The organism is Actinomadura fibrosa (assembly GCF_900659615.1).
In the GTDB taxonomy this organism is placed as follows: Bacteria; Actinomycetota; Actinomycetes; order Streptosporangiales; family Streptosporangiaceae; genus Spirillospora; species Spirillospora fibrosa.
The window spans coordinates 1-57,671 of sequence record NZ_CAACUY010000013.1 but is presented as its reverse complement, the minus strand read 5'-3'; the positions used below and the strand labels follow the sequence as shown (position 1 = coordinate 57,671).

45 protein-coding genes and 3 pseudogenes (1 of these 48 running past the window's edge) are annotated in these 57,671 nt (G+C 69.3%); 17 read left to right on the top strand and 31 right to left on the bottom strand.

Annotation, left to right across the window (positions count from 1 at the left end; genetic code table 11):
* The 3 genes in view from E1300_RS07820 to E1300_RS07810 are tightly spaced (each overlapping or abutting the next) and all read left to right on the top strand, a layout consistent with a single transcriptional unit that may run on beyond the window.
* On the top strand, positions 1-699 hold the 3' portion of the coding sequence (locus E1300_RS07820) for a restriction endonuclease-related protein (protein WP_207399548.1). The gene continues 501 nt to the left of window position 1, outside the view; the window shows 699 of its 1,200 coding nt (coding positions 502-1,200); its start codon lies beyond the left edge, outside the window; its stop codon occupies positions 697-699.
* A complete protein-coding gene (locus E1300_RS07815; protein ID WP_207399547.1) occupies positions 696-3,941 on the top strand; it encodes a hypothetical protein in 3,246 nt (1,081 codons plus the stop codon). The genes E1300_RS07820 and E1300_RS07815 overlap by 4 nt, the downstream gene beginning before the upstream one ends.
* Positions 3,935-6,457, top strand: coding sequence for an RNaseH domain-containing protein (locus tag E1300_RS07810; RefSeq protein WP_131756194.1), 2,523 nt, complete (start codon positions 3,935-3,937; stop codon positions 6,455-6,457). The genes E1300_RS07815 and E1300_RS07810 overlap by 7 nt, the downstream gene beginning before the upstream one ends.
* Here the strand turns inward: E1300_RS07810 and E1300_RS07805 are convergent.
* Positions 6,454-7,635, bottom strand: coding sequence for an SEFIR domain-containing protein (locus tag E1300_RS07805; protein ID WP_165502722.1), 1,182 nt, complete (start codon positions 7,633-7,635; stop codon positions 6,454-6,456). The genes E1300_RS07810 and E1300_RS07805 overlap by 4 nt on opposite strands.
* Before the next feature lie 1,867 nt (positions 7,636-9,502).
* Here E1300_RS07805 and E1300_RS07800 point away from each other — a divergent pair.
* A pseudogene (locus E1300_RS07800) lies at positions 9,503-9,759 on the top strand (transposase); the annotation flags it as partial.
* Between the two features lie 2,398 nt (positions 9,760-12,157).
* Here E1300_RS07800 and E1300_RS07795 read toward each other — a convergent pair.
* The 5 genes from E1300_RS07795 to E1300_RS07775 are packed head-to-tail and all read right to left on the bottom strand — an operon-like array spanning position 12,158 to position 18,495.
* Positions 12,158-13,657: a class I adenylate-forming enzyme family protein gene (locus tag E1300_RS07795; protein ID WP_131756192.1), complete on the bottom strand. Its 1,500-nt coding sequence runs from the start codon at positions 13,655-13,657 to the stop codon at positions 12,158-12,160.
* Positions 13,658-13,673: 16 nt separating this feature from the next.
* Positions 13,674-15,137, bottom strand: coding sequence for an aldehyde dehydrogenase (locus E1300_RS07790; protein ID WP_131756191.1), 1,464 nt, complete (start codon positions 15,135-15,137; stop codon positions 13,674-13,676).
* A 26-nt stretch (positions 15,138-15,163) separates the two neighbouring features.
* Positions 15,164-16,015 (bottom strand): p-hydroxycinnamoyl CoA hydratase/lyase, encoded by an 852-nt coding sequence (locus tag E1300_RS07785; RefSeq protein ID WP_131756190.1) that lies wholly within the window; start codon positions 16,013-16,015, stop codon positions 15,164-15,166.
* An 18-nt stretch (positions 16,016-16,033) separates the two neighbouring features.
* Complete coding sequence (locus E1300_RS07780) at positions 16,034-16,660, bottom strand: cysteine hydrolase family protein (protein WP_165502721.1); 627 nt, start codon at positions 16,658-16,660, stop codon at positions 16,034-16,036.
* Positions 16,661-16,698: 38 nt separating this feature from the next.
* On the bottom strand, positions 16,699-18,495 hold the full coding sequence (locus E1300_RS07775; RefSeq protein ID WP_131756188.1) for an acyl-CoA dehydrogenase family protein: 1,797 nt from the start codon (positions 18,493-18,495) through the stop codon (positions 16,699-16,701).
* A 107-nt stretch (positions 18,496-18,602) separates the two neighbouring features.
* Between E1300_RS07775 and E1300_RS07770 the strand changes: the two genes are divergently transcribed.
* The gene (locus tag E1300_RS07770; RefSeq protein WP_131756187.1) at positions 18,603-19,070 is read left to right on the top strand and encodes a MarR family winged helix-turn-helix transcriptional regulator; all 468 of its coding nucleotides are present in this window, start codon (positions 18,603-18,605) and stop codon (positions 19,068-19,070) included.
* A gap of 52 nt (positions 19,071-19,122) precedes the next feature.
* Here E1300_RS07770 and E1300_RS07765 read toward each other — a convergent pair whose 3' ends face one another.
* Complete coding sequence (locus E1300_RS07765; RefSeq protein WP_207399546.1) at positions 19,123-20,202, bottom strand: alcohol dehydrogenase catalytic domain-containing protein; 1,080 nt, start codon at positions 20,200-20,202, stop codon at positions 19,123-19,125.
* A gap of 224 nt (positions 20,203-20,426) precedes the next feature.
* Between E1300_RS07765 and E1300_RS07760 the strand changes: the two genes are divergently transcribed.
* From E1300_RS07760 to E1300_RS53335, 5 genes are all read left to right on the top strand, one after another.
* The gene (locus E1300_RS07760; protein WP_131756185.1) at positions 20,427-21,272 is read left to right on the top strand and encodes an IclR family transcriptional regulator; all 846 of its coding nucleotides are present in this window, start codon (positions 20,427-20,429) and stop codon (positions 21,270-21,272) included.
* Between the two features lie 48 nt (positions 21,273-21,320).
* A complete protein-coding gene (locus E1300_RS07755; RefSeq protein WP_131756184.1) occupies positions 21,321-22,286 on the top strand; it encodes an intradiol ring-cleavage dioxygenase in 966 nt (321 codons plus the stop codon).
* On the top strand, positions 22,283-23,350 hold the full coding sequence (locus tag E1300_RS07750; RefSeq protein ID WP_242619004.1) for a maleylacetate reductase: 1,068 nt from the start codon (positions 22,283-22,285) through the stop codon (positions 23,348-23,350). Before E1300_RS07755 ends, E1300_RS07750 begins: the two co-directional genes overlap by 4 nt.
* 28 nt (positions 23,351-23,378) lie before the next feature.
* Positions 23,379-24,560: an FAD-dependent monooxygenase gene (locus tag E1300_RS07745; protein ID WP_131756183.1), complete on the top strand. Its 1,182-nt coding sequence runs from the start codon at positions 23,379-23,381 to the stop codon at positions 24,558-24,560.
* Between the two features lie 124 nt (positions 24,561-24,684).
* A complete protein-coding gene (locus E1300_RS53335) occupies positions 24,685-25,077 on the top strand; it encodes an ATP-binding protein (RefSeq protein WP_131756182.1) in 393 nt (130 codons plus the stop codon).
* A gap of 49 nt (positions 25,078-25,126) precedes the next feature.
* On the opposite strand, the gene E1300_RS07735 is transcribed toward E1300_RS53335, so the two are convergent.
* From E1300_RS07735 to E1300_RS07685, 11 genes are read right to left on the bottom strand one after another with little or no spacing between them, the layout of a single operon-like run.
* Positions 25,127-25,906 carry an SDR family NAD(P)-dependent oxidoreductase gene (locus E1300_RS07735; protein WP_131756181.1) on the bottom strand — a complete coding sequence of 260 codons (780 nt, stop codon included), beginning with the start codon at positions 25,904-25,906 and terminating at the stop codon, positions 25,127-25,129.
* Entirely contained in the window at positions 25,903-26,634 is a 732-nt protein-coding gene (locus tag E1300_RS07730) for an SDR family NAD(P)-dependent oxidoreductase (protein ID WP_207399545.1), read from the bottom strand. The genes E1300_RS07735 and E1300_RS07730 overlap by 4 nt, the downstream gene beginning before the upstream one ends.
* 26 nt (positions 26,635-26,660) lie before the next feature.
* Positions 26,661-27,605: a fumarylacetoacetate hydrolase family protein gene (locus E1300_RS07725; protein ID WP_131756179.1), complete on the bottom strand. Its 945-nt coding sequence runs from the start codon at positions 27,603-27,605 to the stop codon at positions 26,661-26,663.
* A gap of 13 nt (positions 27,606-27,618) precedes the next feature.
* Positions 27,619-28,581 carry a cyclase family protein gene (locus E1300_RS07720; protein WP_131756178.1) on the bottom strand — a complete coding sequence of 321 codons (963 nt, stop codon included), beginning with the start codon at positions 28,579-28,581 and terminating at the stop codon, positions 27,619-27,621.
* A complete protein-coding gene (locus E1300_RS52260; RefSeq protein ID WP_131756177.1) occupies positions 28,578-29,621 on the bottom strand; it encodes a dihydrodipicolinate synthase family protein in 1,044 nt (347 codons plus the stop codon). The genes E1300_RS07720 and E1300_RS52260 overlap by 4 nt, the downstream gene beginning before the upstream one ends.
* Positions 29,622-29,666: 45 nt before the next feature.
* A complete protein-coding gene (locus E1300_RS07710) occupies positions 29,667-31,133 on the bottom strand; it encodes an NAD-dependent succinate-semialdehyde dehydrogenase (protein ID WP_131756176.1) in 1,467 nt (488 codons plus the stop codon).
* 19 nt (positions 31,134-31,152) lie between these two features.
* Positions 31,153-32,133: an ornithine cyclodeaminase family protein gene (locus E1300_RS07705; RefSeq protein WP_131756175.1), complete on the bottom strand. Its 981-nt coding sequence runs from the start codon at positions 32,131-32,133 to the stop codon at positions 31,153-31,155.
* The gene (locus tag E1300_RS07700; RefSeq protein WP_242619003.1) at positions 32,130-32,945 is read right to left on the bottom strand and encodes an ABC transporter ATP-binding protein; all 816 of its coding nucleotides are present in this window, start codon (positions 32,943-32,945) and stop codon (positions 32,130-32,132) included. The genes E1300_RS07705 and E1300_RS07700 overlap by 4 nt, the downstream gene beginning before the upstream one ends.
* A gap of 59 nt (positions 32,946-33,004) precedes the next feature.
* Entirely contained in the window at positions 33,005-33,772 is a 768-nt protein-coding gene (locus tag E1300_RS07695) for an ABC transporter permease (protein ID WP_207399543.1), read from the bottom strand.
* Positions 33,769-34,599 carry an ABC transporter permease gene (locus tag E1300_RS07690; protein ID WP_131756174.1) on the bottom strand — a complete coding sequence of 277 codons (831 nt, stop codon included), beginning with the start codon at positions 34,597-34,599 and terminating at the stop codon, positions 33,769-33,771. The genes E1300_RS07695 and E1300_RS07690 overlap by 4 nt, the downstream gene beginning before the upstream one ends.
* Positions 34,596-35,567, bottom strand: a complete 972-nt coding sequence (locus E1300_RS07685) for an ABC transporter substrate-binding protein (RefSeq protein WP_165502720.1) — start codon at positions 35,565-35,567, stop codon at positions 34,596-34,598. Before E1300_RS07685 ends, E1300_RS07690 begins: the two co-directional genes overlap by 4 nt.
* Before the next feature lie 171 nt (positions 35,568-35,738).
* Here E1300_RS07685 and E1300_RS07680 point away from each other — a divergent pair, with 171 nt between their 5' ends.
* The gene (locus E1300_RS07680) at positions 35,739-36,452 is read left to right on the top strand and encodes a GntR family transcriptional regulator (protein ID WP_131756172.1); all 714 of its coding nucleotides are present in this window, start codon (positions 35,739-35,741) and stop codon (positions 36,450-36,452) included.
* A gap of 623 nt (positions 36,453-37,075) precedes the next feature.
* On the opposite strand, the gene E1300_RS07670 is transcribed toward E1300_RS07680, so the two are convergent.
* Positions 37,076-38,218, bottom strand: coding sequence for a serine hydrolase domain-containing protein (locus tag E1300_RS07670; RefSeq protein WP_165502719.1), 1,143 nt, complete (start codon positions 38,216-38,218; stop codon positions 37,076-37,078).
* A gap of 108 nt (positions 38,219-38,326) precedes the next feature.
* Between E1300_RS07670 and E1300_RS07665 the strand changes: the two genes are divergently transcribed.
* Positions 38,327-39,469, top strand: coding sequence for an ArsR/SmtB family transcription factor (locus E1300_RS07665; RefSeq protein WP_131756170.1), 1,143 nt, complete (start codon positions 38,327-38,329; stop codon positions 39,467-39,469).
* Between the two features lie 284 nt (positions 39,470-39,753).
* Positions 39,754-41,181: a S41 family peptidase gene (locus tag E1300_RS07660; protein WP_131756169.1), complete on the top strand. Its 1,428-nt coding sequence runs from the start codon at positions 39,754-39,756 to the stop codon at positions 41,179-41,181.
* 416 nt (positions 41,182-41,597) lie between these two features.
* Here E1300_RS07660 and E1300_RS07655 read toward each other — a convergent pair whose 3' ends face one another.
* The 9 genes from E1300_RS07655 to E1300_RS07610 all read right to left on the bottom strand — a co-directional run bounded on the left by E1300_RS07655 (position 41,598) and on the right by E1300_RS07610 (position 51,912).
* Positions 41,598-42,605 (bottom strand): ABC transporter permease, encoded by a 1,008-nt coding sequence (locus tag E1300_RS07655; RefSeq protein ID WP_131756168.1) that lies wholly within the window; start codon positions 42,603-42,605, stop codon positions 41,598-41,600.
* Between the two features lie 4 nt (positions 42,606-42,609).
* A complete protein-coding gene (locus E1300_RS07650; protein ID WP_165502718.1) occupies positions 42,610-44,145 on the bottom strand; it encodes a sugar ABC transporter ATP-binding protein in 1,536 nt (511 codons plus the stop codon).
* Entirely contained in the window at positions 44,142-45,311 is a 1,170-nt protein-coding gene (locus tag E1300_RS07645) for a sugar ABC transporter substrate-binding protein (RefSeq protein WP_207399542.1), read from the bottom strand. Before E1300_RS07645 ends, E1300_RS07650 begins: the two co-directional genes overlap by 4 nt.
* A gap of 68 nt (positions 45,312-45,379) precedes the next feature.
* The gene (locus tag E1300_RS07640; protein ID WP_207399541.1) at positions 45,380-46,408 is read right to left on the bottom strand and encodes an alpha/beta fold hydrolase; all 1,029 of its coding nucleotides are present in this window, start codon (positions 46,406-46,408) and stop codon (positions 45,380-45,382) included.
* Positions 46,405-47,607, bottom strand: coding sequence for an FAD-dependent oxidoreductase (locus E1300_RS07635; RefSeq protein ID WP_165502717.1), 1,203 nt, complete (start codon positions 47,605-47,607; stop codon positions 46,405-46,407). Before E1300_RS07635 ends, E1300_RS07640 begins: the two co-directional genes overlap by 4 nt.
* 166 nt (positions 47,608-47,773) lie before the next feature.
* Complete coding sequence (locus tag E1300_RS07630; RefSeq protein WP_131756165.1) at positions 47,774-48,703, bottom strand: LysR family transcriptional regulator; 930 nt, start codon at positions 48,701-48,703, stop codon at positions 47,774-47,776.
* Complete coding sequence (locus E1300_RS53870; protein WP_370784518.1) at positions 48,694-49,176, bottom strand: FAD-dependent monooxygenase; 483 nt, start codon at positions 49,174-49,176, stop codon at positions 48,694-48,696. Before E1300_RS53870 ends, E1300_RS07630 begins: the two co-directional genes overlap by 10 nt.
* 645 nt (positions 49,177-49,821) lie before the next feature.
* Complete coding sequence (locus E1300_RS54190; RefSeq protein ID WP_207399540.1) at positions 49,822-50,445, bottom strand: dioxygenase; 624 nt, start codon at positions 50,443-50,445, stop codon at positions 49,822-49,824.
* A gap of 747 nt (positions 50,446-51,192) precedes the next feature.
* Positions 51,193-51,912: a C40 family peptidase gene (locus E1300_RS07610; RefSeq protein ID WP_131756164.1), complete on the bottom strand. Its 720-nt coding sequence runs from the start codon at positions 51,910-51,912 to the stop codon at positions 51,193-51,195.
* A 35-nt stretch (positions 51,913-51,947) separates the two neighbouring features.
* Here E1300_RS07610 and E1300_RS07605 point away from each other — a divergent pair, with 35 nt between their 5' ends.
* From E1300_RS07605 to E1300_RS07595, 3 genes are all read left to right on the top strand, one after another.
* The gene (locus E1300_RS07605) at positions 51,948-52,232 is read left to right on the top strand and encodes a hypothetical protein (RefSeq protein WP_131756163.1); all 285 of its coding nucleotides are present in this window, start codon (positions 51,948-51,950) and stop codon (positions 52,230-52,232) included.
* Positions 52,233-52,297: 65 nt separating this feature from the next.
* Positions 52,298-53,098 (top strand): alpha/beta fold hydrolase, encoded by an 801-nt coding sequence (locus E1300_RS07600; protein ID WP_131756162.1) that lies wholly within the window; start codon positions 52,298-52,300, stop codon positions 53,096-53,098.
* Positions 53,099-53,567: 469 nt separating this feature from the next.
* Complete coding sequence (locus E1300_RS07595) at positions 53,568-53,864, top strand: hypothetical protein (protein WP_131756161.1); 297 nt, start codon at positions 53,568-53,570, stop codon at positions 53,862-53,864.
* A gap of 50 nt (positions 53,865-53,914) precedes the next feature.
* Here E1300_RS07595 and E1300_RS49860 read toward each other — a convergent pair whose 3' ends face one another.
* Positions 53,915-54,304, bottom strand: a complete 390-nt coding sequence (locus E1300_RS49860) for a hypothetical protein (RefSeq protein WP_165502715.1) — start codon at positions 54,302-54,304, stop codon at positions 53,915-53,917.
* Between E1300_RS49860 and E1300_RS07585 the strand changes: the two are divergent.
* Positions 54,279-54,725 (top strand): annotated as a pseudogene (locus tag E1300_RS07585) (integrase core domain-containing protein); the annotation flags it as partial. The gene E1300_RS49860 and the pseudogene E1300_RS07585 overlap by 26 nt on opposite strands.
* Before the next feature lie 2,131 nt (positions 54,726-56,856).
* Here the strand turns inward: E1300_RS07585 and E1300_RS07575 are convergent.
* The gene (locus E1300_RS07575; protein WP_207399539.1) at positions 56,857-57,072 is read right to left on the bottom strand and encodes a sigma-70 family RNA polymerase sigma factor family protein; all 216 of its coding nucleotides are present in this window, start codon (positions 57,070-57,072) and stop codon (positions 56,857-56,859) included.
* An 81-nt stretch (positions 57,073-57,153) separates the two neighbouring features.
* Positions 57,154-57,671: pseudogene (locus tag E1300_RS07570) on the bottom strand (IS5 family transposase); the annotation flags it as partial.

Below are 57,671 nucleotides of genomic sequence, written 5' to 3'. Positions count from 1 at the left end.
GAGCACCCGGCCGGCCGACTGCAGGAGCTGCAGATCGGAGTCAGCGAGACCGGGGCCCGCATGATGCCGGGCGGATATCGGCCGATTCCGGAGAGCTCCTTGTACAGGACGCGGGACGATGGCGCCTGGTGGTGGCCGTGCCCCGACTGCCGCTGGCCGATGGCGGTGACCCGGGACCAGGTGCAGTGCCGCTACCGGCCGCATTCCACCGTGTTCCGCGCGGCCGAACGGCGCGGCGCGAAGAGCCCGGAGTTGACCCGGGTCGACGAAGGGCCAGCAGTGAAGACACCGGTGGCCCTCTCCGCCGTGGGGTCTGGGTGCGTCGGCCAGGGCGTCTGGCGGTTCATCGTCGTCCCCGGGGCGAGCGAGCTGCGAATCGCCGCGCAGTTGGAGAGGCTCGGCGCCGACGTCGAAATGTGGCCAGAGTTGGACGCCTACGACCTGCACGTGACCATCGGCGGCACCGAGTTTCGGCTGGACGTCAAGGAGTACCGGTCACCGCACCGGCTGATCACCGACCTGCGGGCTCGCCCGCCGAGGGCACAGGTGGCAGTGCTGCTGCCCCGGACTCACGGGCACCAGGCCGAGGCGGTGGCGACGGCGCTGCCCAGAATCGAGGTCCTTACCGAGCAGCGGCTCCTCCGCAAGGTGCGGCGAATCAAGAAGACAATCGAGGAACGGAAGGACGGGGACCGATGATGAACGTCGCGCCCCGGCTGCTCGGTGGGGCGATCGGGCTCGCTGCACTGCATTTCGCCCTCGACAAGGACGACGACGGCGCCGCCATCACGACACGGGAAGACGTGTTGTTCGTCCTCGACGGTCACATTGCCGACTGGTCCGGTTGGAGGACCCTGGACGAGGAAGACGCGAGCCGGTTCATGCGTCTCCTGCGCCGCCGTCCGAACTCGATGGCGAACGGGCGGGCAGCGGGCTCGCATCTGGACCGGTGCCTCGTCCAGGGCGAGATCGCAGGCTGCATCGCGGACGAGTTCTACAAGGAGAACGGCCGGATCATCGTCGCCCCCGGCATGGCACTCCGCATCTTCGTCGACGGGCTGCTGAAGGAGTTGGACGGCCTGCACGTCGGGCGAAGGCGGGAGCTCCCGGTGGCGGAGCCCGGCCCGCACACGGCCGTGGCCCGGTCCCGCGCATCCGGCGGAACGGAGCCCGGGTTCACCGAGTCGCGCTTCGAGATCCGCGGGCATCACGCCGAACCAGCCCGTTCGCTGCCGCGCATCGAGGACGCACCCCCCGAGGGCGACCTGTGGGTGCCCTTCGCGGAACTGGAGGAGATCGCGCAACGCTTGGACGAGGATCTCGGCGGGGGCTACCGGTTGGGGTGCGTGCAACGATTCACCCGAGAGATCCGTGCCGCGAACGGTGAACGGGTCGGCGGGCTCCTGCTCACCGCCGGCTCTCTGCGCGAACTGCTGGCCTACACGGGATTCGGGAAGTCCGTAGTACTCGTGGAAAGCTTCGCCTGCTGGGCGGCCCGGCGCGGGGTGAGTGTGGCGTTCGTCCTGCCGACCAACGCCAATGTGGTACAGGCTGCCCACCAGATCGAGCGCGCATTGGACGTCGTCCTGCCGGACGGCGGGCCTGGGGTCGTGCCTCTGGTGTCACCGCGCGCGAGCTTCGAGGTCGCCGAATCCGCGACCGCGCACGCCGCGCCGTTTGCGGAGCAAGGGGCGGGCCCGGACGCGGAGTGGATCTGGCAGCGGTTCGGGTACGGCTGCGCGCTCGCCGCGGCGGCCACGCCGGAAGACGGTGCCGAGACCTGGATTCCGGGACGGGAACCGTGCGCGGGGCTTCGGCGGCCGCACCGGCGCAGACGGCGGGACGAGCGAGTCGCCTGCCCGTGGCGGACGACATGCGGCAGATTCCGTGCCGTCCGCGACGCCTGTTCCGCGGGCATCATCGTGACCTCTCACAAGAACCTGATGGCGGGCGTGCTACAGGCACCGGTGGACGACGGCTCGGGCGCCGACGACCGGATCGCTGTCGAGGAACTGATCCTGCGGCGCTGCCAGGTCGTCGTCATCGACGAGGTCGATGTGTTCCAGCGGTCCGCGATCGAAGAGGCGGGGCGCGGCCTGGTGCTCGACCATGCTGGGCGGACGAACACGCTGCTGCGCCGGTTCGACTCCGACTTCGGCGAGGTGTCAGGGCAGCTCCACGGCGACATCGACGCGAACGTGCGCGACGCCTATTTCGGGCTGCGCTACTTATCCGAGACGTACGTCAGCCACCTCACCTACCAGCGAATCAGCGCCGCACCGCCGACGAAGGGCAGGCGTGAACCCGGACCTGGCCGACAGTGGATCATCCCGCGGCGCTGGGACCACTGGCTGACGGTCCGCCTGTTCGACCTCGCCCCAGAGGAACGAGCCACCAGGTCGCAGCTGAGAATGTTCCGGACGCTGTTCCAAGACGGCGGCTCCCCGCTGCCCGGCGAACCGCCCGGCTTCGCGGAGGCACGCCGCCACCTGGCGGACGTCGTCACGAACGGGACCGGAGGCGCGGCAGTCGTAGCGGCGCGGCCTGCCATCGAGGCGCTGTTCGCCCAACTCCCGGCAGGCGAGCGAACGAAGGCCGCCAACCGGATGTTGCGCCGCGCCATCCTGGTGCCCATCGCCAGAAACCTGCATCGCCTGATGGCGAACAACGCTCAGCTCGTGGAGATGGGCGTCGAGTCGGCGCAGGAGATCGCGGACGCACTCGGCGTCTACACCCACTGGCGGGTCGCACCGACCGGTCCGCTCGGTGCACTGTCGTTCGCGTTCACCGAGTACTACGACGACAAGGGTGACGAGCCGGCTCGGCTGAGCACCGCCGCGTTCGGCGGCGACCCGCACACCTACGTCCTCGGGCTGGCAGACACGACCGCGCTCGCGCACGCCGGCACCCGGAGGATCGTGCTCGGCCTGTCCGCCACCGCCTACTTCCCCGGCGCGCCGCACCACCATGTCCGCGCCGACCCCGCGTGGTACGTACGCGACGACAATCCAGAGACGGTCAAGGTCGCCGCCGTTCCGATACGGGACGATCTGAACAACCTGGTGCACGTCTCCGGCCTGGACGGAGCCGCACGTGCCGAGGCGACACGGCGCATCGCGGAACGGCTGTGGAGCACCGCCCTGAACGGCGAACTGGAACGGCTGCGGGAAACGGACAAGCACCGGGCACGAGTACTGCTCGCCACCACGTCCTACGCCGGTGCCCGGCATGTGGCGGAAGGACTGGCCCGCGCCGGCGTCGACGCCGCGCGCATCTGCTTGGCCGTCCCCCCACAGGAGGCCGAGGACCCCACCATGGGAGTCCAGGACCGCTGGCAGCCCATCCGAGCCGACCGTCTGGAGGACTTCCCCCGGCGGGAAAAGGCCGACATCCTCATCGCGCCGCTCGCCAGGGTCCAGCGGGGCGTCAATATCATCGGGGAGGAGAACCGGTCTGCGCTCGGCTCCGTGTGGCTGATCGTCCGGCCCATCCCGCTGCTGGACGAGCCCGCGGAACTGCTCGCGCACGTACAGGCGGCGGCGCACGACGCGCATCCCGGCCCGTCCACCGACCCCGCGGCGCTCCTCGACGACCGGCACCGGACCGCCGAGGCGCGGCTGGACGACATGGTCCGCCGTCCTCCGTACTTCCGCGCCCAGCACAAGGCGGTCAAGCTCGGCGTGGTCGCCGAGACGCTGAACGGCGCGTTCCAACTCATCGGGCGCGCCCGCCGCGGCGGCACCGACGCCGTCCTGCATCTCGTGGACGGCGCAATGCTCGACGAAGACTCGGGGACGAGCATGGCCGCGCTGATCCGCCTCCTGCGCGAGAAGTGGCAGGCGGACGGAACGCTCGCCCGCATGAAGACCTACTACGGCACCACGCTCCAGGCGTTCTTCGACTATGCCGGGGCCGACGAGGACGGAGAGTCAGGATGCTGATCACCCTCGCCTATCGCATCCCCCGAAACCTCCTCGACGAGGTCCTCGGGACCGTGACCGCCTATCCGCTAACCGAGGATTTCGAAGCCGCCTGGAGCACGCTGTCGAGCGAAGAGGGACAAAGGGTTCCCCCTTACAGTTCCCTCACGCGAGGGATCGTCGCGGCCACCGGCGAGCCGGTTCGCATGTTCGGGGAGAGCCACCTGGCCGCCCGCGAGGTCGAGGCCGGAAGCCGGCGGCTCCTGCTGACCGGCCGGGAACTCGACCACCGGCTGCGGATCGCGGTGCAAGCATGGGAACGGCATATTAGGGGCGAGCAGGGACCGCCCCGGCTACCCGGCGTGCTGCCGGAACCAGAGGCGGCCCGCTCCTACTCCGATTTCATCGAGCCCCGCCCGGGACGGGTCCCGCTGGCCCCTCACTGGGTCTACGAGACCGCCGAATGGCAGATCATGCGCCGCCTGGCGGGAGAGCCGCTCCGCATCGACGGGGACAGGTGCCTGCCACTGCGGCTCGACACGGACGGCGCCTTGCTCGCCTGGGACCAGGGCGACCTGATCGCGCGGACCCACCGGGGGCTCATCTCCTACGGGATGGCCAAGGTGACCGCCCGAGTGGTCACCCGCGCGGGAGTCGAGGACCTCGTGCTGTGCTTCGACGCGCATCTGTCGCGGATATCCCAGCGCTGGTATGGGCGGCGGACCAAGCACGCCTGGATCGACCGCGGCGAGGCGGATGATCCGGTCCTGCGCCTGCCGGTGTTCCGCGCTCCGGACGGGAACGCCGGTGACTACGAGAACCGCCTCCACCCCGCCATCGCGACGATCCTTGAAGCGTGCAAGCTCAAGCCGATGACCCTGCCGCCGATCCTGCCCGCGAAGCCCGGCGACATACGGCCGCAGTTCTCTAACGCGCAGTTCCACACGCTCGGCAACGGACTGGGGCCAAGGTTCATGCTCTTCCTTCACCACCACGTCATGCGGCTGATGCCCATGCTCGTCCCGCTCACCTACGACGTGGACAAGAGCATCAAGCTGCCGGCGCGGGTCGAGAAGTATCAGGAAGGCGGTTTTCCGTCGGCTGGAGTCGGCCCCAGTGGCTACCGGCGCGTAACGCTCGTCTGCGTCTACGCCACGGCTGATGCCAGGGCACGCATGCTGGAGCAGTTGGCGGCACTCGCCGGGCACCGGGTCGAGCCGCGTCCGGACGGGCCGCCCGTACCCGTCAACGACGCGCTGGACGTCATCGCCCGGCACTGTCCCGAACTGCTCTCCCACGACACCCCGAACAGGGCGGCATACCTCGGCGACCTCGGCGCGGCACCGTCCGCAGGAGATCGGCTGACCGCAGTGTGGGCGGAGACCGAGTTTCACCCCGCAGCCGAGCCTCCCGTCCTCGACGCGAAGCCGCACCTGCGCCGTCTCTTCGGGCATCTGGGCATCCCCGTACAGTTCCTCGCGACCGAGCCGGCGATGCTTCCCGAGGGCGCACGGCCACGCTCCGCGAGCGAGAAGGAGCACGCGGCCCGTGCCGCGCTCCGGGATCTGCTGCGCGGCGCCGGGATCCTCGATGACCGGATGCCCGCCGCGCTCACCGCAAAGCACCTACCGAATCCGCTGACCCGCCGGACACTGCTCGCGGGCGTCCATGTCCGCCGACAGCAGAACGGGCACGGCGAACCCGTCCTGGTGCTCGTCATGACAGCGGTCGACCTGGTGCCGGGAAGACTGGAGGAGTGCAGGATGCTCGCCTATAGCGAACGGCGGAAAGCATGGGTACGCGCGGCCGAGGGGATCGCGGACTTCAATGCCGGGGCGATCGGCTCCGCCCACCTCGGCCGCACCCGGGAGAAGGCCGCCCGCACCCGGGCGGAGATCGAGTCGCGGCTGTGCGCTCTCGCGGACGGCGACCGGTCGGGAGTTCCGATAGTGATCTTCGTGGCCGCCTCCTCGATGCGGGGCATCTGGCCTGGCCTCGCGGATGCTTCCCTCGGAGACGGCCCGATGCCGGGTGATGTCCTGCGCGCCGGGAGCGACGACATCGCCGTTGTCCGGCTGCACAGCACAGTGGAGGAGGTCGGGCGCCCGGTCAACCGCACTGAGGGGCGCCAGGTGGAGGATCCAAACCAGCCGAATGCTCCTGGCCAGGCGGTCTACCGGCTCACAGAGTCCGGCGTGCCATCCTGGCTGTTTCCCGGTACCTCGGTCCTATTCAGAGCGAATGGCGGCAGGCGGGGCGCGACGACCACCCGCTTTGAACTGGACGACGGCGGGTATGATCGCCGCGAACTGGGAAAGCCATGGCACTCCTTCACGGCCAAGGAGATCGTCGTCGTGGAGCCGGGATCCTGGAAAGCGGAGAAGCTGGTCACGCTCACCGCACGGCTGTGTGAACAGAACATCTCATGGGACGACCGCACCGCGCTCCCCGTCCCCCTCCACCTGGCCGTGACGGCCGACAAGGACCACCCCGATCATCGGGCGTCCGGCCAGGCAGAGGACGACGACTGGGCTTAGCGTGGCGGGGAGGACCATTCCCCGGCGCCGGTCCTCCCCATCGCCCGCAGCAGGTCCGCCATATCTTCCTCGGTGAACTCATCGATCGGGTAGCGATCACAGTTGTGCGGTTGAAGAAAGTCCGGCAAATGCTCGACCGTCTCACCCGGGAGGACAACGGGAAGTACCTTCGGAAGCCAATGACTCTCGTCCTGTGCGAGCTTCTCTCGGATGAAGTTCAGCTCAGCGCGCATACCGCGGTTCTCGTCACTGGACGCATTGCCCTCACCCACAACCTTGCACCTGGGTGAGGCGACGACAGCAACGAAATCCGCCTTCTTCATTTCACCTTCCGCCCATATCCCCCAATGCCGGCGCACGGCACCGGCCCACTTGTCGATATGGACGTCAACACCGGTGTGGCGAAGCAGTTCCGCAAACTTGAGGGCGTTCGTCTCATGCCACACCGTGTCGTGCGCGTAGCAGATGAACAGCCGCGGCCCCTCCTGCCTCCGCGCGGGATCGGTATCGTCGATGGGTACGGGCTCCACGACCCGTCGTACACCCTCTTTCAGCACCAAGGGGAACGTCAGCGCGTTCTGCCCCGGCAGCGACCCGATGATCTCTTCGGGCGGTAGCGAGTAGCGGACCGAGAAGCTGACCGCCACTTCCGTGCAGCCCCGTGGCACGAACAGCGATAGCCACGCCACCTGTGAACCGGAGCGGACGCTCCCCTCATGCGCGGCCGCGTTCTGCCAGCGCACCAAGTTCGCGCCGACGCCGAACACGTCGATCCGGTGTGTCGTAGCGGGAATGACGGCGTCCGCATCCATTCCGGCAGTGCGGGGCACGAACTGCAACCGCCGGTTCAGAGAGTAAACGCGTTCCTTCTCCGGTCCGATGGTTCGCGGCAGTGCGTCAGCGATCGCAACGGGACCGAGGCCATCGCCAGCGGTGAACTCGAGTCCGACCTCGAACCATCTCACCGGAGCGGGATCGGGACCGAGGTCCAGATCGTAATTGACCTTGATGAGATAGGCGTCCTTCTCTCCGAGGACCTCAGGATTCGCATCAACGGGATGAATCTCCCAACTATGTAGCGTCACCGCGCCGATGCTGGTACCGTCCGGCTCCGCATTGACCCATCTCGCACCCTCGTCGATCAGGACCAACTGAACTGCGCGCTTCTCCAGTGACATCCTTCCCCCTGTGCTCTCTGGACTCGACGGCAACATTAGCGTTCAAACTAGCACTACCACACGAGAACTTGCTCATTGTCCTGTTCTTGTCAGATTTCTCAGGATCAGTGCACCGGCTCGGCCGGTCCCCTACTACACCTCTTCGCGTTGCGGCATCAAGCCACCGCCGACGCAATCGGCTCACTGCCGAGTGAGGTGTGGGGACGGGACTCTGCATTGGCGCCCGTACCTGGCTGTTCTCGGCCATCCTGCTTCGCTGCCAGTTGGGAAACTTGCATCAGGGCTTGAGCAGCTTTCGCTCGCTCTGACCCGACCTGATTGACACCGGTGTCCTCGGCACCACGACGAACCGTAGAAGTGCAGGAAGGAGCCCTGGAAGTGAGCTGTCTGCGAGCTCGCGCGGTTCCCGAGTCGGTCACGGACGAAGAGGCTGTCCAGCTTCGATGGGCGGAGGCCGTTCCCGGCATACCTATCTGACAGGAGCAGACGAGAGGCGGTGCTGGCGAACTCCACCGCGCAGATCGCACCCAACTCTTCGACCTGCGCGCGCCCTTCCGCCCCGGCAGCGCGCGCTTCTCCGGCAATCCTCGAGAGGCCCAGGTCGGCCGCTGGCCTGACACCGTCACCGTCGACCACGATGACCTGCGCGCGGCCGCCGCGAAACAGGCCGACACCATCGTCGTGCAGGCCAATACCGCCTGCGCTGCTCGACGCCCGAGCAACTCCGACGGCGGGTAGCGGCCCAACCCGTCGGAGCCGCCACCGCGGCCCAAGCGGCCACGTCCGCAGGTGCCGCCTCCGCGAACAGGTGAGTTACTGCAGGTCCTCCCAGCACAAGCGCGCGACGGCGCACCCATCGCGGTCGCGCCCGAACCGGAAGCGCTCCCCTCGCACGCCGACCCCAACGAACTGAGCGACCATACCTGCAGCGGGCAGCCGTTCGCCTAGCGTCGTGGCCTGCTCGCCCGCCCCCACCTCCCGCGCTCCGTTCAGCAACTGCGCCACGGCAAACAGGTCGTCGAGGGTCGACGTGCGCGGCGGCGCGCGCGGCCAGCGCGGTGGGTCTGCTCGTCCGCCCCACCTCCCGCAACCCCTCAGCAACTCGACCACGGCATCCGGGTCGGCGAAGCCGACGGAGCGGGGGTCGGTCGGGTGCAGTGGGTACAGGTGGGACACCAGCTTGGTGGGGCGGCACGGTGTCCGTGTGCGGTGGCGTTTCGCCACAGTTGGGCGGCGTGCCGGTACAGGCCGCGGTTCCGAGCGGCCTCGCCGAAAGTGTTGAGGTCGGTGGAGTGGGCGTGTGTGGCGGCAGCGGTCCAGAAGCTGTCCGGAGGAAAATGGTCGGTGCGGTGGGGTTGGCGTGTTGCAGGAGGCAGTCGGCGAGGCGGTAGCCGGTGACGGTGCCCATGCTCTGCCGTCGTTGGCCGGGCTGAGCGCGGCGACCGCACCGCGCAGCCGCTGGGTGCTGTAGGCCAGAGCCATCTCGAACCAGTTGATCGGCGCCTGGGCCCGCTTGGCCGGGCTGCAGCAGCCGGGTGCCGCGCCCTGCAGCAGCGCCGCCGCAAGCAGCTCACGAGCGCCCAGGCGGTCGGCATCAATCGCGGCGGTCAGTACTGCACAGAGGTAGGGGCCGGCGTCATCCCACCGGTCGATCAACTGCGGCGCCGCGGCGATGGTCTGAGGAAAGCCGTGTCTTGCTGCCCCAACGCCGCGCGCAGCCGGGCGTCGCCGTCCTCAGCCAGGGTGTAGGCGCGCGGTCTCGGTGGCGGTGGGCCGGTCGGGCGGCCGCAGGACCTGCGCCGCCATCAACGCCTCGCGGTGCCGGAAGTAGGGATCCCGCCAGCGCTGCCGGAGGTGAAGACGTCGGGTGGAAGGAGCCGGTAGCGGTCGTGGTAGGCGGGCCACAGCGTGGGACCAGCACGCAGTGCTGGCCGCGATCACCTTTGTGGCCACCACCGGCGGCACCTGGCAGCAACTGCCGCCGGCGTTCGGCCCGTCCGGCCCTACCGCTTCACCGAGTGGAGTGTGGCGCGGGTCTGGGCCAAGCTGCACCGCCTGGTGGTGGACGAGTTGGGTGCGCGCGGGGAGCTGGACTGGTCGCGGTGCGCGATCGACTCGGTCAGCAAGGATGGCTTGGACGATGGCGGTGAGGCGGCTGGATGAGTGGCGAGCCTTCCGCAACATGTGCGAGCTCTTGAGGATGGCGGCGCCGCGCTTGCCGAGCGCGCGGGCCCTGGCGTGGCGGTGGTCAACAGCTTCTTGTGCTTGCCGAGCTTGCGACCTCTCTTGCGTTCACAGGAGGTGCTGATCGCGCCTCCGGCACCGACGTAGCCTATGCCTGCGTAGCAGGCGGCCATCCGGGGCAAAAGTTGGGGCGTTCACCGGACTGGGAAGTTGCGGTCCGTGTGCCGATGACCTTGCGAAGACTTCAGTACCTAGTCACTCAGGGTGATGCCGCGAGAAGGCTTCGCGTGACCTCATTCGGAGCGGGAGAAGATGGATCTCCCAGATTCCTCCCACCAGGAGCCATGCACCCTCGCTACAGTGGCGAGGCAGCCGAGATCGCGACACCCACACGCTTGTCGGCCAGCCCGCTACCAGGTCAAAAGTGGGCAACGAGGGGCCGCCGCCGGGCTGCCGCGACAGGAGAGTGTATGCGTGACCTCTTAGGTAGGTCAGTGCAACTTCAAGAGGCCACTATCCGATGGATAGTGGCCTCTTCGGTGTGAACACGATCTTGCACCCCGTCCACACCGACGAAGCTCGCGTCTGCCCAGCTCAGAGGCGTAGGTTGTCCTCCACTGAGGGAACTTCGACGAAAATCGAGTCCTTTCCGATCTCCCAGTATTCACGCTTTCACCTCGCCCACCGGTCGTCACTAAGTGTAGTCATCGCCTTCTTGAGCGTGGCGCTCGGGTCCGTGCGGTCGGTGACCTCGTCGACAAGCCAGCTCCAACCTGCGCGCCCGGATGCGGGTGTTCTCTCCGCAGGATCAGCCACATACCGGCCGGGACCCGCCGACCGCCTCGGCGCCCCTGGCGCCATCGCGGACGTCACCGTCGGGTTCGATCGCCGGCGTCCGAACTGAGGCAGGGTTCTGCAGCCCAGCGGCGTGGACGGCGTCGCTGGTGGCCATCCCGATCGAGCACGACAGCCGCCAGCCCTACGCGGCGACACAGCCGACGAACTCGTGCGTGCCGCCGGCGGTGTCGGTGCAGATCACGGTCTGGCGGCCGCATCGGTAGCGGCGCGGCAACTGGGCCGCCTGTGAGGTTGCAGCCCAGTTTCTTGACGTCCATGTGATCCAGATTGCCGGGGAGGTCGTGTTCGCAGCAGATAACCCGGCCCTCCGCTGGGTGAGTCAAGACCTCCCCGGAACCGGTGACGCGGAGTGGCGTTGACAAGGGCGTAGCCATTTGTGGACAAACAATATATTCACACTCTCAAGCAGTAGCGGCGCCACCAAGAACATGATAAACAATCGAAAGTCGTCCATAAGGTCTCTTGTGACACAACTAGGGGGTGACGGTTTGTCACATTGGGTTCGAGGGCATTTTCGAGGTGGACATTGGGTGAAAGGACACTGGAGGAATGATCGAGGTTCTCGCTCCAGCGGGAACTCTGGCCTGAATGGTGACGACGGAATAGGGGCAGGTGGAGTCGTTGCCATCTGCGGCCTCATCGTAACGCTGGGCGCAGCTGGCGTGCTGGGTGTCAACATTTTTGACACAGGAACACCTGAACCGGCTCGACCGAAAGCACCTGTAGATGCTCTCTCGAAAGAGGCTCAGGGCGGGTTCAGGCGAGCCGATGCCGCCCTCAAGAATAATCACTTCGAGACAGATCTATCAACAAGATTCGATACTGACTGCGTCCGGTATTCCGAGGGGCAATTGCGCACCTATCTGCAAGCGAATCCATGCAGACACATGGCGCGAGCCTTTATGAGAGTCGGCAAGATGAATAAAGACCTCGCGCGCTTGTCGCCCTCTCGTGGCTCGAGATGCCCAACGCTGAGACGGCCTCGGAATGCAAGCACATAATCGACGCAGATCTTGGTAAGCTGGTCGAACTTTCACGCGAGACGAGACTGTATCGGAACATAAGCTACGAAAATCGCTCCTTTGCGACCGGAAGCAAGGGCGCCTACATCTGGAATGTCGAGGTCACGGCGCAATCGGCAGCCGTATCAGATTCCACAATGAACGAGATACTCGCTATCTCGCGGCAGTGACGGAATGACCGAAGGCAGATTGAGACGACATCGAGGATGGTCAGCGACCGGTCATCTCTGGGGCCGGACCACACCATCGCCAGCATCACACACGCACGCCGAATCCAGCGCCAATGCCGCATCGACCATTCGCGGATGACGCCGCCACACCCATGTTCCTCACCGCAAGCTCCGTCAAACACACCACGGTAAGGCTCCGACCTGTGTGTTCCGTCAGCCACCCGCGTCATCTCCGGCTACGGCGAGCGCGGTACGAAGGCGGATCGCCCGTGCGTGGCACGCCACCGCCTACGCTCGGCGCAGGCGCGCTCGGATGTCGTCCCGGCGGATCTTGCCCACCGGCGTCTTCGGGATGGCGTCCCACACCTCGACGCGTCGAGGGATCTTGTGTTTGGCCAGCCGATCGGCCAGGAAGGAGCGCAGTTCCTCAGTAGTTACCGACCCTCCTGGTCTCGGGACGACGATCGCGGTCACGAGTTCGCCCCAGAGCGAGTCGGGGAAGCCCACCACGGTGGCTTCCGAGACCGAGGGGTGCCGCAGCACCGCCTGCTCGACCTCGACCGGGTCGACGTTCTCCCCTCCCGTGATGATGACGTCCTTGCTGCGTCCCGCGATCACCAGGTCGCCGTCGGCGTCGAAGTAGCCACGGTCACCGGTCCACAGGCCGTCGGGCCGGAAGGTGTCTCGTGTCGCCTCGGGTCTGTTCCAGTAGCCCGCCGCGACGTGCGGTCCGGTGACGACGATCTCTCCGATCGTGCCCGGCGGTGCCGTCGCACCGGTGTCGTCGACGACGCGCACGTCGGTCAGGGGCGCCGGCGCTCCGGACGAGGACGCCTTGCGAGCCACATCGTCCGGGCGCCGGAAGGTGACGGAGGGGCCGGCCTCGCTGAGGCCGAAGCTGGCGATGACCGGTACCCCCATGGCGGACCAGCGGGACGCGAGCTCGGGAGGCAGTGGCGCGCCGCCGCTCAGCACCCAGCGCAACGTGCGCAATCTGGTCTCGTCGAAGCCGGGAGAGTTCTCCATCAGCGCCAGCATGGTCGGTACGGCGAAAGCCGCCGTCACCTGGAAGGTCTCGATCGCGTCGAGGCATGCCGAGGCGTCGAACTTCTCTTGCAGGACCAGTGTGCCGCCCTTGTAGAGGGTGTTGGTGGCGATCGTGTTCAGCGCCGCGGTATGGGACAGCGGTGTGTTGACCAAGGCGACGTCGTCGGAGGTGATGTCCAGGCCGAGGAGGGTGTTGTAGCTGTTCCAGTGCAGGGCCCGGTGGCTGAGCGCCACGCCCTTCGGCCTGCCGGACGTGCCCGAGGTGTAACAGATGACCGCTATGTCGTCGGGCTCCACCTCGACGGGACCGTCCTCGGCGGGCGCCGTGCAGGCGCCGGCCGTCCAGGCGCCGAGCTCGATCACCGGGGGCAGGCCCGCGTACTCCCCCGAGCGGACGGCCTTGGCCTGCGATCCGGCACAGATCAGCACGGGTTCCACATCGGCCAGGACGAATTCCAGCTCGTCGTTCGTCGATGCGGGACTGATCGGTACGAACGCGGCACCGATGCGCGAGCAGGCGTAGGCCGCGACGAGCACCTCGGCGCGGTTCTCGCTCACGCACAGCACCCGGTCGCCCCGGCGGGCACCCGTGGCGCGCAGGGTGCCCGACATCCGCCGGATCCGCTCCCCGAGCTCCGCGTAGGTGATCGACGCGCCGTTCCCGATGATCGCGATCCGGTCCGGTTGCCGGCGGGCCCGGCGCTCGACCAGCTCGCCATACCTCAGACCCCACATGTCCATGACCTTGAGGTTCCCATCAGATCGGGTAGTGCCGGCCGCCGGACTGGATGGTGATCCAGCGGAGCTCGGTGAACTCCTCCAGGGCGGCGCGCGAACCGAACCTCCCGAACCCGCTGTCTCCCACTCCGCCGAACGGCATCTGGGGCTCGTCGTGCACGGTCGCGCCATTGATGTGGCAGATGCCGGCCCTGATGCGCTTGGCGAGGTCCAGGGCGTGTCCCACGTCCGTGCTGAAGATGGCGCTCGACAGCCCGTACCGGGTGTCGTTGGCGATCTCGACGGCCCTGTCCTCGGAGTCGGCCTCGATGATCGAGGCGACCGGGCCGAAGGACTCCTCCTGGTAGATGCGCATCTGTGGGGTCACGCCTCGCAGCACGGTCGGCTGGAAGAACAGGCCGTCGCGGCCGCCGCCGGTGAGGACCTCGGCGCCGTGGGCGACCGCGTCCTCGATCAGCGACTCGACGTGGGCGCAGGCCTGCTCGTGCACCATCGGCCCGATCTCGGTCTTGGGGTCGGCCGCGTCCCCCACGGTGAGGGACGCCGCCCGCTCGGCCAGTTTCCGCGAGAACTCGTCGATCACCTCGCCGGCGACGACGAGCCGTTCGGTCGACATGCAGATCTGGCCCTGGTTCATGAACGCGCCGAAGACGGCCGCGTCGACCGCGTCGTCGACCGAAGCGTCGCGGAGCACCAGCAGGGGCGCCTTGCCGCCGAGTTCCAGCACCACCCGCTTGAGGTGCCGGCCGGCCAGTTCCCCGATAGTCCGGCCGACCTTGGTGGAGCCGGTGAAGTTGATCCGGCGGACGAGCGGGTGGGCGATGAGCCGCTCGACGACGGAGGGGGCGTCGGCGGCGTCGTTGGTGATCAGGTTGACGGCGCCGGCGGGCAGGCCGGCGTCGGCGAGCGCCCGGGCGATCTCGGCCTGGGTGCCGGGGGTCTGCTCGGACGCCTTGAGGACGACGGTGTTGCCGTAGGCGAGTGGCATCGCCACGGCGCGGACGCCGAGGATGAGCGGGGCGTTCCAGGGCGCGATGCCCACCGTGACGCCGGCCGGCTGCCGTACTCCCAGGGCCGTCAGGCCGGGGACGTCGGAGGGGATGACCTCGCCCACCGTCGAGTACGTCTGCGCCGCGGCCTCGCGGAGCATACCCACGGCGACGTGCACGTTGAAGTGGCACCATCCGGCCGCCGCGCCCATCTCGCGGGACATCAGCGCGGTGATGTCCTCGCTGCGCTCGGACAGGATTCGCGCGGCCTTCTCCAGGAGGTCGCGCCGCCGTCCGGGGCTGGTGGACGCCCATTCGTCCGCGGCGGCCGCGGCCGCCGTGACGGCCCGGTCGACGTCGTCGAGGCCGGCCGCGGCCACCTCGGCGATCGGCGCACCGGTGCTCCCGGCCGTGGTGGTGATCGTCCGGCCGGTGCCGGCGGGTCCCCATGCGCCGTCGATGAGAAGCTGGACGCGGCGGAGGTCGTCGCTCATGTCGTGAGTCTCCTGTTCGGTCGCCGCTAGTTGCTGTTGATTCCGAGGCCCGGGCGGTACGACTTGTCGTCGAGGAACCCCTGCATGCCGGTGGTGCGTGCTTGCTCGTCGTAGAGGATCGCCTGATCGTGCTTGGCGTACAGGAAGTCCTCGGCGGCCTCCCACGACATCAGCCGCGAGTGCCGGAAGCCCAGCTTCGCGCCCCGTACCACCCATTGGCTGAGGCTGCTGAGCTTGTTCGCCAGTTCGATGGTCCGTGCGCGCAGCTCGTCCGCCGGCACTGCTTCGTTGACCAGCCGCATGCGCGCGGCGTCGCGGCCGTCGAACGGTTCTCCGGTCATGATGTGGTACATGGCGTCGCGCGTGGGGATCACCTCGGCCAAGGCCCGGGTGACGAGGTTTCCGGGAGTGACGCCCCAGTTCACCTCGGACAGCCCGAACTTGGCGTCCTCGGCGGCGATCGCCAGGTCACATGACACGAGCGGGACGAACGCTCCGCCGAAACACCAGCCGTTGACCATGGCGATGGTCGGCTTGGGGTAGTTGATGAGCTTGTGGTGCTGCCAGTCGGTTCCCTGACGGCGGACCCGGTTCTGCACCCAGCGCGGCTTGCCGTCCGTCTCGCGGAAGTACTCCTTGAGGTCCATGCCGGCCGACCAGGCACTGCCTGCGCCGGTCAGGACGACGACCTTCACGCGGTCGTCCCCTTCGAGGGCGTCGAGCACCTCGTACATCTCGACGTTCAGCGCGGGATTCATGGCGTTGCGCTTGTCCGGCCGGTTGAAGTAAACCCAGCCGATGCCGTTGTCATCGCACTCGACCCGGACGGTGTCACCGCCCGGCAGGTCCTTCTCGGTGGACGTGGGTTCGTTGCTCATGGTGGACCCTGTCTTCTGTCAGCGGCGGCCGAAGGCCGCGGTGAGGTCGGTGGACTCCAGCGTCGAGCCGAGCAGCTGGAAGGTGGCGAGCGTGGCCTCGTGGGCGCCGGCGTCGGCCGCGGCGCAGGCGTCGGCCAGCAGGACGGTCCGGTAGCCCAGTCCGACCGCGTCACGGGCGGTGCCCTCGACGGTCACGTTGGTCGCCACGCCTGTCACGAGGACGGTGGTGATCCCGCGGGCGCGCAGGATCAGGTCGAGTTCGGTGCCGTGGAAGGCGGAGATGCGCGCGTGGGTGACGACCGGATCGTCCGGCGCGGGAGACAGTTCCGGGATGATCTCCGCTCCGGGCGTTCCGTCCTGGAGGCACTTGACCGCGGCGACCTGCTCGTAGAGTGCGCAGTTCTGGATCAGGTCGGTATAGCCGGGACGGAAGGCGGCCCGGGCGTACACGACGAGCGCCTCGTGCCGCCGCGCGGTCCGTGTCGCGGACGCGGCGCGCTCGACGGCTCCGCGCGCCTCGACTTCGGCGGCGAAGAACGGGCCGAAGGCACCGCTTGGCGTGACGATGTCCCGCTGCCAGTGGACATTGATCAGCGCGGTCGTCGCCGGGTCGAGTGAAGGCGGCGCCGGAGAGGGATCGGTCATTGGATGCTCCGTGCTGGTAGGGGAAGGCGAGGAGTCGGCTAGAGCGCCGATGCGGGGAGTTCGGTGAACGTGGACGTCGCATGGCGGGCGCCGACCAGTGCCGCGGAGATCCCCGGCAGGACGTTCCGGACGAACCATCTGCCGCTGGCGATCTTGCCGAGGTAGAAGTCCCGGTCCCCGGCGGAGGCTCCGGCGAGGGCGGTGTCCGCGGTGACGCAGCCGCGCAGTGACAGCCAGCCGATGACGAGGTCGCCCAGGCACAGCAGCAGGCGGGTGCAGTCCTGTGCCGCGACGGCCCGGCCGTCCGGCCCGTCGGCGTTCCACCGGGACACCACGACCGCGGCGAGTTCGCCGAAGTCCGCCAGGGCCGTGCGCAGCAGTGCGCTTTCGGCCTCAAAGCCGGTGACGTCGTCCGCCGCGGTCGCCGCGATCTCGCCGAGGAGCTCGTCGAGCGCCGCCCGCCCGTCCCGGACGATCTTGCGGCCGACCAGGTCCAGGCCCTGGATGCCGGTCGTGCCCTCGTAGAGGGTGTCGACCTTCGTGTCCCGGACGTACTGCTCGATCGGGTAGTCCTTCAGGTATCCGGACCCTCCGAAGACCTGGAGTGACTCCTGCCCGAGCAGCCGCCAGGCGGTCTCGGAGCAGTACCCCTTGATGACGGGCAGCAGCAGTTGGTGCCGGGCGTCCGCGGCGGCGTCGGGAAGTCCGGCGTGCTGGGAGGCCAGCACCCTGTCCTGCTGCGAGGCGGCGTAGAGGATCAGCGCGCGCATGCCTTCGGCGTGCGCCTTCTGGCTCAGCAGGGAACGGCGGACGTCGGGGTGCTCCACGATCGCGACGGGCTCCGGCGACCGGCCGCGGCCGATCGGGGCGCCCTGCACCCGCGTCCTCGCGTAGTCCAGCGCGTTCAGATAGCCGGTCGACAGGGTCGCCATGGCCTTCACGCCGACGAGCATGCGGACGTGCTTGATGATCTCGAACATCTGCGCGATTCCGGCGTGCCGGTCGCCGAGGAGCCGGCCGACCGCCGGAGCCCCGTCCCCGAACGTGACCTCGCACGTGGGATTCACTCCGAGGCCCAGCTTGCGTTCCAGGCCCGTGACGTTGACGCCGTTCCGCCCGAGGCACTCCCCCGTGGCGGGATCGACGTGGAACTTCGGCACGACGAACAGCGAGAGGCCGCGCGTGCCCGGCCCGCCCGCCCCTTCGACGCCGACGGGGCGCGCCAGGACGAGGTGGACGATGTTGTCGCTGAGGTCGTGGTCACCGTAGGTGATGAAGCGCTTGACGCCCTCCAGGTGCCAGGAGCCGTCGGCCTGGAGGTGAGCGCGCGTCCTGGCGGCGCCCACGTCCGAGCCGGCGTCCGGCTCGGTGAGCACCATGGTCACCATCCACCGCTTGTCCTGGATCAGCCGGGCGAGGTGCTGCTGGTCCTCCGTGCCGTGCGTCAGAAGCAGTTGGACGACCTGAGGCACGACGTTGATCCCCATGGGGATCGGCGGGTTGGCTCCGAGCATCAGCTCCGTCACGCACCACCGCAACGACGGGGGCACGGCCTGCCCGTCCTCGGCGGGAGGGAATTCGAGGTCGAGCCAGTCGGAGGCCAGGTAGTCGAGGGCTGCCTCGCGGAACGCCTTCGGGAGCCGTACCGCATGCGTCTCGGGGTCGAAGGCGAGCGGCTCGCGGTCGACGTCGCTGAAGGTCGGTGCGAGCGTGGCGGTCGCGTACCGCTCGGCCTCCGCGAGGACCTCGCGCGCTGCCGAGCGGTCCATCTCACCGAAGGGTGCACGGCCGTAGCGCTGGTGCGTTTCGAGCAGCTCGAACAGGACGAACTCCATGTCCCGGAGATTGCTGCGGTAGTGACTGTTCACGACTCTTGCCACTTCCTGTGTATCAGGGACCTTGATACGCAAGGATTATCAAGGTCCCTGATAACCTGTCAACCATGGACGGTTCTGACGCGACCCGCCGGGGCGGGCACCCTCGCACGACCTACCTGGTCAAACGCCTGGAGCTCGCCGTACGCGCCCATCTGGACCAGGCGATCGGCGAGCTCGGCCTCACCACGCCGCAGTACGCCGCGCTCAGCGCGCTGCCGGCGAAGCCGGGCGTGTCCTCGGCGGACCTCGCCCGCCTGTCCTTCGTCTCGCCGCAGGCGATGAACGAGATGGTCGGGATCCTCGAACGAAAGGGGCTCATCCGGCGCGAGGCATCGCCCCGGCACAGAAGGCGTCTCGGGATCTTCCTGACGGAGCACGGCCAGGAGTGCCTGCGCCAATGCGAGGAGCGGGCCGACCAGGTCGAGGAGGTACTCTTCGCCGCGCTGAGCGCGCAGGAGCGCCAGACTCTCGACCGGTTGCTACGCAGATGCTGCGACACGCTCGACCGGAGAATCCGCGAGACGCCGGCCTGACGGCCGGCCGGGACACGTCCGGCCCCATCGGCGCATCCCGGCCGGGGCGGGCTCAGTACGCGGTCGGCTTGATGATGAAGTTGCTGAAACCGCCCTGCCGATCCGCCACCCCGGAGATCGCGTCGTTCACCTTCTCCAGCGGATAGACGACGTTCTCGAACACCGACAGGTCGAGCAGCCCGCGGTCGGCGAGCTCGGCCATCTGCTGGCCCTCCCCCGCCGTGAACCAGACCGACCCCCGGAAGGTCAACTGCTGGTCCATCATGTGGTGCACGTCGAAGGGCACCATGCCCGCGGTCGCGCCGATGTTGACCGCCCGTCCGCCGCGCCGCAGCGAGGCCATGCCCTGCATCAGGCCTTCGTGGGGTGCTCCGGGCCCGAGCGCGTCGATGTAGACGTCGACGCCGCGGCCGGTCACCGACCGGGCCCACGTGTCGACAGGGCCGTCGAGCAGTGAATGCGTCTCGATGCGGGACGGCGCGAGTGCCTTCACTCTCGCGAGCAGTTCCCGGTTGCGGCCCGTCCCGAGGATCCGCGGAGCCCCCTTCGCCAGCGCAAGGAGGGCGATTCCCAAACCCAGCGTGCCGGAGATGCCGTTGATGAGGACGGTCGTATCCGTCCCCACTCCCGCCTTCCGGAGCCCTGAGTAGCCGGTCCCCAGGTAACCGAAGCGGGCCCCGTGCTCGAAGCTGATCGACTCCGGCAGGCGGACCAGGCTGTACTCGGGCGCCAGCATGTACTCGGCCAAACCGCCGTAGGGGTAGCGCCGCAGCATCCGCGACGCGGTGGCGGTGAACCCGAAGTAGCCCGCGAAGGCATAGCTCTCGCAGTCGATGTGCTCGCCTCGGCGGCACGCGTCGCATCCTCCGCAGTACCGGCCCGGATTGACGTAGACGCGGTCGCCCACCCCGAAGTCGTGCACGTCCTCGCCGACTTCCACCACGACGCCCGCCGGGTCCAGCCCGAAGATGGCGGGCAGCTCCGGCAGCGGGTTCTGCGGGAACCAGGTCGTCCAGTTGGCCAGGATGTTGGCGAGGTTGGGCACGATGTTGCACGCCTCGACCCGGACCACGACGTCCGACCCCGCGGCGGTCGGCTTCGGCACCTGCTCAAGGACCATCGGCTCGCCCACGTGGTGCATGCGAGCGGCTCTCATCATTGCGGACACGACTCCCCCTTCACTGCCCTCGAAGGCCGAGGCGTCTCGCCCCGTACCCGGCTCGGTCCCGCGACTATGCGCAAGCCGTGGCGGTTCCGACAGCGCCGATCCGCCCAGTGGAAAACTTCCGGTCTTCCGCTGTGACGAAGGTCTTGATATCAAGGACCTTGATAGTAGCCGGTGGACGGAGGTGTCCCATGTCGGGCAACAACGGGGTTCCTGGACGGACCGTCGTCACGAAGGCGACCATGATCCTCAATGCCTTCGCCGGTGACCGCGCGGCGATGTCGCTGTCGGACCTGGCGCGCGCGACCGGCCTGCCGGTGAGCACCGTGCACAGGCTGGCCAGCGAGCTCGTGGCCTGGGGCGGTCTGGAGCGCACCGATGCCGGCGGCTACGCCGTCGGCATCCGGCTGTGGGAGATCGCCGCCAGGTCACGGCGGAGCCATGGGCTGCGCGAGACTGCCATGCCGTTCCTCCAGGGGCTCTTCGACCTCACCCGCCAGCACGTCCAGCTCGCCGTCGTCGAGGGCACCGACGCGCTGCTCATCGAGAAGATCTCCGCGGCCCAGGCCGTCCACACGATCGGCCGGGCCGGAGGACGGCTGCCGCTGCACGCGAGCGCGGTGGGCAAGGCGCTCCTGGCCTGGTCGCCGACCGACGTCCAGTCGCGGCTGCTCGGGTCTCCGCTCGCCTCCTACACGCCGTCCACGATCGTCTCCAGATCGGCTCTGCGGCGGGAGCTGGCGGAGACCCGGCGCCGGGGCTTCGCCATCGCCGACGAGGAGATGAGCCTCGGCGCCGTCTCCTGCGCCGCCCCCGTCCTCGTCGGCGGGCCCGAAGCGATCGCCGCCGTGTCCGTGGTCACGCCGGCTGGGGAGACCGTCCCGCAGAAATGGAGCCATGCGGTCATGGCCGCCGCCTTCGGGATCGCCCGCGCCTACACCCAGCATCGGCCTCAACCACCCCTCAGCGCCCGGCTGACCGGACGCGGCACTTTCCCACTGGACGGAACGGCGGTGGCGGAGACCGCGGGCCGGTAAGAAAAGTGAACCTCGGCGAACGTTCAGCAGACCAGCCGAGGAGGAACGATGGGCGCCACGCCCGACACGGGCTCGCCGGATCTCCCTCCGGCATCCGCCGGCAAGGAGAAGCACGACGGCAGACGATTGTTCACTGAGGCCGGATCGGCGGACGCGGTGGCCGCGAGCATCGGCCCGGCGACCGATCCCCGGCTTCGTCAGATCCTCACGTCGCTCGTGACCCACCTTCACGATTTCGTGAAGGAGACCGAGCTGACGGAGCGAGAATGGGAAGCGGGCATCGAGTTCCTGACCGCCACCGGGCAAAAGTGCGACGACCTGCGGCAGGAGTTCATTCTCCTCTCCGACGTCCTCGGGGTCTCGATGCTGGTCGAGACGATCAACCATCGCGCGGTGCGCGAGGCGACCGAGCAGACGGTGCTCGGCCCCTTCCACGTCGTCGCCTCACCCCGGCGGGCTCTGGGCGACACCATCGACCTCACCGGCAAAGGCGAGCCCTGCCTGGTTACTGGGACGGTGCGGAACGCCGACGGGCGGCCGGTGCCGAACGCCTCCATTGACGTCTGGCAAGCCGACGCCGAAGGCTTCTACGATGTGCAGAAGCCGGACGAGATACCCGCGCGGAACCTGCGGGGCCTCTTCACGGCGGACGACCAGGGCGCATTCTGGTTCCGGACCATCGTCCCCCGTTACTACCCGATCCCCGACGACGGCCCGGTCGGTGCCCTGCTCTCGGCGACCGGACGGCATCCCAATCGGCCGGCGCACATCCACTTCATCGTTCAGGCGGCGGGCTACGAGACCGTCACCACCCACATCTTCAAGAATGACGATCCCTATCTCGACTCGGACGTGGTGTTCGGAGTCAAGGAGTCCCTGATCCGAGACTTCGAGATCGTCGACGATCCCGATCGCGCGCATGCGCACGGAATGCCGAACCCCTTCCGCGAGGTGCGCTTCGACTGTGTCCTGCGAACCGCACAGCAGTCCGCCGCACCAGGAGACGAGGCGTGATCGCCGGCTTCGCCTATGAGGCGCTCCCGATGCGCGTGCGCTTCGCGTCCGGCTCCCTGCACGAGATCGCGCAGGAGATGGACCACCTGAGGATCGACAGGGCCCTGATCCTGGCCACGCCCGAGCAGCGCGAACTCGCCGACGACGTGGCGGCATCGCTGGGCGACCGCGCGGCGGGCGTCTTCGCGGAGGCCCGGATGCACGTCCCCGTCGACGTCGCCCGGCGCGCCGGCGAGACCGCGCGGCGTCTCCGGGCGAGCGGGTGCATCGCCGTCGGCGGCGGCTCGACGATCGGACTGGGGAAGGCCGTCGCCCTGGACTCCGGACTGCCGATCATCGCCGTCCCCACGACCTACGCGGGATCGGAGATGACCCCGATATGGGGGCTGACCGAGGACGGCGCGAAGCGGACCGGGCGTGATCGCAAGGTCCTCCCGGCATCGGTCGTGTACGACCCGGACCTGACGACCACCCTGCCCGTCGGCCTGTCCGTGACGAGCGGGGTGAACGCCATGGCGCACGCCGTCGAGGCGCTCTACGCACCTGACGCCTCCCCGCTCGTCTCGCTCATGGCCGCGGAGGGCGTACGGGCCCTGGCCGCGTCGATCCCCGGAATCATCGCGGACCCCGCCGCCGGCGAGGCGCGCAAGGGGGCGCTGTACGGCGCCTGGTTGTGCGGAGCATGCCTTGGCGCGACGACGATGTCGCTCCACCACAAGATCTGTCACGTCCTGGGTGGAACACTCGATCTGCCGCACGCCCCGAGCCACACCGTCGTCCTTCCGCACGTGCTGGCCTACAACCAGCCGAACGCCCCGCAGGCCCGGGCCGCCTTGGCAGGCGCGCTCGGCGGCGACGACCCGGCTGGGCGGCTCTGGGAGCTGATCCGCGGTTGGGGAGCGCCCGTCTCGCTTCGTGAGCTCGGCATGAAGGAAACCGACATCACCATCGTCATGGCCCAGGTCCTCGCCCAGCCCTATGCGAATCCGCGGCCCGTCACCCGGGACGGGCTGACCGCCCTGCTGACCCGGGCGTGGTCGGGCGAGCCGCCGGCCGCTGGCTGACCTCCGAACCTCAAGGCAGAAGGGCATCATGGACGCTGTCGTCATCGGTGCAGGCATCGGCGGTCTGGCGACCGCCGCCTTCCTTCAGAGGAGTGGGATCCATGCCCACGTGTACGAGCAGGCGCCGGCGCTGCGGCCGCTGGGAGCCGGCATCGTCCTGGCTCCCAACGCCATCCGGCTCCTGCGCCGGCTCGGCCTCATGGAGGCCCTCGAACGATGCGCGCTGAGAGTACGCACCGGCTGGGAGTTCAGACGCTGGCAGAACGGCGAGGTACTGCTCTCACAGGACATGTCGCAGTGCGAGCAGCTCTACGGCGAGGCCGCATGGCTCGTCCACCGAGCCGACCTCCTGGACGTCCTGCTGAGCTCCGTGGCACCCGAGACGATTCACCTGGACCACCGCTGCGTCGCCCTTGAACAGAGTGCCTCCGATGCTTCCGTGACCTTCGCCAACGGAGCGTCGGTGAGAGCCGACCTACTGATCGGCGCGGACGGTATCCACTCCGCTGTACGGCACCATCTCGTGGGCGAACTCGCCGCACGCGACTCCGGACTGTGCGCCTGGCGGGCGATGATTCCCAGCGAACAGCTCCCGGAACGGTACGCGGAACCGACGCAGACCCTGTGGCTCGGCCCCGGCCGTCACCTGGTGCACTACCCGGTCTCCGCGGGCCGCGCGATCAACATCGTGGCGTTCACCCCCGCCGCGCCAGGAGAAACCGTCGAATCCTGGACAGCGGTCGGTGATCCTTCGGACTTCCGGCGGGAATTCGCCGGCTGGGCCCCCATGGTCGACGAGCTTCTCGACACGGTGACGCAAGTCGGCCGGTGGGCGGTGCTGGACCGGACACCGATCCACCGGTACGTCCACGGCCGCATCGCCCTGCTCGGCGACGCGGCCCATCCGATGCTGCCCTTCTTCGCCCAGGGCGCGGGCCAGGCGATCGAGGACGCCGCCGCCTTGGCTTCGAGCATCGAAGAGGCCGGTGACCTCACACAAGCGCTGAGCGCCTACGAACGCGTCCGAGTGCCCCGCACCATCCAAGTCCAGGAGGCCAGCCACGACCGGGCGACCGTCAACCACTACCCCGACGGTCCCGAGCAGCGAGCCCGCGACCTGTCCTTCGCCGGCCAAGATCCCCTGAAGCACAGCGATTGGCTCTACGGCTACGACGCGCAGGCCGAAGCCCGCAAGGCCGTACACGCATGACCGCGATCACCCATCAGCCACCGGAGCTGCCCGGGCGGCCGTGGACATCCGGTACCGCGACGTGCCCGAGGGCCTGTTCCTCCAGTCCGACTCCGGCATCGTCACCAAGATGGGCCTGTAGGTCATGCTGCGGCCCGACGTCTGCGTGATCCGCGTTGAGGCCGACGAGCACCTGCCCGGTCTCATCCGCGGCACCACCCGAGTCGACGCCGCACGCGGGACCGACCGCGACGGACGTATCAACCCCTCGCCCGCGCTGAAGGAGGGGGCGCCGGTCTGCGTCATCGAGGTCGCCGACGAAGACCCCGGCCTTTCCGCGGACAAGGCCGCCCACGTGTTCGAGCGCTTCTACCGCGCCGACCCGTCCCGGTCCCGCGACCACGGCGGCAGCGGCCTCGGCCTGGCCATCGCCGCCGCCATCGCCGCCAACCACCGCGGACGCCTTGAGCTGGACACAGGTCCCGGAAAGGGCTGCACGTTCCGCCTCGTCCTCCCCCACACCCCGCAGGACACCTGACCAGAGGCCAGGGCAGGCGCCGCCGCGGCACTCGACGGGTCACGCAGTGTCAGGACGCGCCGGGGAGGACGGCCGACCAGCCTCCGTCGACGACGAGGTTGGCGCCCGTGACATAGGAGGCCTCGTCGCTGAGCAGGAACAGCGCGCATCTCGCGACCTCGTCGGGGTCGCCTATACGTCCGAGGGGGATGTGCCGGGAGATCGCGCGCATGGGGTGGTCGGCGGCAAGCAGGGTCCCCTCACTTGCCGGGGTTTGGATCATGCCTGGGCTGACGCAGTTGACCCTGATGCCGTGAGCCGCGCCTTCGGCGGCGAGTTGCCTGGTCATGGCGACGATCCCGCCCTTGCCGGCGGTGTGGGCGATGCGGTGGTTGGTGACGGAGCCGGTGATGCCGGCGGTGGAGCCGATGAGCAGGACGCTGCCGCCGCCGCGGTCGATCAGGTGCGGCCAGGCGTGCTTGGTGGCGAGGAAGACGATGTCGAGCTCGTTGCGCAGGGTGAACGACCAGTCGGCGTAGCTGGTCTCGGTCAGGGGCGCGAACCGGGTGGCGGCGGCGTTGTTGTAGAGGATGTCGATGCCGCCGTGGTCGTGCGCCGCGGCATCGATCCACGCCCGGACCGCTGTCTCGTCGCCGAGGTCGAGCGGGTGTGTGCTGTCCATGCGGCCACCGGCTGCGCGCACCATCGCGACGGTGCCGGCCGCTCCGTCGGGATCGAGGTCGGTCCCGACCACGGTGGCGCCTTCGGCGGCGAACCGCAGGGCGGCGGCCCGCCCCTGTCCGCTCGCCGTCCCGGTGATGAGGGCGACCTTGCCCGCCAGCCGGTTCATCGGTCCTCCTGGAAGAGAGTGTCGCGGATGGATTTCACGCCGCCGTGGGAGGTCATACCTCCGTCGACGGCAATCTCCGTACCGGAGATGAACGAGGCGTCGTCGCTGAGCAGGAAGGCCACCAGCGGCGCGACCTCTGCCGCGGTGCCGGTGCGGCCCAGCGGTGTCTCGGCCACGTTGGCGGTGCGGAAGGCGGGAGCCGCCGAGGCGGTCATCGGTGTCTCGATGTAGCCCGGATGCACGGTGTTGACGCGGATGCCCCGTCCGCCCAGCTCCAGGCAGGCGACTTTCGCCAGGCCCCGCAGGGCCCATTTGCTGGCGGTGTAGGCGGCTGGGAAATGTCCGGTCAGCCCGGCGACGGACCCGACGCAGACGATCGAGGCCCCGGACGGCATGAGCGGAACGAGCGCTCGGATGCCGAGCAGGGCGCCGGTCACGTTGACATCCATGACCCGGGTCAGGTCGGCCGGGGCCAGATCCGCCAGCCGGGCCCGCCAGGTGATGCCGGCGTTGGCCACCAGCCCGTGAACCTGGCCGTACTCGGTGCTCAGGCCGTCGGCCAAGGCCGTCCACGCGGCCTCGTCGGTGACGTCCATCTGCCGGTATTCGATACCGGGCAGGTCCTCGATCGGGCTCTCGCCCACGTCCACGCCGATGACCTTCGCGCCCTCGGCGGTCAGCAGCCGGGCCTCGGCCGCGCCCTGCCCCTGTGCGGCGCCGGTGACCACGACGACCTTGCCCTCGACGCGGCCGGTCACTGGGCGCGCTCCCGGAGCCGGGGCCGCGGCCGGGCCCCGCCGATCGGGGACGCGGGGACGCCGGGCACGACACGGTTGCGGATGGTGCCGATGCCTTCGACGGTCATCTCCACCACGTCTCCGGGCTTCAGCGGTGCGGGGTCCTGCCGTCCGCGGCGGCCCCACAACTCGGCCAGGCAACCGCCGTTCCCGCACGTCCCGGAGCCGAGGACGTCCCCGGTCCGGATGCGGGTGCCTCGGGAGGCGTAGGCGACCAGGTCCTCGAACGGCCACCCCATGTTCGACAGCAGGTCGTGGCCGACCTGGACATCGTTGACCGAGACCCGCAGGCGCAGCGCCAGGAAGCCGTCGGTGTCGCGGTAGGGCTCCAGTTCGTCGGCGGTGACCAGCCAGGGGCCGAGCGTGGAGGCGAAGTCCTTGCCCTTGCACGGGCCGAGCCCCACCTGCATCTCGCGGGACTGGAGGTCACGCGCGGACCAGTCATTGAAGATCGCGTACCCGAAGATGTGGTCGCGCGCCTCCTCGACGGTGAGATCGCGACCTTCGGCGCCGATGACGGCCGCGACCTCCAGCTCGAAGTCCAGGTCCCTGCAACCCGGTGGCACCGGGAGGTCGTCGTGCGCGCCGATCAGCGTGTGCGGGTTGCTGAAGTAGAAGGTGGGCGCGTCGTACCAGGCGCTGGGGACCCCGGCCGCTCCGTCCACACTGCGGCGGACCCCTTCGACATGCTCCTCGAAGGAGACGAAGTCGCGGACGGACGGCGGTGTGATCGGCGGGAGCAGGCGCACCTGGTCGAGCGGGACGGCGGTTCCGGTGGCCGGTACGGTGCCGGAGCGGATCACGTCGAGGAGGTCGGCGCCGCGCGGGAAGGGCAGGACGGTGCCGTCCTCGACGATGCCGCTGCGGCGCTCGTCCTGGTATCGGTACGTGGCGAGGCGCATCGTGCTCCAGAGCTCACTTGATGGCGATGGGGTTGACCGGCGACCCCACGGCGCCGGTGATCGGAAGCGGTGCCGCGGTGAGGAGGAACTCGTAGGCGCCGTCGTCGGCGCAGTGCGCCGCGAGGGCCTCCAGATCCCACATCTCGCCGATCAGCAGGCCCATGTTCGGGATGACGACCTGGTGCAGGGGCTGGAAGGCGTCGTCGAACTCGTTGGGCCGCACCTCGAAGCCCCACGTGTCGGTGGCGATCGCGGCGATCTCCGTGCGGTGCAGCCAGCCGGCCGTGGTGAACGACAGGCCGGGAGCGGGGCCTCCGGCGTAGTCGCCCCACCCGTCGCGCCGGACGCGGGCGAGCTGCCCCGTGCGCACCAGCACGATGTCGCCGCGGCCGACCCGCACGCCGTGCGCCTCCATCGCGGCGGTCAGGTGCTCTTCGGTGATCGCGAACCCGTCGGGCAGCTCACCGTCCCGGCCGATGACCCGGCCGACGTCCAGGAGGACTCCGCGTCCCGCGACGTGGGCGGCCATGTGCTCGATCCCGGTGACCTGGTCGCCCTCGGCCGTGACGACCCGCTCGGCCGGACGTCCGTTCCACGCATTGCCGTGGTCGAAGATGTGGCCGAGGCCGTCCCACTGGGTGGAGCACTGCAGCGGCATCGCGATGACGTCGTCCGCGCCGCCGAAGCCATGGGGGAAGCCTTGAAGACCGAGCGCCGCGTCAGCGCCGGTGTCGGTCATCGTGTGAACCGGGTTGGTGCGGCGCCGCCACCCCTTCTGCGGCCCGTTCGTGTCGAACCGTTGCGCCAGCGAGAACGACACGCCCTGCCGGACCAGCGCCGCGCCCTCCCGCCGTTTGGCCTCGTCCAGGAAGTTGAGCGTGCCCAGCACGTCGCCGTCGCCCCAGCGCCCCCAGTTGGAGCATCGGGCGGCCGCCTCGGCGATCGCCGCCTCGGGATCCGTCCGGTCCGCCGTCACGCCACGCCTCCCGCACGTGGTCCGACCGGGTTCCGGCCGATGAAGAACTCGCGGAAGGGGTCCATGCTGGGTTTCAGCCCGGAGTCGATCAGGCCCTTGCGCAGCGCGTTCATCTGCGCGTCGTGGATGCGCTGGGTCGGCTGCCGGAGCGGGCCGCCGTTGTAGCCCTGCAACCAGCCCTGGAACTTCCATGCCTGCCGATTCAGGAAGGCGCCGCCGTGCAGCACGGGCGCCAGCCCTCCCTTGGCCTTGCGAGCAGGGTGGATCTTCCAGTAGATCTCGGCTGCGGCGTCGAGCGCGCCATCACGCAGGAGCTGGAAGACCTGGGGGATGGTAGGCCCGTAGTACTCGTGGTCACTGGTCGCCGAGAACTGGATCGGCATGATCTGTGAAAGGGGAATGAGTTCCCCCTCGATGGGCATCGAGATGACGACCTCGTCGCCGAAGTGCCGCTGGCATTCGATAACGCTCTGAATGCTGGGGAAGCCACCTTCCGCCTTGATCGCTGCGATGTTGGGGCAGTCGTCGACGAGCCGGCGCAGCAGCCGTACGGGGATGTCGGACGGGTGGATGCGGGGACTGAACCCCCAGAGGTACATGGGGAACAGCATCACCGCGAGGTTCGTCGCGTCGCAGACGGCCTTGGTGTAGTCGTAGATGTCGTTCTCGGACTCGGGGTAGAAGTTCGGCGGGTAGGACAGCAGCACGAGCTCGGCGCCGGCCTCCTCGGCCCCCCGCACCGCTTCGATGTTCTGCTCCAGCGTGCTCCAGCTCGCATGGTGCACGAGCAGGAGCCGGTCGCCGGCCTCGTCCTTGACGATGCGTTGGAAGTTCAGGTACTCGGGGAGGGTGATGGCGACCTCGGAGACGGCGAGCGTGCCGGCGAAACCGTGCTCGATCGCCAGCCGCGTGTCATGCCGGATGGCCTGCTCGTTGATGTTCTTCAGATCGCCGGTGAAGGAGGGGATCGTGCAGTTGACGACCCCTACCAGATTCTCGCGTCCCCATTCGCGGGCTTCGGCACGGTTGTATCGAGCCATGTCATACTCCTTTGGAAGACGATTCGATGGGTCGCTTGGCGGTCGCTAGAATCCCGCTGCGTTCTCCCAGGCGAGGTACTTGGGTTCGAGGAATTCCTCGATGCCGTAGATGGAGCCTTCCCGGCCGAGCCCCGACTGCTTGACGCCCCCGAAGGGCGCGACTTCGTTGGAGATCAGGCCGGTGTTGATGCCCACCATTCCGGCTTCCAGGGCGGCGCTGACGCGCCAGATGCGTTCGGCGTCCCGCGCGTACAGGTAGGCGGCGAGGCCGAATTCGGTGTCGTTGGCCATGCGGACGGCCTCGTGCTCATCGGCGAACCGCACCAGCGGCGTGACCGGTCCGAACGTCTCCTCCTTCGTCACCGCCATCTCGGCGGTGACGCCAGCGAGCACCGTCGGCCGGTAGAAGTTGCCTCCGCGCACGTGCCGGTCACCGCCGACGAGCACGGTCGCGCCCTTGGCGGTCGCGTCGGCCACATGCTTCTCGACCTTCGCCAGCGCCTCGGCGTCGATGAGGGGCCCCTGCTGGACCCCTTCGTCGAATCCATCGCCGACCACGAGCTGCTCCACGCGCGAGGCGAGGCGTGCGGCGAAGGCGTCGTGGACTCCGTCCTGGACGTAGACGCGGTTGGCGCTGATGCACGCCTGGCCGGTGTTCCTGTACTTGGTGGCGATGAGTCCTTCGACCGCGGCGTCGACATCGGCGTCGTCGAACACCAGGAAGGGGGCGTTGCCGCCCAGTTCCATCGAGGTGTTCTTCACCGTGGCCGCCGACTGCGCCAGCAGCAGCCTGCCCACCTCGGTCGATCCGGTGAAGGTCACCTTGCGGACGAGCGGGTTCCCGGTCAGTTCGGGACCGATCTCGAGCGGGTCCCCGACGACCACGTTGAACACTCCGGCCGGGACACCCGCCCGGCCGGCCAGCTCGGCGAGCGCGAGCGCCGTGAGCGGTGTCTGCTCGGCGGGCTTGAGGACCATCGTGCAGCCCGCGGCCAGCGCGGGACCGGCCTTGCGAGTGATCATGGCCGCCGGGAAGTTCCAGGGAGTGATCGCCGCGACCACGCCGACGGGCTCCTTGGTGACGACGATCCGCCGGGAGGGCTCCGGCGCCGCCATGACGTCGCCGCGGACCCGTTTGGCCTCCTCGGCGAACCACTCCAGGAACGAGGCGGCGTACCTGACCTCGCCCAGCGCCTCGGCGAGCGGCTTGCCCTCCTCCAGGACGATCAGCCGGGCCAGATCATCGGCGTGCCGCGTCACCAGGTCGAACCAGCGCCGCAGAACGCCGGCACGCTCCTTGCCCGTCAGCGCTCGCCACCCGGGAAGCGCCCGATGGGCCGACTCGACGGCCTGCGCCGTCTGTGCGCGGCTCAGCTTCGGCACCATGGCCAGGACTTCACCGGTCGACGGATCCTCGACGGCGAAGGAGTCGCCCTCTTCACCCTCGACCCACTCACCGTCGACGTAGGCCGCGTCCTTCAGCAGGGACGCTTCACTGAGTTCTCTGCGCATGCGGGAGCTCCTTTGAAGATCACTTGAGGGCGGGGGTGATGCTGACCGGCAGCACGGTGCCGGCCGACGACTCGGTGGCGCGGCGGACGCACATGGCGGCGACCGCCAGGTCCTGGACGGCGGCGCCGACCGACTTGTAGATCACGATGGCGTCCGGAGACGGCCGGCCCGGCGCCCGTCCGCCGACCACGTCCGCGAGCGAGGCGATCGTGCCGTCGCAGGTGATCCCCGCCCGGCCGGCCTCGATCATGTCGCCGGTCTCGTGGACGACCTCGTCGACCTGGTCGGCCACGATCCGGGCCGCGCGCGCGATCGCCGCGGTGTCCAGCTCTCGCTGCTCGGGCAGGGTGGAGCCGATCGAGACCACCGTCATGCCCGGTTCCAGCCATGCGCCGTGCAGCGTCGGGCTCTCGTCGCGGGAACGCGCCGCGCAGATCACCAGGTCGGCGCCCGCGACCGCGGCCGGGGCGCTTTCCGCGACGGTCATCTCCAGGCCGAGATCGGCCAGGCGATCCACGAAACGGGCACGGCTGGCCGGGTTGGGGCTGAACACCGTCACCGAGGAGATCTCGCGGACCGCGGCGAGCGCGCGAACGTGATGCTGCGCCTCGAAGCCGGACCCGATCACGCCGACGGTGAGCGGTCCCGCGGGGGCGAGGACGTCGACCGCCAGCGCCGAGGTCGCCGCGGTCCGGAAACCGGTGACCGAGTTGCCGTCCAGCAGGGCGACCAGTTCCACCGTCTCCTGGTCGAAGAGGGGGATCAGGTAGGAGGCGCGCCGGTTCCGCATGGAGGCGGCGATCATCTTCCCGCCCATCAGGCCGCTGTCCGCGAGGACGCCGCTCAGTGTCCGCAGCCACAGGCCGTCACCGCGCGCCATCGTCCGCGGAGGGAACATGGCGTCGCTCATCGGCGCGGCGTACGCGGCGCGCAGTGCGGCGATCGCCTCCGGCCACGCGAAGGCAGCCCTGACGTCGTCGTCGGTGAGGAAGAGGGTCACTTGGCTTCCTTGTCTTCGGCGGCCGCCCGGATGAGCCGGTAGACCTGGCTGCGCAGCGAGACGAACTGCGGTCGCGCTTTGGTCTCCACCTGGTCCCGCTTGCGGCCGAGGTCGACGGGGACCACGGCGGTGACGGTGGTCGGTGCCCCCGACAGCACCACGACGCGGTCGGCGAGGTAGACCGCCTCGTCGATGTCATGCGTGACCAGCAGGAAGGTGACGCCCAGCCGGTCGCGCAGGTCGAGGACGAGGTCCTCCAGCTCGGCCCGGGTCTGGGCGTCGACGGACGCGAACGGCTCGTCCATCACCAGGATCCGGGGGCCGTAGGCCAGCGCCCGTGCGATCGCGACCCGCTGCTGCATGCCTCCCGACAGCTGCCATGGGTAGAGCCGCGCCGAGGACTCCAGGCCGACGGCGGCGAGGGCCTCCTCAGCCCTGGTCCTGCGCTCGGGCTTCGCCACTCCCCTGCTGCGCAGCGGGAAGGTGACATTGCCGACTACCGACATCCAGGGCAGGAGTGAGCGGCTGTAGTCCTGGAAGACCAGCGCCATGTCGGCGGGCGGCTCGGCCACCGGAGCGCCGGACAGCCGGGTCTCCCCCGCGTCCGGTGCGAGCAGGCCCGACATGCAGCGCAGCAGAGTGGTCTTGCCCGCTCCGGAGGGGCCGACGATGGTGAGGAAGTCACCGGCCTGTGCGGTGAACTCGACGTCGGCGAGGACCTGCCTGCGGGACGCACCGTCGCCATAGGACTTGGCGAGGCCGGACACCGACAGCAGAGCCGATTCGACGACCGGGCTGGTAGAACTGGTCAACGTGTGAAGCTCCTTGGTCACGGACCGCGGCCGGTGCGGCCGTCGGCGGGGGGACGGTCTCAGCGCCGCTTGATGTGCCAGCCGAGGACACGACGCTCGATGACCTGCAACCCGAGGTTGAGCAGGTAGCCGAGCAGTCCGAGCAGCACCATCCCGGCCCACATGTCGGTGATGTTGAACTGGCGCTGCGCCTGCAGCACGAAGTGCCCGACCCCGGCCGACGAGCCGACCAGCTCGCTGGCCAGCAGCAGGATGACGGCCACCGACAGGCTGGCGCGCAACCCGACGAAGATCTGCGGGCCGGCGGCCGGCAGGACCACGTGCCGGATCCGCTCCCGCCGGGTGATCCGGTACGAGCGGGTCATCTCGGTGACGAGGGGATCGATGGACCGGACGCCGTCGATGGTGTTGAGCAGGATCGGCCAGAGGGCGCCGAAGAAGATGACTCCCGCCTTCATCGACCAGCCGATGCCCAGCAACTGGATGGCCAGGGGCAGCAGCGCCACGGCGGGCAGGGCCCGCAGGAACTGCACGACGGGGTTGACCGCCTCCCGCAACCACCGGGTGAGCCCCATCGCCACACCGAGGCCGATGCCGACGACCACGGCCGACAGGTACCCGACCGCGAGGTTGACCAGGCTCGGGACGAAATCGCTGCCGAACCGGTCGAACAGCCACAGCTCGCGGAACCGGGTGAGGATCCGCGACAGCGGCGGGTAGTACAGGGAGCCGCTCCGCGCGGAGACGCCCCACCAGACCACGATCAGGACGAGGGGGAGACTGAACTCCCACAGCAGCGTCCGGAGTACGCGAACCATCCGGGTCATCTGCCGCCTCCTTGCCGCTGCGACGGGTGCCAGCGCAGCGCACGGCGTTCCACCCGTGTGAACAGCAGGTTGATCAGCACGCCGAGCACACCGGCCACCGCGATCCAGGCGTACATGGCGGGGATCGCGCCGCCGAGCTGCGCCGAGGTGATGGCCTGGCCGATGCCGGGCGACGGGATGATGATCTCGGCGCTGAGGGAGATCAGCAGGCTGACCCCGGCGGCGATGCGCACGCCCGTCGCCAGGTAGCCCGCGGCGCTCGGCAGGATCAGGAACAGCGCCCGGTGAGACGGCCGGATGCGGTAGGAACGGCACGTCTCGGCCGCCACGGGGTCGATGTCCCGGACGCCGTACACGGTCTGGAGCAGGATAGGCCACACGCAGGTGAAGACGATCAGGAGCATCTTGCTGCCGAGCCCGGAGCCGTAGAGCAGCACCGCCAGCGGGACCAGGGCCAGCGACGGAATGGTGCGCAGGAAGTCCAGCAGGAACCGGCAGAGGCGGTAGGCGCTCGCGCTCACCCCCAGGACGAGCCCGACCGGCACGCCGATCGCCGCCGACACCAGCAGGCCGAGGGCCCACGAGGTCAGCGTGTCCAGCACCGGACCGCCGATCTCTCCGTCGCCGACCAGGTCGGTCAGGGCGCGGCACAGCTCGGTGGGCGCCGGGAACGTCCCGAGGTCACCGAACCGTACGGCGGCCTCCCACACGGCCGCGAGCAGCGCGACGAAACCGGCCTTGACCGCCCAGACCCGCCGGGCACCGCCCGGCACACCGCCGGCACGCCGTGCGACCCCGCGCGCACGAGTGCCGGTCGCGGCCGTCATGAGAGCACCAGTCCCCCGAGGTCGGGCCGCTTGGTGACGAACTTCTCGGCCACCATCGCGTCCGCGATCTTCTGCAGTTGCGCCTGGTCGAGCCGCGGGGAGAACACCGGGAGCCGCACCTTCGGAAGCGCCGCTGCGGAGATCTTGGTGAACGTGCCGGCCTGGGCCCGCACCTCGTCCGGGTGCTCCGCGCAGTACTGGACGGACTTGGTCATGGCCCGCACGAATCGCTGGACGGCGTCGGAGTCGCCCTTCAGGTACTGACCGGCGCCGATCCAGCTCAAGCCCGTCACAGCGGGAAAGGCCTCCGAGTACGGCGAGCCCGCCGCGCGCAGTCCCTGGTCGAGTCCCTGCCCGAGGAACGGATCGGCCGCGAGGGCGGCGTCCACTCGCCCCTGCTTCACACCCGAGATCATCTCCGCGTAGGGCAGCTCGACGAACTTGGCGGAGTCCGGATCGGCGCCCGCCTTCCGCATGGCCTGGCGCGCCGCGAGTTCGGGCATGGATCTCAGCCCGACGATCCCGATCGTCGTACCAGCCAGGTCCGCCGAGGATTTGATCCTGCTGTCCTTGGCGACCAGGAACGCCGAGCCGTCGTCCTCGGCCTTCTGGGCGTAGACGTCGTTGCCCAGCACCATGCTGATCTGGAGGCCCTGCGCCCGGGCGTTGATGGCGGGCACGGTGGAGACCAGCGCGTACTGCAGCTCGCCCTTCAGCATCGACGGGATGGCCGTGGCCGCCGTCTGGATCGTCTTCGCCGTGACGGCGAGCCCCTCCTGGCCGAAGAAGCCCTTCTTGATCCCGAGATACAGGGGCGCCGCGTTCAGCAGCGGGGTGACCCCCACGTTGACCACCTTGCGCCCGTCCGACGAGGTGCCTCCGCCCTGTGCGGCGTTGCCTCCGCACGCGGCCACGAGGCCCGTCACGACCATGCCCGCCGTGCTGACCAGGAAGTTCCTGCGATTCATACGTCCTCCTCGACATCCACCCGAGCGGATGTCCAGGACATTAAACATTGGATATTCTTGCTGAGCAAGGCTCCGTCGACCTGCTGTCGGCCCTGCACAGGGGCTAAGTTGATCCCTGGAGTGACGCCGGTCCACCGGCGGCCTCCCTCAGACAGCCGAGAAGAGAGACCTATGGCCAGCATCCAGCGACGCGCCGCCGACTTGGTGTTCGAACACCTCCAGGAGCGCATCGTCTCCGGCGAACTGGCCCCCGGAGACAAGCTCGACCCCACCGAGATCGCCGCCGATCTCGGTCTGAGCCGCACCCCGGTGCGCGAGGCGATCCTGCGGCTGGACAGCGAGGGCCTGGTGAACCGGCTGCCCTACCGCGGCGTCGTGGTCGCCGGCATCGACCTCCGGGTCGCCGAGGAGATCGCAGCCCTGCGCATCCACATGGAAACGCTGGCTGCCACCCTTGCCGTCCCACGCCTGTCGGAGCAGGACATCGCCGACATGCGCGAGACGCACACGCAGCTCACCGAGTCACTCAAGGGCGACTACGCGCAGCGCGAGTTCAACGAGCTGAACCGCCGCTTCCACATGACCCTCTACCGGCGCGCCGACAACGCGGCGCTGCTGCGCGTCATCGAGAACCTCGCCAGCCAGGCCGAACGTATCCGCATGCACTTCGACCTGCGACAAGGTCCCGCGCAACCGCACCACGAGGCCATCCTCCGGGCCTGCGAGGAGCGCGACGCGGCCGCCGCGGCCGCCGCCACTCGCGACCATATCCTCACCGCCCACCAGGCCATGATGCCGGACGACCACCGCATCGAGCCCGGGTCCTCGCTCGCAACGGTCCTGGCGGTCGCCGACCATGTCCAAGGACTACCTTCGTGCACGTGAGTACTGGCAACGGCCGGTGGCGACACCCCACGGCGCGAGGCTCGGCTGATCGTGTCCGATGCCGTGCATGACGCTGCTGTCCCGGCAGGATGGTCGGCCCTGCTGCTGCGTTCGGCCCACTCGACGGTGACGAGCGATTCATCACGTCGGACACGGTGTTCAGCGCGGCGTCACTTCACCGCTCGGCGCCCGAGGCGCGGCACCGGCATGCTGCCCGGTTCGACCCGGAACGGCAACGACGACCGCCGCAGGCGCATGCGGGTGCAGCACGTCGCCGTCTTCACCCGTGGCCGCTCCGCCCAGTGAGGCGCACGCTGGACCGGGCAGCAGGACCGGACTGCTGGTCAGGCGTGCTGAAGGGTGCCGCATCCTGGGTATGGGAGAGTGATGCCAGCCCGTCACCCGCGCCCGGCTGCCTTCCCGGTGCCGAGTGGTGCTGGTCGCACTGCTGGTTCCAGCCCCCGGAAGGCAGTGATCGGCCCCCGGCGCATCTGCACCGGGAAATCGTAAACGCGCTGGCGTACTGGGTGCGGCCGGATGCGCTCGGCGCCGGCTGTCCCACGAGCCGCCGCCCTGGCAGACGGTCTCCCAGGACAAGTCCTGAGGCGGCTCTGCCTCTCCTCCTAAGTCGTGATCAGGGTTCGGATCTTCTTGAGCGGCTCGTTCATGACCAGGTCCTTGTTGGTCAGGACGATAACGGTGCAGCCCTTGGTGGGGTACATCTCAAGAACGGTTCCGTAACCCATGGTTCCGCCGCTGTGGCCAACGAACCGGACGCCGTTGTGCGACTGATTGATGAAGCCGTATCCGTATTCGGCGCCGGGACCCATCTGCGCCTTGCCTTCCATGACGGTCGTCGTCAGCTCGGCGTTGAGAAGCTTGTGCCCCTGCAGTGCGCGCGAGAATCGGAGAACGTCGCCCGCCATGGAGACCGCGCCGCCTGAGGGTGTCGCCCCGTCAGGCTGGTCACCGACGTCGCGCCACTCGCCCTCGGGAATGGAACCGTCAGGCGAGGACTGCCCTCCGATCCAACTCCCGTCGGCGTCGAACAGCGCGTAGGGGTGGGCCATGTGCGCGACCTTGGACGGCGTGTACGGGCCGAAGGTGGTGTCGTGCATGCCGGCGGGCTTGAGGATGTGCCTGCGGATGTAGCCGTTGTAGTCCTGCTTGCTGAGGCGTTCGACGATCGCTCCCAGGACGATGAAGCCCGCGTTGCTGTAATCCCAACGCGAGCCCGGCTCGAACTTGAGCTGCTGTTTGACGATCTCCTGCATGATGGAGTCGACGTCGAGCCCTCCCTTCTCGCCCTCCCGGTGCGTGAAGTCCCCCAGGCCGGCGGTGTGGGTGAGCAGATGGTGGACGGTGACCTTGTCAGCGATCTCACTCGGGAACCCGGCCACGTACTTGCCGACGGTGTCCTGAAAGGACAGCTCGCCCTTCTGTACGAGCTGGGCGACGGCGACGCCGGTGAACATCTTGTTCATCGATCCGATGTTGAATCTGGTGCCCGGCGTATTGGCCTCGTTCTTTGCCGAGTCAGCCATTCCGTAGGCCTCATGGAGCACCGGCCTGCCGTTCTGGGTCACCAGGACTGTCCCGGTGAATCTCCCGGCGTGAGCCAACTCTTTCAAGTAGGTGCGAATAGTGTGCCACTCGCTCTGCGTGGAAGCGGAGCCCGCCAGTCCCGCTTTCGCCATCGGCTGGCAGGCGGAAACTGCCGCGAGCATCAGTGCCCCGCCCATGAAATCCCTACGACTGACGGCCATGGATAAGATCCTTTCTCGGGTAGCGATTACTGAGGGACCGTAAGGCACCGGCGCGGCCCCATCCAACTGATTGACGATCATGTTGATCGGATCTTCCGGAGTGTCACGATGAACGTGTGCGTACGCCTGGACACGACAGCCCGGGACGCGGTGGCCTTCGGCTGCTCACCGGCCCACGAGGCGCTGCGCAGCCTGCACGTGCTGGGCTCGGTCAAGCGGCATCCGCTGCACATCTCCTGGGCTCTGCGGGCCCGCGAGCACCTGGGCGCCGATCTGAAGGACGAAGTCGACCGGTTCGCCTTCTGGTGCCAGGGCCGCCCGCTGTCCTTGCCCCGCATCTGGGGTCCGGACGAGGTGTCGTCGTGGCCGGAGGAGTTGGCCGCGCTGCACGAGGCTCCGGTGGAGTGTTACGCCGAGCACCTGGTCGCTGAAGCTCTGCAGGCGAACGGGCGCGCTCCCCGTGTCCGGCTGGAGGATGTCCATGCCGACCCCGCGCTGCGCGAGCGAGCGGAGCAGGCGGTGCGGGACCGGCATCCGGCCTCGCTGCCCGTGCTGCGAGAGCTCTTCGACGATCCCGAACGTTCCCGCAAGCGGTTCGCGGATTTCCTGACCGCCTACTGGGACGTCTGCCTCGCCGCCGAGTGGCCGAGTCTGGAGCGGCACCTGCTGGCCGACATCGCCGCACGCAGTCGCGCCGGGTACCAACGCGGCCTGGCGTCCATGCTGGAGGACCTCGCGCCGCACCTGCGGGTCGTCCAGAAGGGGAACGAGGTGTCCCTCACGCTGACCCGCAGCCAGGCCGACGCCGCTTCCATGGAGATCACCCTCGCCGAGCAGGACCGGCTTCTGCTCGTGCCGTCTCACTTCGCCTGGCCACTGGTCACCATCGTCGGCCAGCGGGAGCGCCGGGCGGGGCACGACCGGCAGAGCGTGCAGATCTTCTACGCGCTGGAGGCGATGCAACGCCAGGCGCACCCGCCGGTCCCCTCCGAGGACCTGCTCACACTGCTGCGCGCGGCCGCCCACCCGGCCCGGCTGCAGATACTCCAGCTCCTTGCCGAGCGACCGCGCTCCACCAGCGAGATCGCCGGCCTGATCGGGCTTACCGAGGCGGCCGTCTCCCGGCACCTGAAACTTCTGGCCGAGGCTGGCTGGGCAGAGCCGGAGCGCCACAGCTACTACGTCTACTATCGGCTGGTACGCGCCGCCCAAGGCAGACTCACACGAGCTCTGGAGAGGCTGTTGGGCTGATCCGTGTTCCACGATTGCGGGAATCGGCCGGCCGAGCAGCGCCCACGGCTCGATTGCCGTACTCGCGCCTGTCCCGCGGCTCCGGGCATCTCGACGATCACCACCGGCGGCTGCCACTCGCACGATCGGCGTCCTTGTACGCCCCTGCGCCTCAATGTGAGACACAATCCGGTCACCGGCTACTGATAACGGCGAGGAAACACGCCGCTCGTTAGAAAGCTCCCGCCAACGCCTGGCCAGGCTTCGGCTCCCCTTCATCTGACCAGAGCACACAGGAGCACAGCGTGAGAACGACCAGACAGAACCTCATCGCGGTGGTGAGCGCCGCGGTGACCGCCGGTGTCATCGCGGCGGGCGCGACCGCCACCGCCAACCCGCGCCTAGCCGCACCAGCGGCCGCCAAGCCGAGCCCGTGCGTAAAAGTGACCGGTCCCATGACCACGCCCGCAGACCCGGCGCCCACCTCGGTCAGCACCGTGCAGCAGGCGTACTACTGCATCCTCGACAACTACTACAAGAGTTCGAAGCTCGACCACCGGCAGCTCCTGCAGTCCGCGTTCGACTCTGTGGTGACGGAACTGATCAAGCGCGGCATCGACCAGCCGGACGCCGCCATGCCGGCACTCAGCGGCGACCGCGACAACGACTGGACGGTGTTCGGCACCCGGCTCGGCTCGGTGCTGGCCGCCGCGTCCGACCAGCAGCCGGTGCGCTCGGCCCTGGCCGTCGCGGCGATCAAGGGCATGGTGGCCGCCCTGCACGACAACCACGCCCGCTACCGGACGGCCGCCACCCAGTCATTGAGCCTGGGCCTGACCCTGAACCAGAACGACCCGGGCGGCGACAGCTCCCGCTACACCGTCCCGCTGTTCATCAAGGCCGTCACGGCCGACTCCCCCGCCGCCACGGCAGGGCTCAAGCCCGGTGACGTCATCCGCGCCGTCAACGGCGTGCCGCCCTTCAGCGACGGCACCTTCAACGCCGGAGTCATGGACTACCTACGCGTAGCCTCCTCCACGAGGAAGCCGGTCCGCATCACCGTGCAACGCCCGTCCACCGGCCGCACCCGGACCTTCACCATCACACCCCGCGAGCTGCCCACCTCACCGGCGCGCGTGTCGGCGAAGCTGGTACACGGCAGCATCGCCCAGATCCAGTTCGGCCAGTTCTATCCCGGCGTCGCCCAGGAAGCACTCAAGGCCATCACCGACCTGCAAGCGAAGACGAAGATCACCGGCGTCATCATCGACCTGCGCGGCAACCCCGGCGGCATGGGAGCCGAGGCCGCCACCTTGCTGGGCGCCTTCGTCCACGACACCAACTACGTCAGCTTCTGCGACGCCGACGGCAAGTGCGACCCCCAGCCCGTCGACAACAAGACGCCGCTGCTGCACCTGCCCATGGTCACCCTCACCGACGGCAACTGCGCCTCCACCTGCGACCTGTTCGCCATGGCCGTCAAAGACCTGAGGCTGGGCACGCTGGTGGGCACACGCACGGCAGGCGCCTCCTCAGGCCCATCCTTCGACTACCAACTCAACGACAACACCAGCACCCTCACCCTCCCCGCCCAGCACGCACTCGGCGCCAACGGAGAAATCATCGACACCATCGGCACCTCCCCCGACCACCAGCGACCGCTGACCGCAGCAGACGTCTCCAAGGGCAAGGACCCCGCCGTGGACCAGGCAGTCTCACTGCTCACCTCCTGAGCTCCCGTCGTCCTGCCCTTCAGCCCCCGGCAACCCGCTCCTTCCGTGGGCAGCGGCCGACGGCCGATCGCAAGATGTGCACGCACCAACTGAAGCGAGGGGCTCCCTATGGGCCGCCCCCACTGAGCACCAAAGGATCGGCTGCCCTTCGCCCAACACACTGATATGTGATGAGCAGCGGTGATCGTGATGGCGCCCCAAAGAGCGCCGATGGCGACGCGTCCCGGCGCCAGGAGACCAGGTCAGAGGCTGGACGTCCTGGCACAGCTGGGTCGCCCTCGCCATGCTCGCCCGCACTTGTTCACCGCGCTCGTCGTCCGGCCCGGCCATGGCCCGGCCCATCGGCTCGGCTGGTCCCACTGGCGACGCCGTCACCAGGCCCGATGCCGGGCCAGCCGCTACCACCGACAAGCCACTCAAGCACCAAGATCGCGATCTACAGCTGGAGTACTAGGAGAGATACCCCCCGCTGTTACCCAGGTGTCGGCGCCGCTGAGGGTCAGGCCGGAGACGCTCGCGGCGACGAACAGGACGCCGACGATGGTGCCGGGCACGTTGAAGCGGCCCGGCTGGAAGCCGGTGGTGCCGAGGAAGGCCGCCGTGAGCGCGGGGAACAGCAGCGAGGTGCCGCTGTCGGGGTTCGCCCCGCCGGTCCGCGCCGTCAGCACCGTCCCGGCGACCGCCGCGACCGCGCCGGAGAGCATAAAGGCCGTCCGGGTGTAGCCACGCTGTGGGAGACCGACCAGCACCGCCGAGCGGGCGTTGGATCCGAGCGCGTACAGCGAACGGCCGTAGGGGGTGTGGGTCAGCACGTACCAGGCGAGCAGCAGCACCACGAGGACGACGAACACCACCAGGGGCAACCCCAGCCAGGTCGTCGAACCGAAGGTGGTCATCCGGCGGTCGATGCCGATGATCGCCAGTCCGCCCGTGTACCACTGGATGATCCCGTTCAGCGCGGTGGCCATGCCCAGTGTCGAGACGAACGAGTTCATCCGGAACCGGGCGACGACCACACCGTTGGCGAGACCGACGAGCGCGCCGGCGCCCAGGGCCAGCCCGCACGCCTGCCAGGCGGCCCAGCCGAAGTCGCTCATCGCGGCCGCGCAGACGATGTTGGCGAAGACCGCGGTGGCACCGACGGAGAAGTCGAAGTGCCCGCAGATCAGCGGGAACAGCAGCGCGCCCGCGACCAGCAGCACCACGGACTGGTTGGCCAGCACCACGCTGATGTTGTCCGTGGTGAGGAACAGGTCTCGCGTCGGCGGGAAGAGGGAGAAGAACACCACCACGATGACGAGCAGCACCGGCAGTGCGAGCCGTTCGAGGTGGTGCAGGACCTCGGCCGGGGATCGGTGCGCCGTCGCCGCTCCGGCCGGGGCGGAGGCGGGCGGGGAGGATGTCGGGCTGGAGGACGAAGGCATCGGATCAGTCCCTCGTGGGGTCGGTGTCATCGAGGACGGCGGAGACGATCTCCTCGCGGGAGTGCACGGCCGGGTCGAACTCCCCGGCCACGACGCCGCCCGAGAGCAGCAGGATGCGGTCGCAGAGGACGAGCAGCTCGTCGAGGTCGGTGGAGGCCGCGAGGATTCCGCAGCCGCTCGCGGTCAGGTCGCGGAGCGTCGCGTAGATCTCCGCCCGGGACATGACGTCGACGCCCTGGGTCGGCTCGTCCAGGAGGAGCAGCGCGGGGCGGCGGCGCGTCCGGGCCGCGAGCACGAGCTTCTGCTGGTTGCCGCCGGACAGCTTGCCGACGGCCGTCTCGATGCCGTCGGTGCGCACCGCGTGACGGGTGACGAGGGCGGCGGTGTCCAGCCGTTCGCCCCGGCGGTCCATGAACAGCCGCCGGCGCCAGTACCGCGACAGGACCGGTACGGAGGCGTTCTCGCGCACGGTGAGGTCGGCGAGTATGCCCTCCGCGTGCCGGTCCTCGGGAACCAGACCGATCCCGATGGCGATGGCGTCCCGCGGTGAGCGGGGGGCGTGCGGGCGGCCGGCGAGCCGCATCGTGCCGCCGGTCACCGGCCGGCTCCCGAAGACGGCGCGCAGGAGGGTCGACTTGCCGGCGCCCGCGAGCCCCGCGAGGCCGACGATCTCGCCGCGCCGCACGGTCAGGCTCACCTCGCGGACCCCGCCGGCGCAGAGCCGGTCGAGGACCAGGACCGGCTCGCCCGGACGCGACGGCCGCGGCCCGCCGGACAGGCCGGCGAACGCGCCGCCGGCGATCATCGCCGAGATCTCCGCCGCCCGCAGCCCGGGGCCGGTGTGCTCGGCCGCCACCCGGCCGTCGCGGAAGACGGTGACGGCGTCGGCGACCTGCTCGACCTCCCCGAGGCGGTGACTTACCAGGACGATCGTCTGCCCGCGGTCGGCGCGCCGCCGCAGGGCCCGCATCAGCTCCCGGGACTCACGCTCCGGCAGGGTGGCGGTCGGCTCGTCCAGCATCAGCACGTGCTCGGTGGCGACCTGGTCGGCCAGTGCCCGGGCGACGGCGATCATCGTCTTCTGGCTGGGCCGCAGCGATCCCACCAGATCGCGGGCCCGGACGTCGATGTCGTAGTCCGCCAGCACGCCGGTGACGTGCTCGTGCAGTGCCGCCCAGCGGATCCGGCCGCCTCGGGCGATCGGGAACCCGCTGTCGAGGGCGAAGTTCTCTGCGACGGTCAGTTCGTCGAACAGCCCGAGGTCCTGGTGGACGAAGCGCAGTCCGGCGCCGCGGGCGCGGGGCGGTGACATGTCGGCGAGCTCCAGGGTGCGGCCTGCGATGCTCACTTCACCGCCGTCGGCCCGGTACACCCCGGCCAGGCACTTGATGAGAGTGGACTTGCCTGAGCCGTTGCCGCCGAGCAGGGCGTGGATGGTGCCCGCGCGGACGATCAGGCCGACCCCGTCCAGCGCCAGGGTGCCACCGAACGCCTTGGTGACCGAGCGTGCGACCAGGGCCGCCTGCGTCGGCGCCGTCACGTGCGGGTCCATGTCTTCTGGTAGAGGGCCCGGAAGTCGACCGTCGGCATGTAGCCGAACGGCCGCCCGGCCGCGGGCAGGTTGTGGCCGGTGTCGACGGCCTGGAGCCCGATGCCGGCCGGCAGTGCCTTCTGTCCGGCCAGCACCCGCAGCGCTGTGTCCACGGCGCCCCAGCCGTCCCAGATCTGGTCGAAGGCGATGGTGGCGTCCTCGCCTTGACCGCCGCGGATGAGGTCGAGGTTGGCCTGCTGCCCGAATCCGCCGACGACGGTCAGCCGGTCGGAGCGGCCGGAGGACCGGATCCCCTGGGATATGCCGGCCAGGAACCATGGGTCCAGCGGAACGGCGACGGCGTTGGCGCCGGTGGCCTTCAGCAGCGCCGAAGAGAACTTCTGCCCGATGGTGTTGGACGCGACGTCGGCGTTGGTGAGCTGCAACTCCCCGACGATCGAGCAGCCCGTACAGGTGGCCAGCCGGTCTGTCAGTCCTTCCTTGATCCACCGTCCCCACAACGAGTCGGCGAAGGTCACCTCAAGCACCTTCGCCGAGCCGCCGGTCCGGCCGATGAGGTAGTCGGCCTGCAAGGCTCCCAGCTTGTTCCACCACTGCTGGTTGGTCATGCCCTCGAAACGCTGGGTGGTCGCGCCGAAGAGCCTCTCTCCGCCCTGGGCGTCGCAGTCGTTGGAGCCGACACCGATGGTGGTCACGTGCGCGGCACGGGCCTCCCGCAGCGGGCCCTCGAAGCTGGAGCAGTCCTGGCCGATGACGAAGATGACGTCGGCGTGCTGGGCGGTGCCCTCGCGGATGCAGGCCGCCCAGCCCTGGGGGTTGAGCTTGCCGTCGCAGATGCTGGTACTCCACCCGATCGCGGTGGCGGCCTCCTTCACGGCATCGGACGACGTGGAGCAGGTGGGCAGTTCCTGGCCGCAGCTCATGACCCACGCCTTGACGCCCTTGCGGACCGGCACCGGCTCGGTGGGCGGCGTTCCCACGACGCCCTTGTAGGCGGCGGAGAGGGCCTGCGCGGCCGGTCCGGACGACGGCGCCGCGGAGGTGGTGCCGCTGGAGCCCACGGTGCCGGTGGCGCCGCAGGCGGTCAGGCAGATCAGCGCTGTGAGCCCGGCCGCGGCCAGCCCGGCGGGGCCGGTGAGTGCGGAGGTGCGCAAGGGGTCTCCTTCGGTGGGTGGCCGTCGACGACGGACCGTGGAGAGGTGGTCGGGTTTCCGGTGCCGGGTCAGGAGGGAATGTGCTGCCCGGTTCCGGAGTCGGGGACGTCGAGCCCGCGGCCGGCGAGCCAGCCGGTGATCACGGCGAGGACCTCGGCGTTGTTGCGCTCCAGCATCATCGCGTGGCCGTTGCCGTCGATGCCGGCATCCGCGAGGCGCAGCAGCTCGGGAGAGCAGCCGGCCTGCTGGAGGTATTCGATGAGGTGGCCGTCGAAGAGCCGGAAGGGCGATGCCTGCGCGGTCACCACGGCGATCGGCAGCCGGGCGAGGGATGCCAGCCGCCGGGCCGGCTCGTCCTGCAGCGCCTTGGGCACCGGCCCGTCCGCGTCGAGGCGTGTGCGGAGCTCGGCGGCGTCGGCGGCCGGCGGGTCGTACGTCAGCGGCGCGGCGGCCAGTCCCCAGGGCAGGGGGACGCCGGGCTGGCCGACGAACGGAGGACCGAGGGTTTCCACGGCCACGAAGGCGAGGACGAGGTCCGGCCGGGCGTCCGCGGCAAGCCAGGCACCGGGGCCACCCGCGGAGTGGGCGATGAGGACGGCCGGCCCGATCCTTTCGAGCAGCGCGGCCAGCCGGTCCCGCTCAAGGGCGTGCGTCACCGAGGGATCGGTCGTCATCGGTCCCTGGGAGGCGGCGAACTGGGCGAACACCTCATCGGAGCCGTCCAGCGCCCCGGGCCAGCGAGTGTTCGGTGGGAGCGGCGGGCCGTCCGGAGAACCGAGGAACAGCCGGCGCAGCGGCTCCTCGCCGAACGTCCGTCCCGGCGGGCCGAGCACGTCGGGGTCGAACGGCGAGCGGCCGTGGCCGGGCCGGTCGACGACGAGCACGCGATGACCGGCGGCGGCCAAGAGGGGCGCCCAGCCGGGGCGCCCGTCCGGGGTGAGCAGCCAGTCGGTGCCCTGCCCGCCCCCGCCGTGGACGAGTACGATCGCGGCCTTCCGCTCGGCGCCCTCCGGCGGCAGTTCCTCGACCCACATGGGGCCGCGCTGCACGCCGCCCACGACCTCGCCGGTGATCCAGAAGCCGCGCGCGGCGCTCACCGGGCATCCACGGAGTCGAGCAGCGACGGCGTCGCCATGGCCCGCATGGCGAGCTGGTCCTCGCGGCGGGCGTCGCGGTCGGTGGACAGGTGCCGCAGGTGCGCCAGCGCGGCTTCCTTCTCCGGCCCCGGGGGCAGATCGAACACCAACCGCTTGGTCTGCGACGCGCGCGGGGACACGCGGTCGAGGAACACCCGGCGGCGGGCCTCGGCGTAGGCGTCGAGCACGGACTCGTCGACCTGCCCGGCGATCACCGCGGCCAGCGCCTCACTGAGCACGAAGCCGTCCAGGAACCCCCCGGTCAGGCCGAGGGCGCCGATCGGGTTGGTGACATGCGCGGCGTCGCCCGCGAGGACCACCCGTCCGACGCGGAAGGTCGTGGCCGCCCGCTGGTGCATGCGGTAGGGCGCGAACTGCACGAGCTCGTACTCCCCGCCCCCCGGCAGCGCCGTGGCGAAGTGCTCGTGGATCCGCTGCTCAAGCCCCTCGTCGGGCAGGTCGCCGGCCTCACGGAAGGTGAACCGCCACAGGCCCGAGCCGTTGATCTGCGCGATCACCGCGCCGTAGACCTGGTCGATCCGCCAGCTCGCGATCGGCAGTCCGCGGGCCATGAAGTCATAGCGGACGTTGGTCGAGATGAACCGGTCAGGCCACGTGAAGCCCTCGAACTCCAGGCCGAGGCCGCGCCGGACCGAGCTGCCGGCGCCGTCCGCGCCGACCACCCAGGCGGCCCGCAAGGTCCCCTCGCCCTCGGCCGTGCGCACCCGCACCGACACGCCGTCCTCGTCCTGGGTCAGGCCGGTCACCTCGGTGCCGTAGCGGACCCGCACTCCGGGGAAGTCGGCCAGCCTGCGCAGCAGGATCCGGCTGACCTGGTCCTGTCCCAGGTGCAGCGCGTAAGGGTGCGCGACCACACCTTCGAGGACGTCCACCATCTGGGGGAAGTGCTCACCGGTGGCGTGGTCGAGGAAGGTCACGCCGGGCCCGCGGACGGCCTCGGCCTGGAGGTCGCCGAGCAGGCCGAGCCGGTCGAACCCCTCCAGCACGGGGAAGAGGTAGACCATCGCGCGCGGCGCGGTACCGACGGCGGTGTCGCGGTCGAGCACGAGCACTTCGGAAACGCCGGCCTGAGCGAGACCGAAGGCCGTTGTGAGGCCGACAGGGCCGCCGCCGACGACGATAACGGGCGAATGGGGCACGGGAACTCCTGTCCTGGGCGGTGCCGGAGCGCATCTGGCGATGGGCCAGGGTCGGCTGATGTGCTGCTCAGGTAGCGTCACGCACGTCCGCTTACGCGGTCCAATGCCGTTCCCTCACCTGCTGATGCACGCCGTGCATCAGGCACCGCGTGTGCCTTCCTGCACGTCAGCGGGTCGGGTTGGGAGGCTCGGCGCCGGGCACGAGGTGCAGCGAGCGGGCGACGACCGAGGCGGCGATCTCGGCGAAGGCCGCGGCGCCGGGAAGGAACCCGGTGGCCGGGTAGACGACCGCCGCGGGCAGCATATGCGCCACGCGGGTGGGAACAGCCCGGACCCCGGGATGGCAGGCTTTTCGCGGTGCCGATGCCGGGACGAGTCCGACCAGCCGGCGGTAGGCCACCGCGGCGAAGAACTCGGCCTCGTTGCGGGCGTAGCCGCCGATGGTCGCCGACGCGCCACCGCGCTGCTCGGCGAACAGCCACGAGGCGCCCCACTCGGCCGGGATGCTGCGGGGATGGGTCACCCAGGGGTCGGCGAAGAAGTCGCTGACGTCGACCGGTGCCGCGCCGGCCCGCGGATCGCAGGCGGGTAGCAGGACGACCATGGGCTCCTGGAACAGCGGCACGGTGTGCAGGATCGGCAGGTTCACGGGGGAACGCAGCAGGGCGACGTCGAACTGACCGGAGAACAGCGGGTCGATGCCGTACGCGAAATCGGCGTCGCGCACTTCCAGGGCGGTGTCAGGGTGGCGGTCGCAGAAGGTTTGCAGCACCGGGTGGGTGAGCTCGGCCAGCCCGTTGCCGTAGACGCCCACTCGCAGGCGCCGCGTCGAGGCGGCCGACAGCACATGGGCGGTGTAGGACAGTTCGTCGGCGCCGGAAAGGATCGCCCGCGCCCGTTCCAGCAGCCGGGTGCCGTCGGCGGTCAGCGCCACGTGCCGCTTGTCACGCGCGAACAACCGGACTCCGAGCTCGCGTTCCAGGGCCGCGATCGACCGGGTCAGCGCCGGCTGGGTCAGATGCAGCCGCGCCGCGGCCACGCGGAAGCTCAGCGCGTCCGCCACGGCGACGAAGTGCCGCAGGTTCCTCAGCTCCATCTCAGGCGCCGGACGTTCGTTCGATCACGCTCATCGGCCCTCCCTGCCCGCGGCCGGCCGGTCGAACGTACCCCACGTACGCCCCGGGCCGGGAGGCCCGGCGGGCCCGGCTTTTGATCCTGGACGAGTTGGTGCTGGACGAGCGTTACGCGTGCAGGGCCTCGCGGCCTCGACCTGTGCGTCCGTAACTGTGAAAGCCATGTGCTTCGGGGGGCCTGGCTCGCGAAGGGCAGGTCCCGTGCTTGCCGCTCGGGCCCGTCGACGAAGTGGTTGCCGGTCGCCCGGTCATGACTGGCCTCCTGGACGCGGATCGTTCGGGGGGCCCGAGCGCGTTCGTAGGCGGCTAGCGCCTTGGCGAGGTCGCCAGCCTCTTCGATGCCCATGACCAGGGCAGCCGCGTCCTCCATCGTCTGTCCCGCGCCTTGTGCGAAGAAGGGCAGCATGGGGTGCGCCGCGTCGCCGAGCAGGGCGATGTGCCCGTACGTACCGGGAGAGCGGTGTCCGGTCCAGCACCGACCACCGTCCCACGTGGGTCATCGCGTCGAGAAGGTCGCCGACCATCGGGACCCAACCAGCGAACTCCCGCCGGAAGTCCGCAGGCTCGCCGGTCGCCGTCCACGACTCGACCGTCTCTCCCGGCGTGGCCGGGGTGAACGCCACGACGTGATCGCGGCCTGCGGCGACCGAAGAATGCACCAGGTGACGGCCGGGGCCGCGCCACGGTGCCCGCGTCGCAGCCCCATATCGCCGAGGTGGCAGTTCGCTGGGGATCGTCGCCCGCCAGGCGTACAGCCCGCAGTAGCGTGCCGCGATCTCGCCCGCGGGGTGGTGCCGTATTCCGCAGTGAATCCCGTCGACCGCGACGAGCGGGTCTCCCTTCGCCGACGTGCCGTCGGCGAAGGTCACCGAAACGTCGCACGCACCCAGTTCCAGGCTGACACAGCGGTGATCCAGGCGAATCGTTCCCGGGGCCACCGCGCTCATCAGCACATCGAGCAGATCGGCCCGATGGGCGAACCACGCGGCTCCGTCATGAAGTTCCTCGCACCTCGATATGTCCTGCGAGAGCAGGACCCTGCCGTCCTGCCAGCGCCTGAACTCCCAGCCAGTGCACACCTTCAGCGCGCATCGCTCAAGGGCGTCCATGAGGCCGAGCTGGTGCAGGAGCCGGACGGCGTTGGGCCCAGCACGATCCCAGCGCCCAGTGGCCGGAGCGCGGAGACCTGCTCGTCCGCGTGAGCCCGGATCCCTGCTCTCTGCAGAAAGCAGCGGTCACCAGACCGCCGATACCTCCACCGACGACGATCGCTTCCATGCTGTCCTTCTGATCGTTCTGGTGTTCGGAGCCCGGCTGTTGGCACGGAGTCCAGGGCGACGGCCTTCCCCGGTCCTATCGTCGGCTCGGTCGCCTCGCGCACCGCACGATGGTTGATCGTCTCCACCAGCATCGGCACCCCGAGGACGTCGGAGCGGAGAATGAATCCCTGCCGCAGGTCGTCGCACTTCTGGCCGGTCGCGGTAAGGAAGCCGATGTCTGTCTCCCGTTCCGTTTTCATCGGCTGGATATCCTTCAAAGCATGGAGGTGGGTCACGAGTGACCCGAGGATGCGCCGCAGCCGGGGATCGGTCTCCGGGCCCATCCTCGCGGCCACCACATCCGCCGATCCGGCCTCGGGTGAGCGATTGTCCATCGCCGTCGGCCGACGGGAATCCGACGAGCCCGCATCGGGCGTGGCACCCATCGTCCTCCTTGGCTCACTCGTCGATTGCTCGGCCAAGGCTCACTGTTGTTGCGAGTCCGCGGGCGCCGCCACCGGCGTTCCGCCTAGTGGGAAGCCGTCCGCCCGGTCAGCCGGGCACTGATCGGTGGCTGGGGCCGGTGCTCGGTGAAGGCACGGGCCATGCCGAGGCGGCGGCCAGAACCGCCTGGCTCCACTTCTGCAGGGCCGCTTCCCCGGCCGACATGACCACCGGTCCGGCGGCGGCCGCGCTGCCCTCGGGGCCCGAGGGTGGGAGGCAGCGCAGGAGCCGGCGCCCAGGCTCATCTCCTCGTGCACTCCTCCGCCGGATCGGGAGCATCCGCGGATGAGGCGGCCGTAGAGGGTTTCGGTGGTGCCGTCGCGGCGGGTGCGGACGAGCTGGCGCAGTTCGATGCCGTGGGCGGCGGCGTAGGGGGCGGCGTGGTCGCGGATGTAGGTCAGGGGTGGCGGGGTGTTCGGAGTCGTCGCCGACGTTGGCGAACAGGAAGCGGCGGAAGTCCAGGTCGCCTTGGGCGGCCAGGACGAGGACGGCGGTGGATTGCCAGCCGCCGCCGAAGCTGAAGGCCCGCAGCGGCCCGCACGACGGCGAGTTCTTGCTGGTTCTGGGACGGGCCGAGTCGTGGGATCTTGCGGCCGGGCGTTGCGCAGCGTGGTGTGGGTGGCCGGGGTGACGGGCGATGGGACGAGCGGTGTGGATGTCGTGGTCCTGGTGCAAGGGCGTGCCTCCGGTCAGGTCAGCGTGGTGCGGGTGGTGGGGCGGGTGGCGCCGGCGTACTGGTGTTCGCGGTAGGGGTTGCCTGCGAACTGGGAGATGCGGACGACGTCACCGGTTTGTGGGGCGTGGATCATGCGGCCGTGGCCGAGGTAGATGCCGACGTGGTGGATGGTGGCCGGACGGCTGGATTGGGTGGCGAAGAAGAGCAGGTCGCCGGGTTGCAGGGCGGTGCGGGCGATGTGCGGGCCTGCGTTGTACTGGTCGGCGGCGACGCGCGGGAGCGTGGCGCCGGCCTTCGCCCAGGCGTATTGGGTGAGGCCGGAGCAGTCGAAGCCCTTGATGCCGGCGCCTTGAGCGAAGCCGTAGCTGGGGCCGGAGGGTCCGCCGCCGCCCCAGGCGTAGGGGGTGCCGAGCCAGCGCAGTGCGGCCCGGACCGCTATCGCACCGCGTCCACTGTCGGAGGGGGTGAAGCTGGCGTAGCGGTGGGCTTGGGCGAGGACTTTGCGGACGTACCAGTCGGCGTGGTTGTAGCGCCAGATCGCTTGGTAGAGGTGGTGGCCGCCGTTTCCGGCGCCGTTGGCGCATAGGTAGTGGGCGGCGCCGTGGATGGCGTCGGCGGGGTTGTAGCGGTCGGTGCGGCCATCATGGTCACCGTCGACGCCGTAGGCGGCCCAGGTGGCGGCGAGGAACTGCATGGGGCCGCCGACTCCGGCGGCGTTTTGGCCGGAGTGCACGCCCGGGGGCGGTGGAGCGGCCGTGGTCGGATTCGATGCTGCCGATCGCGGCCAGGACGTTCCAGGGCAGGCCGGGGCGGGTGGCTGCGGCGTCCAGGGGGGAATTGCTGGTCGCCGACTGCGCGGAGTGCGGTGAGGGGCCGATCATGCTGGTTGGCCCGCCGGTCCTGCCCGACATGCTCTGCGAGGCCGGGCCGAGGGCGGCGGCCACCGCCTATCTGCGGCGGCTTGGCCGGAGCATTGAGGAACCGACGAAACGGGAGGATGTGATCTTCGCCCTGACCTGGAGCAGCACGGCCGAGGATCCACACCCTGGCTGAGCGATGAGTTCAGGGTCTCTGCGTGGTCCAACCAGCATCAGGTGTCTCTTGCTGGAGGAGTAGCAGTGGGTTATGTCACATCGAAGGATGGTGCCTCGATCGCCTACGAGCGCGCTGGGCGGGGGCCGGCGGTCATCCTGGTGGGTGGCAGCCTGGACGACGGTAGGGAGAACGCCCCGCTGGCGTCGGCGTTGGCCGAACACTTCACCGTCTACAACTACGCCCGACGTGGGCGCGGCGACAGTATCAGCACCAAGACCTGCGACCTGTCTCGTGAGATCGAGGACCTGGACGCGTTGATCGCCGAGGCAGGCGGAACAGCCCATCTCTACGGTGTCTCCGCCGGCGGCGCCCTGGTGCTGGAAGCCGCCGCAGCAGGAAGCCCGGCCGGCAGAATCGGCGTGTACGAGGTGCCCTACAACACCATCGACAGCGACTGGCCACGGCAATGGTCGAAATACGTCGACGATCTCCACACGGCGCTCGCCGCCGGTCGCCGTGACCATGCCGTTGAGCTGTTCATGCGGGTGACCGGCTCCTCAGACTCCGACCTTGCCGGTCTGCGGGACTCACCGTTCTGGCCCGGGCTGGAGACCCTGGCGCACACGCTCGCCGCCGATGCGGCCGCGCTCGGAGACGGCCTTCCACCGGCGCAGCGTCTGGCGAACATCACCCAGCCCACCCTGGTACTGACCGGCGACGACCGCCCCGCCGGAGCCGCGAAATGGGTCATGGCTCTCGACGCCGCCGCAGACGCCATCGCCGCGAGCCTTCCACACGCCCACCGACAGACCCTCAAAGGCCAAGGACACGTGGCCGACCCGAACGCAGTCGTCCCCGTCATCCAGCACTTCTTCAACCAGTGACCCTGCACACCATCCCCCCGCTGTTGGAACTTGGCAGGGATCACTCGCGTGCAGCGGCACGCCCCCGAACACCGAGGCGCGCTCCAACCCGACCAGGACCGAGATGCCGTGGAAGATGATGTGGCGTGGGCCGCACCTTGGTCGCCGTCGCGGTCCGCCGACTGCGCCCGACGCGAGAACTCCGGGTCACGACCGCGCCGGGCTGCGAGCCTGTCCCGGTTGCCGGAAAGGGACACGTCTGTTCATCGTCGCGCCCTTCGGGGTAAAAGGCAGAACATGAAGTGAGTACAGGAGGGCCCGTCTGCACCCTCCGCCTTCACCTTTCGGCCTACGCCGGCCTCCGCAGACATGGCTGTCGGAAAGACACCTTCGACACTGCCCCCTCAGGGGGTGGCTTTTAGGTGTGCTTCCTGAACACGGAAGGCCCGCTCCGTAATTGCGGGAATTCGCCGCAGCCACGGAGGCCTCGATGGCCGGACGGGACATCTCTAGCACTCCCGAGCGCCGCTCGTCCTTGCGCACGGCCACGCTAACCGTCGGAGCCGTCGGTGCGCCTGCGCTGGGCTACCTGGTCAACCCGACGCCAGCCGTGGCCGAGGCGGTCATAGAGATCCTCGTCGGCCTGCTGATCATCTTCATCATCCTGTTCGGCAGTGACGCCCGGGCCGAGCGGGCCTTTCGGCTATTGCGCATGATCACTAACCGGTCCGAGCCTCCTGGGCCCGATGCACTGGAGCCCCACCCCCCTCCAGATGATCGTGGCTAACCGCGCGGCCAAAAGCGTGCCCCGTGACCGCTCTCCTCGGGTTGCCACTGTTACCAGGGTTCGGGGACGTGGTCGAGTTCGCCGAGCGTCTCGCCGAGGGGTGGGAGGCTGCGGGCGGCCTGTCGTTGGGCCTGCTGGTCGGCTGAGGCGTTGCCGTTCACCACGGCCTGGATGAGCGGCAACATGCTGGGGATCGCCGCCGGGATGATCGCCGTGGCGGCGAGCTCGCCCTTGAGCGTGATGCCTTGGGCAGCGAACTCGGCGGCGAACACCTCGGGCGACTCAACCGCGCTGGCGGGGCGAGGCGCGGGGACGATCCCCCGGGCGATGAGTTCGGCGGCGAGGACGTCCTCGGGCTCGGTCGCGGGGGGCCGCGGCGGCGGGCACCAGCAGGGCCGGTCAGCGGCGCAGGTCGGCATCGCGTTCGTGCACACCGTCATCGACGACCACACCCGCCTGGCCTACGCCGAGATCCACGACGACGAGAAGGCCGCCACCGCCATCGGGGTCTTACGCAACGCCGTCGCCTGGTTCGCCGCCCGAGGCGTCACCATCGAGCGAGTGCTCAGCGACAACGGCTCGGCCTACAAGTCCCACGCCTGGCGCGACGCCTACGCCGAGCTCGGCATCCGGCCCAACAAGACCCGGCCCTACCGGCCCCAGACCAACGGAAAGGTCGAACGCTTCCACCGCCCCCTGGCCGACGACTGGGCCCTGGGCCGCTTCTACCGCTCCGAACAAGCCCGCCGCAAAGCCCTCCCAGCATGGCTGCACTCCTACATTCACCACCGGCCCCACACCGCAACCGGCGGCAAACCACCCATCACCAGGTTGACCAACGTCCCTGGGCAGTACACCTAGTTCACTGGTCATGTGACTGATCCACATCCACGAATACCTGGTTAATGTCGTCCAGAGGCGCACTGTTCACGTGATGGGTGATCCTTTGCTACCTCGTGTGAGATCGGCCTACGATCCTGGAGTCGCGGCTAGCACGCGACTGTCGACTGCCGGTGCGTTGGTCATTACCGTGTTGCTGGCTGGGTGCGATTCAGACCAGGCCGGCTCGACCCCGTCGATCGCATCCGGCTCCGCTTCGGATCGGGTCGGCTCAAGCCCGTCGGTCATACCCGGCTCCAGTGCGGGCCCGGAAGATCTACGCCGCCTGCGTATCCTGCAGCACGATGCCTTCCTCCGGTGCCGTGTCGATGGGATGCAACCGCGGCAGGCGTCCCCCGGGTCATGGACCGATTCCGACGGCGGAGCTTACCGCGACCTCTCCGGATATTATCGGGCGGCTATAACGCGGAAACTGCGGCTGACCGGCAATGACCGCCAGGTCAATGCACGTTTGTCGGAGTGTGCCGCACAGGCTGGTTGGCGGACGAAGAAGTATTACTCTGAAGTTGGTTTCAGAGGCCGCAAGCGATTCGAAGGCCGCTGGAACGCGACGCTGGATGTGGCGGTGGAGCGTCACCCTGAGATCGACGAGGTCGAGGGGGAAATGGTATACGGGAAACCCAGAGTCATGATACAGATGGAGACTCGAAGGCCATGGTCGCCGTGAGCGTTACCCGTGAGCCGTTTCCCTCGTGAGGCGCTGGTCACGAGGCGGGCACGGTTCGCCGCTTGTGACCACCAAGCAGTGAAGCTCCCGGTAGATGCGGAGTCGACCAACACTTGACCGCATCACCTGGAGCTTCAGTGCTGTTCTCTCGCGCTGCGCTGGACCTGTCTCTCGCCTTCCGCAGATACGTGGCCGGCCTCGTCCGTGAACACCGACGCCGGATCGGTTCACGCTGGCGGGCGCTGCCGTCCGAGCGCCAAGCGCTGCTGGTCCTGGTGCACCTGCGCCGCAACGAGACCTTCCCGCCCTGGCCGCCGCGTCCGGCGTCGGGCTGGCGACCGCCCACCGCTGCCTCACCGAGGTAATCGAACTGCTCGCCGCGCTCGCACCCGACCTGCACGCGGCCATGCGCATCGCGGCCGGCAAGGCATTCGTCATCCGGGACGGCACACCGATGCCGATTGATAGGCTCGACCGCGCCCAGCTGGCGACGGAATACACCGGAAGCGACGCATCGAAGGCGGTGTCGTGCAGCCCAGCCCGCAGGCGGTCTTCCGCCGCAGATCACACCGCAACTCCTGCACCGTCTCAAAGTCCGACAGCCCATGCAGCGTCTACAGCAGGACCGCCGCGGCCAGGATCTGCGGCGACATCAAGGGCCGCCCGTTGGCCGGGGGGATACATGTCGGCGAACATCCCCGCCGGGACCAACGCGTCACGGTGCTCGGCCAGGAACGCAAACACATTCCCGGCCGGGACCAGATTCCGGCAGGTCTCCCTGATGTACGAGCCGATTGCCGGATGCGGTCATCGTTCAAGAGGTATGTCCGCCCAAGATGACGCAGACGGGCCGGACGATGAGCAGAAAAGCCGTCGACCGGATCTGCACGGCTGAGCCGGCAACCAGGGCCAGCGCCCCGATTGTCACGTAGACGAGACTGTCGCGAGTGCCGATCCGCCGCGTTGTCCTTCGTTGAGCTGCTCGCCCTCCAAGGTGAGCAGCTCCGGGGCGCGCTGGGACGGCACCTCCGACCCTGGAAGTCAGCTTCCGTGAGTCGACTTCGACTTCTTGCCAGCGTGACTTTGCAAGATTCACCGGGGCAGTAGGAGCTTGAGCGCAGTCGCGCCGCCACGCCGATCAGCCGGTCGCCTATGTGACCGCCATCGCGCACAATCTGACCAGCAGGCTGCAGCCATCGGCCCCCAAGGCCGGTCCGGACCTGCCCCTTCCGCGCGGGAGCAGGGACGGCCGGCCCCTGCACGACCAAGTGATCATCAAGGTCATGGTACGGCGTGTCGGCTGGCCATGGGGGGCGTGGCAGCCGACGGTAAACGTTCAGGGGAGCTTGGGGCGAAGGCCGCCGGGTTTGTCGGTGTTGACCTGCATGCGCAGGTTGTGGATGCGGCCGTCGACCAGGTCGAAGGTCACGGCGCCGACAACAGTTCTCCGATCGAGAGCAGCACACCCGTTTCGCCGTTGGTGGGGGCCGGCCGCAGGGTGATGTCGGCCGACTGCGGTTTGGCCATGACGCCGAGCATCCAGCGGGCGACCTGGTCGGGACCGTGCAGGGGGCGGCGGGCGGCGGTGACCTTGCCGCCGCCGTCGGACCAGAGGGTCACGTCCGGGGCGAGCACCTCCATCACCGCGTTGAGGTCGCCGCCGCTACGGTGTCGGCCACTTCGGTGTCCTGGGCCGCGTCGGGCTAGAGCCTGTTTCTTGGATCAGGTGCGTAGCCAGATGAGCAGGACGGCGATGGTGATGGTGCCGGTGAACAGGTAGCCGCGTTTGTCGAAGCGGGTTGCGATGGCGCGGAACTGCTTGAGGCGGTTGATGGCGCGTTCGACGGTGTTGCGTTGCTTGTAGCGCTCGGGGTCGAAGCCGGGCGGGCGTCCACCGCGGCGTCCGCGGTCGTGGCGGTGCTGCCGCTGGTCGGCCGGCACCGGGATGGTGTGCGCGATCCCGCGTCGCCGCAGATACGCCCGGTTGGCCCGCGAGGAGTAGGCCTTGTCGGCCAGCACATGATCGGGACGGCGGCGTGGGCGGCCCGGGCCCAGCCGTGCGACACCGATGGCGTCCAGGACCGCGACGAACTGCGGGCTGTCACCCCACTGACCGGGAGTGACCAGGAAGGACAGCACCCGACAGCACCCGACAGCGGCCGTCGGCGGCCAGATGAATCTTGCTGGACAGCCCGCCGCGGGAACGTCCTAGTGCTTCGCCTGCCGGGCCACCTCCTCCA

Coding starts and splice junctions, on each gene's coding strand:
- E1300_RS07815 (WP_207399547.1), top strand. CDS start 696: ATGATGAACGTCGCGCCCCGGCTGCTCGGTGGGGCGATCGGGCTCGCT.
- E1300_RS07810 (WP_131756194.1), top strand. CDS start 3,935: ATGCTGATCACCCTCGCCTATCGCATCCCCCGAAACCTCCTCGACGAG.
- E1300_RS07805 (WP_165502722.1), bottom strand. CDS start 7,635: ATGTCACTGGAGAAGCGCGCAGTTCAGTTGGTCCTGATCGACGAGGGT.
- E1300_RS07795 (WP_131756192.1), bottom strand. CDS start 13,657: ATGGACATGTGGGGTCTGAGGTATGGCGAGCTGGTCGAGCGCCGGGCC.
- E1300_RS07790 (WP_131756191.1), bottom strand. CDS start 15,137: ATGAGCGACGACCTCCGCCGCGTCCAGCTTCTCATCGACGGCGCATGG.
- E1300_RS07785 (WP_131756190.1), bottom strand. CDS start 16,015: ATGAGCAACGAACCCACGTCCACCGAGAAGGACCTGCCGGGCGGTGAC.
- E1300_RS07780 (WP_165502721.1), bottom strand. CDS start 16,660: ATGACCGATCCCTCTCCGGCGCCGCCTTCACTCGACCCGGCGACGACC.
- E1300_RS07775 (WP_131756188.1), bottom strand. CDS start 18,495: ATGGAGTTCGTCCTGTTCGAGCTGCTCGAAACGCACCAGCGCTACGGC.
- E1300_RS07770 (WP_131756187.1), top strand. CDS start 18,603: ATGGACGGTTCTGACGCGACCCGCCGGGGCGGGCACCCTCGCACGACC.
- E1300_RS07760 (WP_131756185.1), top strand. CDS start 20,427: ATGTCGGGCAACAACGGGGTTCCTGGACGGACCGTCGTCACGAAGGCG.
- E1300_RS07755 (WP_131756184.1), top strand. CDS start 21,321: ATGGGCGCCACGCCCGACACGGGCTCGCCGGATCTCCCTCCGGCATCC.
- E1300_RS07745 (WP_131756183.1), top strand. CDS start 23,379: ATGGACGCTGTCGTCATCGGTGCAGGCATCGGCGGTCTGGCGACCGCC.
- E1300_RS53335 (WP_131756182.1), top strand. CDS start 24,685: ATGCTGCGGCCCGACGTCTGCGTGATCCGCGTTGAGGCCGACGAGCAC.
- E1300_RS07735 (WP_131756181.1), bottom strand. CDS start 25,906: ATGAACCGGCTGGCGGGCAAGGTCGCCCTCATCACCGGGACGGCGAGC.
- E1300_RS07725 (WP_131756179.1), bottom strand. CDS start 27,605: ATGCGCCTCGCCACGTACCGATACCAGGACGAGCGCCGCAGCGGCATC.
- E1300_RS52260 (WP_131756177.1), bottom strand. CDS start 29,621: ATGGCTCGATACAACCGTGCCGAAGCCCGCGAATGGGGACGCGAGAAT.
- E1300_RS07710 (WP_131756176.1), bottom strand. CDS start 31,133: ATGCGCAGAGAACTCAGTGAAGCGTCCCTGCTGAAGGACGCGGCCTAC.
- E1300_RS07695 (WP_207399543.1), bottom strand. CDS start 33,772: ATGACCCGGATGGTTCGCGTACTCCGGACGCTGCTGTGGGAGTTCAGT.
- E1300_RS07690 (WP_131756174.1), bottom strand. CDS start 34,599: ATGACGGCCGCGACCGGCACTCGTGCGCGCGGGGTCGCACGGCGTGCC.
- E1300_RS07685 (WP_165502720.1), bottom strand. CDS start 35,567: ATGAATCGCAGGAACTTCCTGGTCAGCACGGCGGGCATGGTCGTGACG.
- E1300_RS07680 (WP_131756172.1), top strand. CDS start 35,739: ATGGCCAGCATCCAGCGACGCGCCGCCGACTTGGTGTTCGAACACCTC.
- E1300_RS07670 (WP_165502719.1), bottom strand. CDS start 38,218: ATGGCCGTCAGTCGTAGGGATTTCATGGGCGGGGCACTGATGCTCGCG.
- E1300_RS07665 (WP_131756170.1), top strand. CDS start 38,327: ATGAACGTGTGCGTACGCCTGGACACGACAGCCCGGGACGCGGTGGCC.
- E1300_RS07655 (WP_131756168.1), bottom strand. CDS start 42,605: ATGCCTTCGTCCTCCAGCCCGACATCCTCCCCGCCCGCCTCCGCCCCG.
- E1300_RS07630 (WP_131756165.1), bottom strand. CDS start 48,703: ATGGAGCTGAGGAACCTGCGGCACTTCGTCGCCGTGGCGGACGCGCTG.
- E1300_RS54190 (WP_207399540.1), bottom strand. CDS start 50,445: ATGGGTGCCACGCCCGATGCGGGCTCGTCGGATTCCCGTCGGCCGACG.
- E1300_RS07605 (WP_131756163.1), top strand. CDS start 51,948: ATGCTGCCGATCGCGGCCAGGACGTTCCAGGGCAGGCCGGGGCGGGTG.
- E1300_RS07595 (WP_131756161.1), top strand. CDS start 53,568: ATGGCCGGACGGGACATCTCTAGCACTCCCGAGCGCCGCTCGTCCTTG.
- E1300_RS49860 (WP_165502715.1), bottom strand. CDS start 54,304: ATGACGGTGTGCACGAACGCGATGCCGACCTGCGCCGCTGACCGGCCC.
- E1300_RS07575 (WP_207399539.1), bottom strand. CDS start 57,072: ATGGAGGTGCTCGCCCCGGACGTGACCCTCTGGTCCGACGGCGGCGGC.